Origin of the sequence: Amycolatopsis iheyensis (genome assembly GCF_024703995.1) — a bacterium.
Lineage (GTDB): Bacteria > Actinomycetota > Actinomycetes > Mycobacteriales > Pseudonocardiaceae > Amycolatopsis > Amycolatopsis iheyensis.
In genome coordinates this window covers 281,479-334,595 of sequence record NZ_JAMXQV010000012.1, presented here as the reverse complement: position 1 = coordinate 334,595, position 53,117 = coordinate 281,479, and the positions used below count along the sequence as shown (strand labels likewise).

Sequence of the window (53,117 nt, the reverse complement as noted above, 5' to 3'; positions counted from 1 at the left end):
CGGTCGGTCGATGCCACCAGACCCGGTGACACCACCCCCCGGATCATGCCTTCGACTGGGGGCGCAAGTCATGCCGGGCCTGGTGACCACAGCTCCTTGATCAGGAACCACGAAAAAGGTAACGGGGGCGAAGCACACGCGGACGCCGTCCTGCGGCTGGAAGTCCGCGACGGTGGCGCCCGCCGCGGTCGCCGCTTCGGTCGCTTCGGCGAGGTCGTCGACTTCGATGTCGAGGTGCAGCTGCATCTGCGGGGCGCCCGGCGCGGGCGGCCAGACCGGCGGCACGTACTCGGTCTCGAGCTGGAAGGACAGGCCCGCGCCGCCGCCGGCCGGGCGCAGCGTGACCCACTCCGGTTCGTCGGTGCGGATCGGCCAGCCGAGCAGCGTCGCGTAGAACTCGGCGAGGGCGTGCGGGTCGGGGGCGCCGAGCACGGTGGAGGTGAGCTTCATGGCCGGTTCCTACCCGCCGGCGGGGCACCTCACTCCGGGGTGGCCGGACGTCACCGTCTGTGTCCACAATGGACGATGCAGGAACCGCCCCTCGGCCGGCGGCCATGCACGTCCGCCGTGGACGCCGTTACAGACTTCACTCATTAGGACGTTCCGGTGCGGGTGTTTGACCTGTTCACGGGGGTCGGTCTGACTTTGAGTAGCGAAAACCCTCCCGATCATTGCTCCGTTGTGGAACTATTGGGCCGTTCGCGAGGAGAGGGCCTCGCGAGGGGGACTCACCGTCACCGGCCTGCGTCCCCAAGGCAGATCCCCAGGGGAGAGGAGATCGACCATGTCGACGCCCACGGACACCAAGCCCGAAGAGACTCCGGAACCGGTCGAGAAGGCGGGCCCGGTGGTCCCGCACCCGGAGCCCGACGAGTTCGGCTGGGTGCACATCGACCACGTGCCGGAGAAGCCGAAGGACGGTCCGGTCGTGACCCCGAACTGTGGCACCCCGTGCTACCAGGTCGCTCGCTGACTTGACCAATTCGTGATGCCCGTCTGCCGATCTTCGCCTGGCAGGCGGGCCGTTTTGGTAACAGGCTGTGCTGTCATAGGAGAGTGCCTGTGACAAACCTGGACCCGGTCTCAGTTCTCGAGAGGGTCCGTGCGCTGCAGAAGGCCGCCACCGACGCATCCTGCCTCGGGCGTTACCGGGAAGGTGTCCGCCTGCTCAAGCGCGGGATGGGCATGCTCGAGACCGTCCGGCCGACGACCGGGCAGCTCCACCTCGACCTGCTGGTCACCAGGATCCGCCTGTCGAGCACCCTGACGGCGATGTCGTCGGAGATCAGCGGTGACCTCGAGGCCGGTCTGGCCGGGCTGAACGAGGTGCGGAAGCTGATCGAAGACGTGCCGGACCCGATGCTGCAGGCCGAACTCAACGGTTCGTTGAACTACAACTACGCGGCCAGGCTGATGAGCGTCGGCCGCAACGAGGACAGCCTGGCGTCGTTCGCCATTTCGATCGCGCACCAGGAGCACCGGCTCGCGAACGGCCCCGAACCGGAGTCGCGGATGGGTGCCTTCGTCCAGACGCTGTCGTCGAGGGCCTGGGTGCAGGTGCGGCTCGGCAACGTCATCGCCGCGCACGACGACCTCGCCCGGGCGCTGGAGCTCGCGGAGAAGTACGAGCTCCGGTCCGTGGCCGCCGACGTGCGCCGGACGATGGGCATGCTCGCCCTCCGCGTGCACGACGTGCCCGAAGCGCTCCGGTTCTACGACGAGGCTGAGCGCAACTACCGGGCGCTGGACATGGACGTGCCGGTCGCGCTGCGGTTCGAGCAGGCGGAAGCGCTGCTCGCGGCCGGACTGGCCGACGAAGCCGCCACGCACCTCGACGACGTGCTGCCCGCCCTCGTCGAAGAGCAGAGCATCAGCAAGGAACTCGCGCGGGCGGAGCTGTACCGCGCCTCGGCCGCGCTGCTTTCCGACGACCTCGAGCCCGCGCGCCAGATGGCGGACTCGGCCCGGCGCCGGATGCTGGGCGTCGGCTGCCAGACGTGCGTGGCCAACGCGACCATCATCGGCTTGCACGCCGACGCGCGGGTGGCCTTGCGCTCCGGTGACGTGCCGGCCGCGTTGCCCACCCGGGCCATCCGGGTCGCGGCGAAGATGCCCACCCCGCTGCTCGCCGAGCAGGCCGCCACCGCCCGGATGCTCGCCGTCCGGCTCGACATCCGGCGGGGCAACCTCAAGCGCGCCGTCGACACCCTGCAGCAGGTTCCGCGGCCCGGGCAGCTCACCCCCATCGACTACCGGATGCTCCGCCGCCTCTGCCGGGCCGAGCTCGCCGTCGCGCAGGGGAACCGGGCCAAGGCGCTCACCGAGATCCGGTCCGGGCTCACCGAGCTCGACGCCGTGCGCGACCGGATGGGCGGGCTCGACCTCGTCTCCGGGACCGCGCTCCACGGCCAGGAGCTCGCCGACCTCGCCGTGAAGCTCGTGCTCGAACGCGGCGACGCGCGGCGCCTGTTCGTCTGGCTGGAGCGGACGCGGGCGCAGACCTACCGCTACGAACCGCTCTCGGCCGGGACCGATCCCGAGCTCGCCGCGCGCGTCGCCGAGGTGCGTGGTCTGGGCCAGGCCATCCAGGAGGCCCAGCACGATGGGCACCCGATCGCCGCGCTGCGGGCGAAGTACAACGAACGCCTTCGCGAAGCGCAGCGGCTCGGGTGGCACACCGGGCGCTGGGGCCGACCGCGGCCGGTCGCCGGGCTGGGCGAGGTCGTCGCGCGGCTCGGGGAGCGGGCCATGGTCAGCTTCGCCGCCTCCGGGGACGAGCTCGTCGCCGTCGTCGTCGCCGGGGGCGAGTGCCGGCTCGTGCGGCTCGGGTCCGCCGGGGCCGCCGCCGAGTCCGGGCGCGTGCTCAACGTCGACCTCGACGCGCTCGCGCCGGACAACCTGCCGGAGCGGCTGGCCGAGGTCGTCATGGCCTCGGCGCGCAAGCAGGCCGACAAGCTCGACGCGCAGCTGATCCAGCCGCTGGCCGGCCTCATCGGCGACCGCGAACTGGTGATCGTGCCGACCGGGCCGCTCTACGCGGTGCCGTGGGGTGTCCTGCCGGGCCTGCGGGGACGGCCGACCGTCGTCGCGCCGTCGGCGACCGCGTGGCTCGCCGCCGAGCTGACGAAGTCGCCGCGGGCCCGCAAGATCGTGCTCGTCCGCGGGCCCGGGCTGGCCGGCGCGCGCGGTGAGCTCGAGAAGCTGACCACCCACTACCGCACCGCGACGACCATGACCGGCGCCAAGGCCACCGTGAAGTCCGTGCTGCGCGCGATGGACGGCGCGAAGCTCGCGCACTTCGCCGCGCACGGCGCGCACGAGCCGGAGAACGCGTTGTTCTCCCGGCTCGAGCTGGCCGACGGCGCGCTGTTCGGGCACGAGATGGCCGGGCTGCGACAGCCGCCGCGGCAGGTGGTGTTCGCCGCGTGTGAGCTGGCGCTCAACCGGATCCGGCCGGGCGACGAAGCCCTCGGGTTCGCCAGCGCGCTGCTGGCCAGCGGCTCGCGGACGGTGATCGCGCCGCTCTCGCGCGTCGGGGACCTGGCCTCGGCCGCGGCGATGGACGACTACTACCGCGCGCTGAGCGACCGGGACAGCCCCGCGCTGGCGCTGGCCGACGCGATCGCCGTCGACCCGTTCCGCCGCCCGTTCGTCTGCCTCGGCGCCGGCTAGCGCAGCTGCGGCGGGGGCGACCACACCAGCCGCGGGTCGGTCTGGACGAAGCTGCCCAGCAGGTGGTTGACGCGGGTCAGCACGTCGAGGTCGAGCCGGACGCCGGCGGCCTTCGCGTTCTCCGTGACCTGCTCCGGCGTGCTCGCCCCGGCCACCGCCGACGCGACGCTCTCGTGCTGCAGCGTCCAGGCCAGCGCGAGCTGCGCCATCGTCAGGCCCGCGTCGTCCGCGACACCGCGCAGCATGCCGACCCGCTCCAGCAGCTCCGGCACCAGCAGCGGCCGCGCGTGCGCCGGCCCGGCCCCGCGCGAGCCCGCCGGGACGTCGCCGTCGCGGTACTTGCCCGTCAGCACGCCCTGCGCGAGCGGCACCGACGCGAACTGCCCGACGCCGATCCGCTCGCCCACCGGCATCACCTGCGCCTCCGGCACCCGCCACAGCATCGAGTAGTGCGGCTGGTTGGCGATCAACGGCACGTCGTGGCGCGCGGCCGCCTCGTGCGCCTGCAGCAGCTGCTCGGCCGTCCACTCCGACGTGCCGACGTACCGGATCTTCCCCTGCCGCACCAGGTCCGAGAGCGCGAGGAACGTCTCGGCGACCGGGGTCCGGTAGTCGAAGCGCAGCAGCTGGTAGACGTCGATGTAGTCGGTCTGCAACCGCCGCAGCGAACCCTCCAGCGACGCGATGACGTGCTTGCGGCTCAACCCGGCGTCGTTCGGGCCCGGCCCCTCCGGCCAGAACACCCCGGTGCACAGCACGAGGTCGTCGCGGCGCAGCCCGGCGAACGCGGCGCCGTACGCCTCTTCGGCGGCGCCGCCGGCCCAGGCCGCGGCCGTGTGGAACGTCGTGACGCCGGCGTCGAGCGCCGCGGCGACGCAGCCGGGCGCGCCGTGCGTCGCGAAGTTGCCGTAGGCGATCTCGCTCACGGCGAGCCCGCTCGCGCCGACCCTGCGGTATTCCACTTTCAGCCTCCCTGGACAGCCATCTCGTCGATCCACTGCTCGACCGCGCCGGCCTTGCGGGCGAAGGACTCCCGCACCGATTCGTGCGGCAGGATCAGGAACTCCTCCGTGCCGAGCCCGTGCACGACCGCCTCGGCGACGTCCTCGGGCTCGAGCAGCGGCGCGGCCTTGGCGATGGCCAGCGCCGCGGGGTGCCCGGCGGCGATGCCGGGTTCGAGCAGCGCCGTGCGGACACCGAGCGGGCAGAGCGCGCTCACCCGCACCCCGCGCGGCCGGTAAGTGATCGCCAGCCACTCGGCGAGCCCGACGGCGGCGTGCTTGGTGACCGAGTACGGCGCGTCGCCCGGGGTGCCCAGCAGCCCCGCCGCCGACGCCGTGATCAGCAGGTAGCCCTCGCCGCGCGCGAGCATCGCGGGCAGCACGACCTGCGCGGCGTGCACGTGCTGCAGCACGTTGATCTCCCACGACTTCGCCCACTGCTCGTCGGCCGCGTGCACACCGGTGCCGAACGCCGCGCCCGCGTTGGCGCAGAACAGGTCCACCGGCCCGAACTCGGCGCGGGCGGTGGCCACCAGTGCCTTGAGGTCCTTTTTGGACGTCGCGTCGGCGGTGGCTGCGACGGCCCGCCCGCCCGCGGCCGTGATCTCGCCCGCGACCCGCGCGGCGCCCTCGGCGTCGACGTCGGACACGACCACGCCGGCCGCGCCCCCGGCGGCGAAGCGGCGGGCCATGGCGGCCCCGATTCCGTGGGCCGCGCCGGTGAGCACGACCACCCGTCCAGTCAGTTCCACGCGGGCTCCAGTATTTTCCGGGCTATTGTTACGCGAGTGAGTGAATTGTCATTTGCGCTTAGAAGGCAGGTGATAAAAGCCCTGGTCAGAGCCATGATCGCGACTCGTTCCACAGTTCCGGACTTTACCATGAGCGTGGTGTGGATGGTACGCTCCGCGACAATTAACCGGACACGGTATTGCGTTTTTCTTCGCCGGGCGTTATTCCTGGGAACCGGTCCCGGTGAAGATCACCCCCACCCCGCACAGGAGGTCCGCCGATGGCCGAGCTCGTCCCGCCGTCGCACGCTCGACGGCTGCGGTGCCTGGGCGTCGGCGACCCCGACGTGGTCGCCGCCGTCGCCCGCGGCGGTGGCCTCGGAGTGCTCGACGGCGCCGATCCGGCCGCCCTGCGGCTGGTCGCCGCGCGCGTCCGGGTGCCCTACGGCGTGCGCACGGACGGCCCGCTCCCCGAGGGTGCGGCCTTCGCCATCCGCACGAAAGCGCCGTGGGCCGGCGCGCTCGCCGAGGTCGGCTGCGTCGCGACGGCTGCCGAAGCGGTGCGCGGCGGCGCGGCCGGGCTCGTCGCCCGCGGTGGCGAGCTGAGCGACTTCGTGCTGCTGCAACAACTCCTGGCCGCCTTCGACGTCCCGGTGTGGGGGAGCGTGGCCGGCCCGCGCACGGCTGTCGGCGCGCTCGCCGGCGGTGCGGCGGGCGTCGTGGTCACGTCCTCAGTGGACGTTCGCCCGATCGTCGGCGCGGAGGTGCCGCCGGCCGGGCTGGGCACCCGCTTGAGCCGGACGCTGGGCAGTGCGCTGCCGGTCGTGCAGGGCCCGATGACGCGAGTCAGCGACCAGCCCGGGTTCGCGGCCGCGGTCGCCGAAGCGGGCGGCTTCCCGTTCGTCGCGGTCGCCACGGCGAACGGCGCCCGCACCACGGAGCTGCTCACCCGCACCGCCGAGCGGCTGGCCGGCCGGCCCTGGGGCGCGGGCATCCTCGGGTTCGTGCCGGACGAGCTGCGCGTCGAGCAGCTGGCCGCGATCCGCGCCGCGCGGCCGCGGTGCGTGCTGATCGCGGGCGGGAAACCGGGCCAGGCCAAGGCGTTGGAGGCCGAGGGGATCGCGACGTTCGTGCACGTGCCCTCGCCGATCCTGCTGCGCCAGTACCTCGACGCAGGGGTCCGCCGGTTCGTCTTCGAAGGCGCCGAATGCGGTGGGCACGTCGGCCCGCGGTCGAGTTTCGCGCTGTGGGAGGAACAACTGGCCGTGCTCGGCGCGGCGAAGGACGTCGAAGTGCTGTTCGCGGGCGGGATCCACGACGCCCGCTCGGCGGCGATGGTCGCGGCGATGGCGGAGCCGCTCGGCGGCGCCGGTGTCCTGATGGGCACCGCGTACCTCTTCACCGAAGAAGCCGTGACGCACGGCGCGATCACCGGCCTGTTCCAGGAACGCGCGCTCGCCGCCGACACCACGGTCACCCTCGAAACCGCGCCCGGGCACCGGACGCGGTGCCTGCCGAGCCCGTACACGACGGAGTTCGAGCAGGTCAAGGCGAGCCTGCGGGACGTGCCCGCGCAAGAGGCGTGGCAGCGGCTGGAAGAGCTGAACACCGGACGGCTGCGCGTCGCGAGCAAGGGTGTCCGCCGCGACGGCGAACGGCTCGACGAGGCGACCCAGCTGGCCGAAGGGATGTACATGGCCGGGGAGGTCGCCGTGCTGCGCGACCGGCGGACGACCGTCGCCGAGCTGCACGCCGATGTGACGTCGGGGAAAACCTTTGCCCTGCCGGAGAAAGCGCCTTCGACCGCGGACACGAGGGACATCGCCGTCATCGGCATGGCCTGCACCTTCCCGGGCGCGCCCGACCTCGACGCGTTCTGGTCGAACGTCCTGCGGGGAACCGACGCCGTCACCGAGGTGCCGCCGGAGCGCTGGGACCCGGCGGTCTACTTCGGACAGTCGACGTCGAAGTGGGGCGGGTTCCTGCCGCCGGTGACCGTCGACCCGCTCGACCACGGCATCCCGCCGTCGGCGATGCGCAGCATCGACCCGGCGCAGCTGGTGTCACTGGAGACCGCGCGCCGCGCGCTCGCCGACGCCGGGTACGCCGAGCGGGACTTCGACCGCGAGCACACGAGCGTCGTGTTCGGGGCGGAGGCCGGCGGCGACCTGGCCAACGCGGGCACGCTACGGTCCCTTGTGGACGGTTACCTCGACGAGGTGCCGCCCGAGCTGCTGGCCCAGCTGCCCGAGCCGACCGAGGACACCTTCCCGGGCACGCTCGCCAACGTCATCTCCGGCCGGATCGCGAACCGGCTCGACCTCGGCGGCGCGAACTACACGGTGGACGCCGCGTGCGGGTCGTCGCTGGCCGCGCTCGACCTCGCCGCGAAGGAGCTGCGTGCCGGGACCAGCTCGCTGGTGCTGTGCGGCGCGGTCGACCTGCACAACGGCATCCACGACTACCTGATGTTCACCTCGGCGGGCGCGTTGTCGCCGACCGGCCGCTGCCGCCCGTTCGACGCGGCCGCCGACGGCATCGCACTCGGCGAAGGCGTCGCGTGCCTGGTGCTCAAGCGTCTTTCCGACGCCGAACGCGACGGCGACCGGATCTACGCCGTGGTCAAGGGTGTCGGCGCCGCGAGCGACGGCAAGGCGCTCGGCCTGACCGCGCCGCGGCCGGAAGGCCAGCACCGCGCGCTGACGCGGGCCTACCGCGACGCCGGAGTGTCCCCTGTGGACGTCGGGCTGGTGGAAGCCCACGGCACGGGCACGGTCGTCGGCGACGCGACGGAACTGCGGACGCTGACGGACTTCTTCACCGCGTCCGGCGCCGAACCGGGTGCGTGCGTGCTCGGGTCGGTGAAGAGCCAGATCGGCCACACGAAGTGCGCGGCCGGGCTGGCGGGGCTGATCAAGGCGACGCTGGCGCTGTGGCACGAGGTCGTCCCGCCGACGCTGCACCTGACGAAGCCGAACGCGGCGTGGGAGGAGACGACCAGCCCGTTCACGTTCACGACGACGGCCCGGCCGTGGGCGGAGCCGGCCCGCCTGGCGGGGGTGAGCGCGTTCGGCTTCGGCGGCACGAACTTCCACGCGGTGCTGGCCGCGGCCCCGGTCGCCCCGGACCGGCGGCACGGCCTGCGCGACTGGTCTCCGGAGGCCGAGGAGCTGGTGGCGGAGATCGAGCGCGCGACGAGCGAGCCGGGGCCGGCCGGCGCGGGCGGCGGGCCGGACCTGGGCACCGCCGGCGTGCTCGAACCCAGCCCGGGCAAGGTCGCCTTCCTCTTTCCCGGCCAAGGAAGCCAGCGCACCGGCATGCTCGCCGAGCTGTTCGTGCACTTCCCCGAGCTCGCCGACCACCTGCGGCTCGCCCCCGACGTCGCCGCGAAAGCGTTTCCGCACCGCGGTTTCGCCACCGCCGAGGCGCAGGAAGCCGCGCTCACCGACACGCTCGTCGCGCAGCCCGCGCTGGGACTCGTCGAGACCGCCGTCGCGCGGCTGCTCGACCAGGTCGGCGTGCGGCCCGACTTCCTCGCCGGGCACAGCTACGGCGAGCTGGTCGCGTTGTCCGTCGCGGGCGCCTTCGACACCGAGTCCCTCCTGCGGCTCAGCCGGGCCCGCGCGCAGGCCATCGCCGACGTCGCCCGGCCCGGGACGATGGCCGCCGTGCATGCGGCGCGGGAGGTGCTCACCCCGACCCTCATCGGCCCGGACGTCGTCGTCGCCAACCACAACGCGCCCGAACAAGTCGTGCTGTCCGGGTCCGTGCCCGCGATCGAACGCGCGATCCGGCGGCTGCGCGAAACCGGTGTCGCGGCCAAGCGGATCCCCGTCGCCTGCGCTTTCCACAGCCCGCTCGTCGCCGGCGCCGGTGAGCTCTTCGCCGCCGCGCTCGGCAGCGAGCGCGTCGAGCAGCCGCGACGAAAGGTGTGGGCGAACCGCACCGCGCAGCCTTACCCCGGCGACGTCAAGGCCGAGCTGGCCGCGCAGATCGGCGCGCCGGTCCGGTTCCTCGACCAGATCGAGGCGATGTACGCGGCCGGCGCGCGGACGTTCGTCGAAGTCGGGCCGGGGCGGGTGCTGACCCGGCTGGCCGGGGCGATCCTCGGCGACCGCCCGCACACCGTCGTCGCCTGCGGCCCCGATCTCAAGGCCTTCCTGACCGCGCTGCGAGAGCTCGCGCGCGCCGGGGTCGACGTCCGCACCGGGCGGCTGACCCGGCCGCGGCCGCCCGCACCGTCCGCCACCGCCTGGGCCGTAGACGGGCGGTCCGTCCGTGCCCCCGGCGCCGACACCCCCGCCCTGCCCCCGGCCCGACGAATCCGGAGTACCGCCATGACCCAGCCCGCGCCCGGCCGCGACCAGGCGATCGTCGACTTCCTGCGCACCACCCGCGAGCTCGTCGCCGCCCAGCGCGAGGTCATGCTCGGCTACCTCGGGAGCGCGCCGGTCGCCGTCGCCGCACCGGCCGTCGCGCCCGCGCCCGCTCCGGTAGTCATCGAGACACCGGAACCGGAACCCGAAACCGCCCCGGTCGACGTCCGCACCACGGTGATCGGCGTGATCAGCGAACGCACCGGCTACCCGGCCGAGATGATCGCCGGCGACCTCGACCTCGAGGCCGACCTGTCGATCGACTCGATCAAGCGCACCGAGATCGCCGGGACGCTGCTGGGCCGCCTCGGCCTGCCCGCCGACGACCGCACCGACCAGCTCAGCCGCGACCGCACGGCCGACGCCCTCACCTCGCACCTGGAGAGCTGGCTGAGCCCGGCACCCCCGGCGAGCCCGCCGCGGCGGTACCGCCTGGCCGAGGTGCCGGTGCCCCTGGACCCCGATCCGGCGCGGCTGCGCGGCAAGTCCGTGGCCGTGCTCGGCGACGACGACGCCGTGCGCGCCGCGTTCGAGAACGCCGGCGCCGAGATCGTCACCGAGGACGCGGACATCACCGTCCTGCTGACCGCGGGCCGGCCCGTCCCGGAGGTGTTCACGCTGCTCAAGGGCCTGGGCGGCACCGTGCTGGTGGCGCCGGGCGAGCCCGGGCTCCGCGGGCTCGTCCGCTCGGCCGCGCTCGAACGCGACGGCGGCACCCGGCTCGTGGAAGCCACGCAGGACCTGGCGAAGGTGCTGGTCGACGAGGCGCTCAGCGACGGCCCGGCCGTCGTCTTCCACGACGACCGCGGCCGGTTCACGATCGAGCCGCGGCCGGCAGACCTCCCGTCGATCGCCTACTCCGGCGCCGGTCCGGGCGGCGGCGAGCTGACCGCGCTCGGCCTCGACCGGGACTCGGTCGTGCTGCTGCTCGGCGGCGCCCGCGGGATCACCGCCCGGACGGCTATCGCCTTCGCCGCCTCCGGCTGCCGGATCGAGCTCGCCGGGCGCACCCCGTGGCCCGGCGAGCCGGACGACCTGCCCGAGGACCCCACGGCGATGCGCGCGGTGCTGGCCGGCCGCGGTGGCGAGCTGGCCGGTGTCGAACGCCGGGTGCGGACCGTCCTCGCCCAGCGCGAGATCGGCCGGACGCTCGACGAGATCCGCGCGGCCGGCGGCGAACCGGCGTACCGGGCGCTCGACGTGCGGGACCCGGAGGCCGTGCACCAGCTGGTCAAGGACCTGCACGCGCGCCACGGCCGGCTCGACGGCGTCGTCTTCGCCGCCGGCGTCCTCGACGACAAGCTGATGGCGGACAAGGACGAGGAGTCGTTCCGGACCGTCTTCGAGACCAAAGCGGACGGCGCGCGGTCGCTGCTCGCCGCGCTCGACGACAAGACCGGCTTCGTCGCGTTCTTCGGCAGCATCGCCGCGGTGCTCGGCAACCGCGGGCAGACCGACTACGCGGCCGCGAACGACGCGCTCGAGGCACTGGGCGCGAGCTGGCCCGGCCGGGCCGTGACCGTCCACTGGGGACCGTGGGCGCCCGCGGCCGACCACGGCGGCATGGTGTCGGCGGAACTGGCCCGCGAGTACGAGCGTCGCGACGTCGGCCTGCTCGACCCGGCCGAGGGCACCGCGGCACTGCTGCGCGAGCTCGCCTACGGCACGGACCGGTCGGTGCTCTACACGGCGTCGCTGTGGTGAGCCAGCAGCCAGTGGCGATCGTCGGCATGGGCGTGTTCCTGCCCGGCGCGTCCACAGCAGAGCAGTACTGGCGGAACCTCGTGGCCGGCGCCGACGCGGTCACCGAGGTCCCACCGCACCGCCGCGACCCGGCCTTCCACGGGCTGGACGGCGGTGCGCCGGACCGGACCCACGGCCACCGCGGCGGCTTCACCGCCGACACGCTCGACTTCGACCCGGCGGCCCACGGCGTGCCGCCGACGTCGCTGGCCGGCGCCGAACCCGACCAGCTGACGGCGCTGGCCGTCGCCCTGGCCGCGGTCGGGGACGCCGGGGGCCTCGGCCGGCTCGGCGACCCGGAGCGGATCGGCGTCGTGCTCGGCCGCGGCGGGTACCTCTCGCCCGGGCTGCAGGGCTTCGACCAGCGCGTCCGCACCGTCCGGCAGATCACCCGCACGGTCGGCGAGCTGATGCCCTCGGCCGGGCCGGACATCCTCGAGCGGCTGCGGACGGCGTTGCTGGAACCACTCGGGGAGTTCCGGCCGGAGACCGCGGCCGGGCTGGTGCCGAACCTGGCCGCGGCCCGCGTCGCCAACCGGCTCGACCTCGGCGGCCCGGCGTACACGGTGGACGCCGCCTGCGCGTCTTCGCTGGTCGCGGTCGACCAGGCGATCGGGGAGCTGACCCGCGACCGCTGCGACGTCGTGCTCGCGGGCGGGGTCCACCAGACCCACGACGCGACGCTCTGGTCGCTGTTCACCCAGCTCGGCGCGCTGTCGCCGAGCCAGCGGATCAGCCCGCTCTCGCGCGCCGCCGACGGCATGCTCATCGGCGAGGGCACCGCGCTCGTGGTGCTCAAGCGGCTGGCCGACGCGCGGCGCGACGGCGACCGCGTGTACGCCGTGATCCGCGGCAGCGGGACGTCGAGCGACGGGCGCGGCGCGAGCCTGCTCAGCCCGTCGGTCGCCGGGCAGACCCTGGCGCTGCGGCGGGCCTGGGCCGGGCTCGACCCCGCGGGGATCGGCCTGCTCGAGGCGCACGGCACCGCCACGCCGGCCGGGGACGCCGCCGAGCTGACCACGGTCGCCGACGTCTTCGGCCAGGCCGACGGGACGCGGTCGGTGATCGGCTCGGTCAAGTCGATGATCGGGCACACCCTGCCGACGGCCGGGGTCGCCGGGCTGGTCAAGGTGGCCCTGGCGCTGCACCACGGCGTGCTGCCGCCGACGCTGCACTGCGCCGACCCGAACCCGCTGCTCGACAAGACCCGCTTCCGCGTGCTGGCCGAAGCCGAGCCGTGGGGCGCGCTGCCGCGGGTCGGCGCGGTCAACGCGTTCGGGTTCGGCGGGGTCAACGCGCACGTCGTGCTGGCCGCCGGAGACCCCGCGCCGAAGCGGCGAGCGCGAGTGAACCAACCGGAACAAGTGTTACGGCTGGCCGCGGCCACTCCGGAAGGTCTGCTGGAGCAGCTGGATCGGCCCGGCGACGGCGACGGCCCGTGCCGGCTCGGCATCGTCGGCCCCGACGAGAAGAAGCTGACCGCGGCCCGCAAGGTCGTCGCCAAGGTGGCGGCCGAGGGCCGGGCGTGGCACGGCGGCGGCGACATCTGGTGCGGCGTCGACCCGCTGCTGCCCGAGGGCAAGACGGTGTTCGTCCACCCGGGACTGGAGGCCGACGCCGAACCGCGGCTCGACGACGTCGCGCGGCACTTCGGCCTCGAGCGGCCGCTGTGGTCGACCGAGACCGTGCCGGCCCGCGCGAGCAGCGTGTCCGCGACCGGGCTGCTGCTCGACAAGGCGCTGCGGCAGCTGGGGATCCGGCCGGACGCGCTGGCCGGGCACAGCGTCGGCGAGTGGACCGCGATGCAGGCCGCCGGGATGTACCGGGCGGAGCCGGATCTCCTGCGGCGCTACTGGCCCGAGGGGTTCGAGCTGCCCGAAGCGGACTACCTGGTGCTGGGCTGTGCGGCCGCGCGCGTGGCCGAGCTGCTTCCGGACGACCTCGTGATCTCGCACGAGAACGCGACCCGGCAGACGATCGTGTGCGGGCCGCCCGGCGCCGTCGAGAAGTTCGCCGAGACCTGCCGTGGCCTGGGCATCGTCGCCCGGACGCTGCCGTTCCGGTCCGGCTTCCACACCCCGCTGATGCGGGCGCACCTCGCGCCGTTCGCCCGGCTCGTCGCGGAGCTCGACCTGGCCGAGCCGACGGTGCCGGTGTGGTCGGCGACGACCACCCGGCCATACCCGGCGGCGCCCGCCGCGGTCCGCGAGCTCTACCTGGACCACCTGCTGCGCTCGGTCCGGTTCCGGGCGCTGACCGAGGCCCTGCACGACGCCGGTTTCCGGGCGTTCGTGCAGGTCGGCGCCGGGCAGCTCGGCTCGTTCGTGACCGACACCCTGGGCGAGCGGCGGCACCTGGTCGTCGCGGCCGCGTCCGGCACGCGGTCCGGGCTGGCCCAGCTGCGGCGCGTCGCGACCGCGTTGTGGGTCGAGGGCGGTGACCCGGACTTCGCCGTGCTCGAGCCGCGCCGGATCCGGCTCAACACCGGGAAACCCCTGCTGTCGCTGGCGGCTTCGGCCCGCGGCCTGCTCGACGACCAGCGTCCGCCCGAGCTGCCCGCCGGGGTGCCGGACGCGATCGTCGCCGAGTTCACCGCGCTGCTCACCGAGACCCGCCGGGCCGCGGCCGACGTCGTCGCGGCGACCGCGCGCCGCCGCGTGGAGTCCACAGTGGACATCTCGGTGGCCGCGATGCCGCACCTGCGGGACCACCGGTTCTTCCGGCAGCGCGCGGACTGGCCCGACGAGACCGACTTCCGGCCGGTGGTGCCCGCGACGACCCTGGTCGACCTCGCCTGCCGGACCGTCGAACGCACCTGGCCGGGCACGACGGCCGTCGCGGTGCGGGACGCGGTGTTCTCCCGGTGGCTGATCGCGGCCCCGGCGTTGCGGGTGCCGCTGTCGATGAGCCGCGAGGACGACCACGTGACCGTCGAGATCGGACCGTACGCGCTGATGACCGTCGAGCTGGGGACGTACGCGCCGCCGCCGGCGCCGGCCGGGGTGCCCGGCCCGGAGACGACGCCCCCGCTGAGCGCGGCCGAGATCTACGCGCGGCGTGAGATGTTCCACGGCCCGTCCTACCAGGGCCTGGCCCGGCTGACCGGCCTCGGCGAGCAGCACATCCGGGGCGAGCTGGTCGTCCCCGACGCTCCGGGCGGGCTGCTCGACAACGTCGGCCAGCTGCTCGGCTGCTGGCTGATGGCCACCCGGCCCGACGGCCTGCTCGCGTTCCCGCGGTCGATCGGCCGGCTCACCTGGCACGGTCCCGAACCCGCGCCGGGCACGCGCGTGACCTGTCTGGTGCGGGTCCGGCTGCCGCGGCCCGACGTCCTCGAGATGGACGCCGAGCTGGGGCGGGACGGCCGGGTGCTGGCGAGCATCGAGGGCTGGCGCGACGTCCGGTTCCCGTGCGACCGCGCGGCCCACCGCGTCTACGCGTTCCCGGCCGAGCACCTGCTGGCCGAACGGCGCGACGACGGCTCGGTCACGGTCACCGACCGCTGGCCGACGGTCGCCGCGCGGGACATCTACGCCGGCATCTACCTCAGTGCCGCCGAACGCGCCGAGTTCGCCGGGCTGCCGCCGCGACGGGCTCGCGGCTGGCTGCTGGAGCGCATCGCCGCGAAGGACGCCGTCCGGGCCCGGCTCGCCGAGCCCGTCTACCCGGCGGAGATCCGCGTGCACGACGACGGGACGGTGACCGGCCGCGGCCGCACCCTCCCGGCCCTCGCCGTCACGGTCGAGCTGACCGGGGACACCGCCACCGCCCACCTCAGGAGCACGTCATGACCATCGACCACGCCACGTCCGTCTTCGACGTCGTCGCCGCGCTGCTCGCCGAGCTCGTCGGCGACGCCGAGGTGCTCGGCATCGAGATCACCCCGGACACGACGTTCCACGAGGACCTGCAGCTGGAGAGCATCGACCTGGTGACCTTCGCGAGCATCCTCGCCGAGCACTTCGGCGCCGAGGTCAACCTCGCCGAGCACCTGGCGGAGCAGGACCTCGACGACGTCATCGGGCTGACCGTCGGCGACATCGCCCGGTTCGTGGGGGAGCGCACGTGCCCACGATGACGGTCAACGGGCTGCGCACCAACGTGCAGCTCGTCCCCGCCGGCGGCACCGAGACCGTCGTGTTCCTGCACGGCATGGGCACCGACAGCCTGGCGAGCTTCTACCTGACGCTGGCGCCGCCGGTCGCGGCCGCGGGCATCGACGTGATCAGCTACGACCTGCGCGGGCACGGCAAGACCGAGCGGCCGGTGCGCGGCTACACGCTGGCCGACTTCGTCGCCGACCTCGACGACCTGCTGCGGCAGCTCGCCGTCGACCGGCCGGTGCACCTGGTGGGCAACAGCTTCGGCGGCACCCTGGCCTACAGCTACGCCGTGGCCAACCCGGAGCGCGTGCGCAGCATCGTGTGCATCGAGTCCGAGCCCGCGACCGAGGTGTGGGCCGGGAAGATGAGCGAAATCCTCGCGCACACCGTGCGGTTCCTGCAGGTGGAGGAGAGCTTCGACTGGATCGAGGCGAACTTCAGCGCCCACCACCGGCGGCTCGCGCGGATGGCGGCCGAGCGGATCACCTCGACGAAGATGGCCGAGGAGGTGCCGCTCGGGCCGTTGCTCACCTGGGCGCAGGTGGCCGCGATCGGCTGTCCGGTGCTGTCCATCCTGGGCAGCCACGGCTACCAGGCCGACGACCTCGAAGCGCTGACGTCGATGCTGCCGAAGGGCGAGCTGCACGTCTTCGAGGGGCAGGGCCATTCGGTGCTGGTCGAGCAGCACCGCGAGGTGCGCGAGCTGGTGCTGAAGTGGGTCGAACGGCACGCGGCGTGAGGTTCCTGCTGGTCGTCCCGCCGCTGGCCGGGCACGTGGCGCCGCTGCTGCGGGTCGCGGCCGAGCTGTCCGCGCGGGGGCACGCGGTGGCCTGGTGCGGTCCGGCGCCGGAGGTGTCCACCCTGGTCGCCGGGCGGGTGTTCCCCGCCGGGGAGTCGGCGCCGTTCGCGCCGGAGCTGCGCCCGGCGGAGCTGCGCGGGTTCGCCGCGTTGAAGTACCTCTGGGAGTCCTACCTGGTCCCGCTGGCGGACGCGATGGCGCCGGGTGTGCAGGCGGCCGTCGACGCCTTCGCGCCGGACGTCGTCGTGGCGGACCAGCAGGCGATGGCGGGCGCCCTGGTGGCCGCGCGGTGCGGGCTGCCGTGGGCGACGTCGGCGTCGACGTCGACCGAGCTCGCCGACCCGCTGGGCGCCCTGCCGAAGATCGCGTCCTGGGTGACCGACCTGCAGGCCGGGCTGCGGGCCCGGCACGGCGTGCTGCTCGGTGACCTGCGGTTCTCCCCGCACCTGGTGCTGGCGTTCACGACCCGGGCGCTGGCCGGCGACGCGCGGCTGGCGGCTCCGGTCAGCTACGTCGGCCCGGCGCTGCCGGCGGGTTCCGGCGACTGGTCCGGCGCGGACGGCCGTCCGCTGGTCGTGGTGACGCTGGGGACGTCGAACGCTTCGGCGGGCGCGCGGTTCCTCGCCGAGAGCGTCGACGCGCTGGCGGGACTGCCCGCCGTGCAGGGCCTGGTGGTGGACCCGGCGGGCGACCTGATCAGTGAAAGCGTCGGGCTGGCCCGGCGGATCCCGCAGGTGGCGGTGTTCGCCCGCGCGTCGGTGGTGGTCTGCCACGGCGGGCACAACACGGTCTGCGAAGCGTTGGCGGCCGGGGTGCCGCTGGTGGTCGCCCCGATCCGGGACGACCAGTCGATGCTGGCCCAGCAGGTGGTCGCGGCGTCGGCGGGTGTGCGGCTGCGCTTCGACCGCGCGAAGGCGGCCGACATCCGCACGGCGATCGAGGCGGCCCCGGCGTACGCACCGGGCGCGGCCCGCATCCGCGAGTCCTTCACGGCGGCGGGTGGTGTGGCGGAGGCGGCGACGCGGCTGGAGTCGCTCGGCTGAGCCGACCGTCGCGTGTGGTTGCACGGCGCCGGAGGCCGGTGCTAGTCGTGGGTCATGAGCCTTCGTCAGTACGAGTACGCCCTGGCCGTGGCCGCAGAAGGCTCGGTGACGGCTGCCGCGGAGTCGTTGCGGGTGGCTCAGCCGTCGGTGTCGCAGCAGATTCGCGGGCTGGAACGGGAGCTCGGTGTTCAGCTGTTCGCGCGCACTCCCACCGGGTTGGTGCCCACCGTTGTCGGGCGCGCGTTCCTGCGGGAGGCGGAGGTCGCGGTGAACGCGTCGCGGCGGGCGCGGGCGACGGCGCGGGCCGGCGCCGATGACCTGGCCGGCGAGCTGGTCGTCGCGGTGCAGCTGGGCTTCGGCACGCGGCAGCTGCCCTCGGCGCTGGGGGCGCTGCGGCGCCGGTACCCGCGGCTGGAGGTCACCGTCTTCGAGGAGCCCAGCTCCGCCGAGCTGGAGCGGCTGGGCCGCCGGGGCACGATCGACCTCGCCCTGATGGCCGAGTGCGCCCAGACCCCCGACGACGCCCACCACCTCGGCGAAGAGGAGTTCGTCGTGGTGCTGGCCGAGGGCGACCCGCGGCTCGCCGCCGGCCGCGTCGAACTCGCCGACCTGGCCGGCGAGCCGTGGGTGCGGTTCGACCGCGACAGCGCCCTCGACGCCGTGCTGCAGGTCGTCCTGCGGAACCACGAGCCGGCCACCGCCGCCCGCGTCTCCCAGACGGCGACCGCCGTGCGGTGGGCCGCCGAGGGGCTGGGGGTGACGCTCGTCCCGGCGTCGGCGGTGCCCGGCGGGTACGAGCACCTCGTCCGCCCGCTGGCCCCGCTCGTGTCGCAGCCCGTCATCGCCGTGGTGCGGCAGCGCCCGGGGCCGGCCGAGACGGCGTTGCTCGACCTCCTGCGTCAGGAGACCTTCGCCGCGGTGGCCTGACTCACCGCCGCGGGTACTCCCCGCCGTCGACCACGAGGTTGCTGCCGGTCAGCCACGCCGCGCGGGCCGACACGAGGAACAGCACCGCGTCCGCGATGTCGTCGGGCTGCCCGTCCCGGCCCAGCGGGGTCGTGCCGGTCGCACCCGGGTCGCCGTTCAGGTCCGCCCACAGCTCCCGTGTCGCTTCGCCGCCGGGTGTCGTGACGCGGCCGGGCGTGACGGCGTTGACGCGGACCCCGAACGGCGCCAGCTCCAGCGCCAGGCCGCGGCTGTAGTTCTCCAGCGCCGCTTTCGCCGCCGTGTAATGGAGGAACGGGCCGACCGGGGTGAGGACCGCGGCCGAGGAAACGTGCACGATCGCCCCCGACCGCCGGTCCCGCATTCCCGGGGCCAGCAGGGAATCGAGGCGCACCGACGCCAGGTAGTTCAGGTTCAGCGCGTCCAGCCACTCGTCGTCGGGAATGCCGAGCGCGTTCCGGTGCGGTCGCGCCCCGCCGGCGTTGTGGACCACGATGTCGACGTCTTGTGCCGCCGCGGCAACGGATTCCGCGCCGGCACGGGTCCGGACGTCGGCCGCGACGAAGCCGGCTCCGTCCGGCACCGCGTCGGCCGACCGGGCGGTGGTCAGCACTTCGGCGCCGGCCTCGAGCAGCTGCCGCACGATCGCCGCGCCGATTCCCCGGGAACCCCCGGTGACAACAGCGCGCTTTCCCTTCAAATCAAACGAATTCATAGTTCGAGCTTCGGCGCGAACTGCGGAACAAGCAAAGACGCAATTGCAGCGGGCGGTATAGGGAACGCCTATGCGCGGTTGCGAAAGGTGCGGGCCGCCAGTGTCGAGCCCGCCACCGCGGCCACCGCCGCGATCGCCAGCGCCGCCACCAGCGACCAGCCGAGCGGGCGGGCCAGCGCCAGCGCGCGGGTCGCGTCGATCGCGTAGGTCAGCGGGTTCACCGCCGACACCACGCGGACCCACGTCGGCATCGTGTCCAGCGGCATGTACGCGCTGGAGGAGAACATCAGCGGGAACATCACCACGAACGACGCGGCCTGCAGGGTCTCGGCCTTGCGCAACCACGTCGTGATCGCGACGAACACCCAGCTCAGGCACCAGCCGACGACCATCGTCAGCACCAGGGCCAGGCCGAGGCCGAGCACGCCGCCTGCCGGCCGGAAACCGAGGAACACCACGCTCGCGAGCGCGGTCACCACGAGCTGGACGCCGAGCCGGGCGGAGTCGGCCAGCGTCCGGGCCACCAGCACCGAGAACAGCGAGATCGGCAGGCAGCGCAGCCGGCCGGTGAAACCGCCGTAGATCTCCGCCAGCAGGCCCGCGCCCGAGCTCATCGCCGTCGTCATCGCGATGTTGACCAGGGTCGCCGGCACCAGGAAGTTCACGTAACCCTGGTACGCCGCGACGCCCGGTAGCGCGCCGACGCCGCTGAACACCTGGCTGAACAACACCAGCAGCACCACCGGCTGCAACAGTCCGAAGAAGACCAGCCGCCGGTCGCCGAACGCCGTGCGCAGCGACCGGGCCGCCAGCACGCGGACCTGCGTCCAGAAACCGGATTCCGGCCACGCCGCCGGGTCGGCGAGCGCGGCCACCGCCGCGCGGTGCCGGGCCTGCGTCACGCGCCCACCGCCGTCCGGTGCAGCGAAAGGTAGACGTCGTCGAGCGTCGGCTCGGTCACCGTCAGGTCCCGCAGCGGCGCCCCGGCCGCGTCGAGGGCACGCACCAGCACCGGGATGTCACCCGGGCCGGTCAGCGGCACGGAGAGCACCAGCCCGGTGCGGCCTGCCGCCGAACCCAAGCGGGACAACGCGTCCGTGGCCCGGAGCAATGCCAGCTCGGTGCCGAAGGTGAGCGTCGCGGTCCGGTTGCCCAGCCGCGCCTTGAGCTGCGACGGCGTCCCGGACACGGTGATGTGGCCGAAGCCGAGCACGACGACGTGGTCGGCCAGCCGGTCGGCCTCCTCGAGGTACTGGGTGGTCAGCACGACCGTGGTGCCGCGGGCCGCCAGCGCTTCGACGACCGACCACAGCCCGGACCGGCTGATCGGGTCGAGCCCGGTGGTCGGCTCGTCGAGGAAGAGCACCTGCGGCGCGCCGACGAGCCCGGCGGCCAGGTCCAGCCGCCGTCGCATGCCGCCGGAGTAGGTGCCTGCCGGGCGGTCGGCGGCGTCCTCCAGGCCGAACGCCGCGATCAGCTCGGCGGCCCGCGCCTGCGCTTGCGTCGGCTTCGCGCCCAGCAGCCGGGCGATCAGCACGAGGTTCCCGCGCCCGGACAGGGCGTCGTCGACCGCGGCGAACTGCCCGGTGACCCCGATCCGGCGGCGGACCGCCCGCCCGCGCTGCACGACGTCGTAGCCGCAGACGCGGGCGGTGCCGGCGCTCGGCCGGGTGCGCGTGCTGAGGATGTCGATCAGCGTGGTCTTCCCGGCGCCGTTGTGGCCGAGGACCGCCAGGATCGTGCCGCGGGCGACACTCAGGCTGATCCCGGCGAGCGCGGTGACTTCGCCGTAGGTCTTCGCGAGGTCCGTCACGGCGATGACCGGCTGGTTCATGGCCGCTCCTTTCCCTGCCCGGGAAAAGGTATCCGGACAGTCGTGGAACGGGCAAGAAGATGGCCGCCATCCGCCGTGGGCATGACAATTTTCGCGAGCCTGGATAGCACGCGCGTGATAACCGCTGACCTGCGTGACCCTTCGGGCGAGGGGTGCTCCCATGCGCGTGACAAAGAATTCGGCGTCGCTTGTTGAACCGGTTTTGCGGAGGTACTTTTCGCTGAAATTACCCCCATTCCCCGAGGTGACGATCCGTGAAGTTTTCGTGGAAGTCGAGAAAGCCCGCCTACGGCCTGGCGGCCGCGACCGTCGCGGGCGTGGCGGCGACCGTCGCGCTGGTCGGGGCGGGGCCGAGCCAGGCCGCGCCGGTGAGCCTGACGCTGAACTACAACTGCCCGTTCCCCTTGATCGGCGACCAGGTCCTGTCGGTGAAGATCGACACGAACCTGCCCGACAACGCCGTCGCCGGGGCGTCGTCGACGCCGATCACCTTCGATGTCGACGTGACCGTGCCGGAGACCGCGACCGAAGGCCTCGCGCTGGTCGGCGCGACCTCGCTGGACGGTTCGGCCAAGGCCGCGGCCCAGCTCAAGTACCCGGTCGACAAGACGCTGAACCTGAACCTGCCGCTGACCATCGCCTCGACGCCGGTGCCGCCCTCCGGCGCGTTCCACGTCAAGAGCAGCGGCAAGGCGCCGGCCGTGACGTTCCCCAGCCCCGGCACCGCGTCGGTGACGGTCGGGAACTTCAGCACCACGATGACCCCGCGCACGGCGGACGGCCAGCCGACCGACCTCGGCACGTTCACTTCGGACTGCGTCGCGGTCCCGGGCCAGAACCAGCAGCTGGGCACGTTCGAGATCAAGCCGGCGGGCGGCACGACGACGCCGACCACCCCCACCACCCCGACCACGCCCACGACTCCGACCACGGAGCCGACCACTCCGACCACCGAGCCGACGACTCCGACGACGGAGCCCACGACTCCCACGACGGAGCCGACGACTCCGACCACGGAGCCCACGACTCCGACCACGGAACCGACGACTCCCACGACGGAGCCCACGACTCCGACCACGGAGCCGACCACTCCGACCACCGAGCCGACGACCCCGACCACGGAGCCCACGACTCCCACCACCGAGCCGACCACTCCGACCACGGAGCCCACGACTCCCACCACGGAGCCGACCACTCCGACGACCGAGCCCACGACTCCGACCACGGAGCCGACGACTCCCACGACCGAGCCGACGACCCCGACCACGGAACCGACGACCCCGACCACCACGCCGCCGAACGGTGTCCAGGTCAAGTACTCGGTGAAGGGCAAGTCGAGCCTCAAGCAGCTGCACGCCACGTTGCCGCTCGGCCCGGGCACCCTCGACGCGAAGCTCGACGCCGCGTCCGGCAAGTTCGGCGCCCAGCTCTCGCTGCCGAAGTCCGACGTCTACTTCCGCGTCCTCGGCTTCATCCCGGCGTCCGCGACCGTGAAGCTCGGCCAGGTCGGCGGCATCAACGGCACGCTGACCGGTGGCGCGGTGAAGGCGAACGCCCAGATGGACGTCCAGCTCACCAAGGTCCGCGTGTTCGGCTTCCCGATCCTGTCGTCGAACTCCTGCCACACGGTGAAACCGGCCGACGTGCCGCTCGTCTCGGCGCCCGGGTTCGACCCGCTCAAGGGCGGCAAGCTGACCGCGACGTACGGCATCCCGAACTTCACGGGCTGCGGGTTCCTCACCGGACTGATCAGCGGCATCACCTCCGGCCCCGGCAACAAGCTGGAGGTCACCCTCACCAAGAAGTGAAAGTTGTGACGCGGCGCGGAAAAACCGCGCCGCGCACCGCTGAGCGGCATGACAAGAACTGCGGATTCCTTGTGTGACAACGGGAATCGTGCGTAACTACGAACCATGAGGAACTACGGATGTCAGTGCTGACACGCGCGGTGCCGCTCCTGCTCGTGCTGGCGCTGACCGCGTTCTCGCTCGGCGCCGCGGAAGCCGCGCCGGGCGGGAACGCGCCGCCGGAAGCCCAAGCCGCGGCCACGGCGATCCCGTTCGGGTTCACCCTCGGCGACGCGCAGCAGCCGACCACGAGCCACGTCGCCAAGCTCGGCTCCGACATCGCCTTCCCGCCGGGCACCTTCGACGGCGCGCTGGGCGGGCTCACCAACACCGTGCCGATCAGCGGAAAGCTGAGCATCCCGGCCACCGACGGCTACTTCGTCGCGTTCCGGTTCATGGCCACGACCGGCCGGGTCGAGATCATCCCGGACGGCGACGCCACCGGCACGGCCACCGTGAAGACCGGCAAGGACACCAACTGCAAGGCCACGCAGACGAACATCTGCGCGGACACCGACGTCACGGCGAAGGTGTTCATCAAGCTGTCCGAGGCCAAAGTGGACGGCAAGGCCCTCGACGTCGGCCCGAACTGCCAGACGGCCCAGCCCGCGTCGGTGACCATCAAGGCACTGGTGCCGATCTCCCTGCCGGCCCCACCGGTCAAGGTGACCTCCACGTTCACCGCGCCGCCGTTCGCCGGCTGCGTCGGGCACGAAGACGTGAGCCGCTTGCTCACCGGCCTGGTTTCCGGGCCGGGCAACACCTTCGTCTCGAACCTGACGTTGCGCTGCTTCAGCAGCGGGTGCAAGTCATGACGATCCAGGTGCAGCAGCGAGCCGCCAACGGCCTGCGCGAGTTCGGCCGCATGTGCGCGATGGGCCTCGACATCATCCTCGCGATGTTCCGCCGCCCGTACCAGGTCCGCGAGTTCGTCCAGCAGTTCTGGTTCATCGCCAGCGTGTCCATCGCGCCGGCGATCCTCGTGTCGATCCCGTTCGGCGCGGTGATCTCCCTGCAGCTCGGCTCGCTCACCAGCCAGATCGGCGCGCAGCAGTTCAACGGCGCGGCGAGCGTCCTGGCCGTCGTGCAGCAGGCCAGCCCGATCGTGACGACGCTGATCATCGCCGGCGCGGGCGGCAGCGCGATCTGCGCGGACCTCGGCGCCCGCAGCATCCGCGAGGAGATCGACGCGATGGAGGTGCTGGGCGTCTCGGCGATCCAGCGCCTGGTCGTGCCGCGGGTGCAGGCGGCCGTCCTCGCGTCCGTGCTGCTCAACGGCCTGGTCAGCGTGGTCGGCGTGCTCGGCGGCTACTTCTTCAACGTCATCATCCAGGGTGGGACGCCCGGGGCGTACCTGGCCAGCTTCAACGCCCTCGCCCAGCTGCCCGACCTCGTCGTCAGCTCGGTGAAGGCGGTCATCTTCGGCTACCTCGCCGGGGTCGTGGCCTCCTACCGCGGCCTGAACCCCAAGGGCGGGCCGAAGGGCGTCGGCGACGTCGTCAACCAGTCCGTCGTCATCACCTTCCTCCTGCTGTTCTTCGTCAACACCGTGCTGACCGCGCTGTACCTGCAGCTGGTCCCCGCGAAGGGAACCTGAGTGGCCATCCTCGGCAAACCCGGCGACCGGCTGTTCGACCTCGGCGACCAGCTGCTGTTCTACGTCCGCGCGCTCGCGGCGATTCCCATGGCGGTGACCCGCTACTTCCGCGAAGTCGTGCGGCTGCTGGCCGAAGTGACGTTCGGCAGCGGCGCGCTCGCGGTCATCGGCGGCACGATCGGCGTGATGGTCGGGCTGTGCGTGTTCACCGGCGTCACCGTGGGCCTGCAGGGCTTCAGCGCCTTGAACCAGATCAACATCTCCGCGATGACCGGCTTCCTGACGGCGTACTTCAACACCCGCGAAATCGCGCCGCTGGTGGCCGGGCTCGCGCTTTCGTCCACTGTGGGCAGTGGGTTCACCGCCCAGCTCGGCGCGATGCGGATCTCCGAGGAGATCGACGCGCTGGAGGTGATGGCCGTGCGGAGCATGCCGTACCTGGTCACCACCCGGATCATCGCCGGGTTCATTGCCATCATCCCGCTGTACGTCATCGGGCTGCTGATCTCCTACCTCGGCTCCCGGCTCACCACGGTCGTCTTCTTCGGACAGTCCGGCGGCACCTACGACCACTACTTCACGCTGTTCCTGCCGCCCGGTGACGTGCTGTGGTCGTTCGGCAAGGTGCTGGTCTTCAGCGTCGGCGTGATCCTGACGCACTGCTTCTACGGCTACCGCGCGTCCGGCGGCCCGGCCGGCGTCGGTGTCGCGGTCGGCCGCGCCGTGCGGACGTCGATCGTGCTGATCAGCGTCCTCGACCTGTTCCTGTCCCTGGCCATCTGGGGCGCGACGACGACGGTGAAGGTGTCGGGATGAGCCGGTTCGGCACGCAGCTCGCCGGGGTCGCCTTCCTCGGCGTGCTCGTCCTGCTCGGCTACCTCGCGGTCGCCATCTACGACAAGGACTTCGACGACTCCGAGCTGGTGACGCTGCGGGCGGACCGGGTCGGCAACCAGCTCGCGCCGACCGCCGAGGTCAAGGTCAAGGGCGTCCCGTTCGGCGAGGTCCGGGCGGTGCGCAGCACGCGCACCGGCGCGGAGATCGACCTCGCGCTCGACCCGGCCAAGATCGGCCTGCTGCCGGAGAACGTCTCGGCGCGGCTGCTGCCGAAGACGGTGTTCGGCGAGCGATATGTCAACCTCGTGCTGCCGGATCGTCCACAAGGGAAGCTCGTCGCGGGCGACGTCATCGGGCAGGACCGCTCCGCCAACGCGATCGAGCTGGAACGCGTCCTCGGCGACCTGCTGCCGTTGCTGCGCGCGGTCCAACCGCAGAAGCTGAACAGCTCGCTCGGCGCGATCTCCCAGGCCCTGGACCACCGCGGCCAGCCGATCGGTGACAGCATCGTCAAGCTGCAGGACCTGCTCGGTCAACTGAACCCGCTGATGCCGCAGTTCAAAGCGGACATCACCGGCTTGGCGAACGCGGCCGACGTCTACACGACCGCCGCGCCCGACATTCTGCAGGCGCTCACCGACCTGTCGACCACCGCGAAGACCATTGTGGACACCCGCGCGGACCTCGACAGCCTCTACTCGAGCGTCACCAGCGCGACCGGGCACCTGAACGACTTCCTGCGCAAGAACAAGGACAACATCATCGGCGTCTCGGCGGCGAGCCGCCCCTCGCTGGAGCTGCTGTCGCGGTACTCACCCGAGTTCCCGTGCCTGTTCGACGCCGTCAACCGGCTCAAGCCACTGATGGAGAAGGCACTCGGCAAGGGCACGAACGAACCCGGCCTGCACGTGACGCTCACCGTGCAGGACCCGCGCGAGAAGTACGTGCCCGGCCGCGACACCCCCCGGTTCGACGCCACCGGCGGGCCGAAGTGCTACGGCGGCGGCACCGCGGCCTCCGGGGCCACCGATGGCGACCTCGGCCCGGCCAACTCACCGGGTGAGCGTCAGCTCGTCGCCGAGATCCTGAAACCGAAGCTGGGGGACGTGCCGGACTGGAGCAGTGTCCTGATCGGACCCGCGTTGCGCGGAACGGAGGTGACCGTCCGATGAGGAGCGTCGTGGGCCCCGCGATCAAGGGCTTGATCTTCTTCCTGGTGACCGCTGTCGCCACCGGGATCCTCGCGATCACCATTGCCAACTCGAGCGTCGGCGCCACCATCGGCTACACCGCCCGGTTCACCGACGCGACGTCGGTCAACCCCGGTGACGAGGTCCGCATGGCCGGCGTCCGGATCGGCCAGGTCGACTCCGTCAAGGTCGTCGAACACCGGCTGGCCGACGTCGCGTTCTCCGTCGACCGCACGCACCGGCTCAGCGCGTCGGCCGCGATCACCATCCGCTACCGCAACCTCGTCGGGCAGCGGTACCTCTCGATCGACCCGGGCGCGACCGACACCTCGGCGACGCTCGCCGAAGGCGCCGAGATCCCGCTGGAGCGCACCAAGCCGGCGCTCGACCTCACCGCGTTGTTCAACGGCTTCAAGCCGCTCTTCCAGGCCCTGTCGCCGAACGACGTCAACCAGCTGTCGTTCGAGATCATCCAGGTCCTGCAGGGGGAGGGCAGCACGATCGAAAGCCTGTTGCAGCACACGGCGTCCCTGACGTCCACTTTGGCCGGCAAGGACGCCGTGATCGGGCAGGTGATCGGCAACCTCAACACCGTGCTCGACACCGTGAACGCCCAGGGCGACCAGTTCGACGCGCTCGTCGACACGACCGCGCAGCTGGTCACCGGCCTCGCCGCGGACGCCAAGCCGATCGGGCAGGCGATCGGCGGGCTCGGCGAGCTGACCACCGCCACCGCCGGGCTGCTGCAGCAAGGGCGTCAGCCGCTCAAGGACAGCATCACCGCGCTCGGCGACCTGTCGAAGAACCTGGCGGACAACACCCCGGTGTTCCAGCAGTTCATCGACAACCTGCCGAAGAAGCTCGACCGGATCGGCACGCTCTTCTCCTACGGCTCGTGGGCGAACTTCTACCTCTGCTCGGTGGAGTCCGACGCGAAACCCGCGCCGGGTGGGCCGCCGCCGGGCATCCCCGTGACCGCCGCGAGGTGCCGATGAAACCGCCCCGGATCAAGCCGTTCCGCTCCCGCAACCCGATCGTCGTCGGCGCGGTGACCGCGCTGGTCATGGTCCTGGCCGGCAGCGCCACGTTCTTCTCCGACGACCTGCCGATCGTCGGCGGCGGCACCACCTACCGGGCCGAGTTCCACGAAGCCGCCGGGCTGAAGCCGAACGACGAGGTCCGCGTCGCCGGGGTGAAGGTCGGCGAAGTCACCGACGTGCGGCTGGCCGGCGACCACGTCGAGGTGCTGTTCCGGGTCAAGGACACCTGGGTCGGCAACCGGACGACCGCGGCGATCAAGATCAAGACGTTGCTGGGCCAGAAGAACCTGGTGCTCGACCCGGTCGGCAACGGCGAGCTGAACCCGGACCAGCCGATCCCGGCCGAGCGCACCAGCTCGCCCTACGACGTCACCGAGGTGTTCAACGACCTCGCGAGCACGGTCGGGGCGATCGACACGAACCAGCTCGCGCAGGCGTTCCGGGTGCTGTCCGACACGCTCGGCGCGTCGGCCCCCAGCGACGTGCGCACCGCGTTCAACGGGATCGCGGCCTTGTCGCAAACGCTTGCGTCCCGCGACGACGAGCTGGTCAAGCTGTTCCAGAACACCAACCAGGTGTCGAAGACGCTGGGGGAGCGTTCGGACCAGATCCAGGCGCTGATCCGCGACGGCAACACGCTGCTCACCGAGCTGAACGCCCGCAAGGACGCCATCGCGCAGCTGTTCACCGGCATCAAGAACCTCTCGATCCAGCTGCGCGGGCTCGTCGCGGACAACCAGAAGACGCTCGGCCCGGCACTGGACCAGCTCGACCGCGTCGCGACCGTCCTCCAGCAGAACCAGGGGAAGCTCGAGGACAGCCTCCGCCTGGCCGGCCCGTTCTACCGGCTGCTCGGCAACGCCGTCGGCAACGGCCGGTGGATCGACACCTACATCTGCGGGCTCATCCCCACCGGCACCACGCCGGGCAGCTGCCTGCCGCCCAAGAACGGGGGACGCTGATGGCGCACCAGCTCATCGACCTGGGGGCCCGGGCGCGGCGGCGGACCCGCCTGCGGGCCCTGACCCTCGGGGTGGTGCTCGCGCTCGTCGTCTCGGCCGGGTGGCCCGTGGTCACCGCGCCCGCCGAGCGGACGTTGACCGCGTACTTCGCCGCCGCCGTCGGCATCTACCCGAACTCCGACGTGCGCGTCCTCGGCGTCGCGATCGGGTCGGTGGCCAAAGTGGAGCCGAACGGCACCGACGTCAAGGTGACCATGACCTTGAAGCCGGACGTGCAACTCCCGGCCGACGCCGGGGCCGTCGTCATCACGCCGAGCCTGGTCGCCGACCGGTACGTGCAGATCACGCCCGTCTACCGCGGCGGGCCGCAGCTGGCCGACGGCGCGTCGATCCCGCGCGAGCGCACGGCGACCCCGGTCGAGGTCGACGACCTGCTGCACAGCCTGAACCAGCTGATGACCGCGCTCGGCCCGCAGGGCGCCAACAAGGACGGCGCGGTCAGCGAGGTGCTGACCAAGTCGGCGGAGTACCTCGACGGCAACGGGCAGACCATCGGCACGGCGATCAAGAACCTCGGCGAGTTCGCCCGCGCCGCGAGCGACTCGAAGGACGACCTGTTCGGCTCCGTCGACAACATCAGCAAGTTCACCGCGATGCTCGCCGCCAACGACGGGCAGGTCAAGCAGGCCATCTCGCAGATCGCCTCGCTCAGCAAGGTCCTGGCCGACCAGCGCGACCAGTTCTCCGGCGCGCTGACCGAGCTGACCCAGGCCCTGACCGTCGTGCAGGGGTTCATCAAGGACAACCGCGGCAAGGTCCAGTCCGATGTGGACAAGCTGGCCGACGTCACCAAGGTGCTGGTGAACCAGAAGGACTCCCTCTCCGAAGCCCTCCAAGCCGCCCCGAACGCGCTGACGAACCTGCTGGGCGCCTACGACCGGGCGAACGGGACCATCGACGGCCGCGGCAACCTCCTCGAGTTCCCGGAGCCGAAATGAAGTCCCTGGTCAAGCTGGCCGCGGTCGTGACGCTCGCGCTGGTCACCACCGGCTGCGGGCGCGGGGTCAGCGTCTACGACATCCCGCTGCCCGGCGGCGCTTCGCTCGGCGACCACCCCATCCACGTCACCGCGAGCTTCACCAACGTCCTCGACCTGGTGCCGCAGTCCGGGGTCAAGGTCAACGACGTCCCGGTCGGGCAGGTCGTCAAGGTCGAACTCGCGCCGGACGGCCGCAGCGCGCTCGTCGACCTGCTGGTCAACGGCGACGTCGACCTGCCGGGCAACGCCGTCGCCCGGCTGCGGCAGGCGAGCATCCTCGGCGAGAAGTTCGTCGAGCTGGCCCCACCCGACGACGCGACGCCGTCCGGCCGGCTCCTCGACGGCGCGAACATCCCCCTGGACCGGTCCACGCTGACGCCCGAGATCGAAGAGGTCTTCGGCGCGTTGTCGTTGCTGCTCAACGGCGGTGGCGTCGCGCAGGTGCAGAACATCAGCCACCAGCTCAACGAAGCCCTCGGCGGCCGCGAGACCGCGGCGCGCAGCTTGCTGTCCAGTTTGGACGCTTTCGTGAAGGGGCTCGACGAGCACCGCACCGAGATCACCCGCGCGATCGAGAGCGTCAACAAGCTGGCGCAGACCTTGAACGCGCACACCGACCAGATCACCACGACGCTCAACGGACTGACGCCCGGCATCAGCGTCCTCAACCAGCAGAAGGAAGCGCTGGTCGGGATGCTCAAGTCGCTCGACGGCCTGACGTCGGTCGCGGTCGACACCGTGAACCGCAGCAAGGACGACCTCGTCGCCGACCTGAAGGCCCTCGAACCGCTGCTGCGGCGGCTGGCCGACTCCGGCGACAAGCTGCCGAAGGCGATGGAGATGATCTTCACCTTCCCGTTCCCGGACGCCGCGCTCGACACCATCCGCGGCGACTACCTCAACGGGTTCCTCAAGGTGGGCCACTGATGCTGACCCGGTTCGTGCGTGTCCAGGTGACGATCTTCGTCGTCATCGCCGTGGTCGGCGTCGCCTACGTCGGGGCCACCTACGCCGGCCTCGACAAGGTGTTCTTCGACCGCGGCTACACCGTGAAAGCGCAGTTCCCGACCGGTGGCGGCATCTTCACCAACGCCGAGGTCACCTACCGCGGCGTGCCGATCGGCCGCGTCGGCGAGCTGCGGCTGACCCCCGCCGGGATGGAAGCCGACCTCGAGATCGACTCCGGCACCACGCCGGTCCCGGCCGACACCGAAGCCGTCGTCGCCGACCGGTCCGCCGTCGGCGAGCAGTACGTCGACCTGCGGCCGCGCACCGACGGCGGGGAGAAGCTGCACGACGGTTCGGTGATCACGCAGGCCGACACCAAGATCCCGCTGCCGGTCGACGTCGTTTTGTCGACAGTGGACTCCTTCGCCGCGTCGGTGCCCAAACCCGCGCTGCGGACGGTGGTCGACGAGCTCTACAACGCGACGTCCGACGCCGGCCCGGCGCTCGACCAGCTCGTCGGCCGCGGCATCGAGTTCGTCCAGGCGGCGAGCGCGCACGTCGCGCCGCTGACCCGGTTCGTCACCGACGCGCACACGGTGCTCGACACCCAGGTCCAGCAGGCCGGCGCGATCCGCGAGTTCGGCGCCAACGCCAAGCTGCTCGCGTCGACGCTGAAGCAGGCCGACGGCGACCTGCGCACGCTCATCCCGGCCGTGCCCGCGGCGGCGAACGAGGTCGGCGCGCTGATCCGGGACTCCGGGCCGCAGCTGGGTGTGCTGCTGGCCAACCTGCTGACCACCGCGGACGTCCTCGAAGCACGGCAAAGCGGGCTGCGGCAGCTGCTGATCACCGCGCCGGAGGCGGTCGCCGCGGGCAGCGCGGTGGTGCGGCCGGACGGTGCCCACTTCGGACTGTCGCTGACGTTCTTCGACCCGCCGCCGTGCACCTCCGGGTACGCGACGCCGTACCACAACGGGCTCGACACCTCGACGCGTCCGCTGAACACGGCCGCGCGCTGCGCGCTGCCGAAGGGCGACCCGACGAACGTGCGGGGTTCGCAGAACGCACCGGGAGGACGGCCGTGAAGATCTTCGCGTGGCTGGCCGTGGTCGTGGCGACCGCGGCGGCCGGGTGGTCCGGGTTCACCTGGTGGCAGGCGGCGCACGACGACGGCGTCGCGCGTGCGGTCGTCCGCGAGGACGCGCTCGCGGCGGGCCGCACCGCGGTCGCCGGACTGACCACTTTGGACTACCGCCGGGCCGCGCCGGGGTACCAGCACTGGCTGGAGCTTTCGGGTGGCGCGTTGCACGACGAGCTGGCGGCCGATCGTCAGGGGAGCCTCGACCGGATCGCGCAGGCGAAGACCGTGACCACCGGCAAGGTGACCGACGCCGCGGTGACCGAAGTGGACACCGGCGCGGGGACGGCGAAGCTGATCGCGTCCGTCGAGCTGGTGGTGACGCCCGAAGGCGGCGACGCCGTGACGAAACGCAACCGGTTCCAGGCCGACCTGACCCGCGGGCCCGACGGCTGGCGCGTCACCGGGCTCGGTCAGGTCCCGACGGGGGAGGCGCCATGACCGTGCCCACGAAGAAACGCGCGGTGAAGGTCGCGGGCCGCCACCACGATCCGGCGCCGGAGCCCGAAACACCGGTCGTGGCGTCCCGGCGCCGGGTGCCGTGGGTGCTCGTCGCGATCGCCGTCCTGATGGCCGGGCTCGCCGGCTGGGGCACGCTCGAGACGCGGAACACGAACGCCGTCGTCGCGCACAACACCGCGTTGTCCGACGTCGCGGGCACCGCGGACGCGGGGAAGCAGATCAGCGCCGCGCTCGGCACGCTGTTCTCCTACCGCTACGACGACCCGGCCAAGAACGAACGGGCGGCGAAGGACCTCCTCTCCGGGCCCGCCCTCGCGCAGTACGACCAGCTCTTCGGCGAGGTCCGGAAGCTGGCCGCCGACCAGCAGCTCGTGGTCACCTCGACCGCGGTCGCGGCCGGGGTGAAGCTGCTCGACGGCGACCGCGCGGCCCTGCTGGTGTTCCTCGACCAGACCGGCACCCGCGGCGACGGGCAGCACAGCACGGGTGCCGCCCAGCTGAGCGTCACGGCCGAACGCGTGGCCGGGAAGTGGCGGGTCACCGGGATGTCCGCCGCGTGATTGTCACGTTGACAACAGGCGTTGCCCGTCGCGCAGTGAAGTGAATGACAAAGTATTTCCGGGCATTCCCGATTCGTTGACAGGGATTCAACGCGGGAAATACGGTGAATCACCGGTCCGCCGCGAGAAATGCGCGAGGAATCCATGCTCACGAGTTCTGAACGGGTTTTCGGTGGTCGCGCCGCCGGGGCCGGCGCCACCACGCTCTCGACCCTGCTGACCGCCCGCGCCGCGGCGGCGGCCGGCGAACCGGCGCTGAGCCGGCTCGGGGGCGACACGCTGACCTGGGGCGAGCTGGACCGCCGGGTCACCGCAGTCGCCGCGGCGTTGCGCCAGGTCACCGCACCCGGGCAGCGCGCCGCGATTCTCATCGCCCCGTCGCCGGAGCACGTCGTCGCGTTCCTCGGCGCGATCCGGGCCGGCCTGGTCGCCATCCCGCGGCCCGGCCGGGCGGCCTTCGCCGACGCGGAACCGTCGATCGTGCTGGCCACCGCGGACACCGTGCCCGCCACCCGGCGATTCCTCGCGGGTTTGGAGACGTGCGGGCACCGGGTGCTGGCCGTCGATATCGTCGATGCCGCGCCGGATTTCACCGAAGATCCGGTGGCCGCCGAAGACGTGGCTTTTCTGCAGTACCCGGGCGGGGTGATGGTCACGCACGCGAACGTGGTGGCCAATGCGCGCCAGGCGGCCACCGTGCTGCCGGAGCGGACCGTGGTGAGCTGGCTGCCGCCGGATGATCCCCTGGGGCTGTTGCTCACGATCGCGCTGCCGGTGACCACGGGACGTCCGGCGGTGCTCGTCGACCGGCAGCGAGTCCTGGCCGACGGGCTCCACTGGCCCGACGCCGCCACCTTGGTGAGCGACGCCGACCCGGACCTGGCCCGGCTGCGGGACGCGGTCGGCGCGTCGCGGGTGTGTCACGTCCTCGCCGAAGCGACGGCCCTGGTCGCCGTGGCGGGCGAACCCGCCGGGCAGCTGGTCGCGATCGTCGACGCCGACGGGCGGCGGCTGCCCGCGGGAACGGCCGGCGAGCTCTGGGTGAGCGGCCCGAACGTCGCGCGCGGCTACTGGAACCGGCCCGAGGAGTCCGCGCGTGTGTTCTGCGCCCTGATCACCGGCGACGACGAACCGCGGTGGTGGCTGCGCACCGGCGACATCGGCGTGCTGGCCGCGTCCGGCGAGCTGACGGTGACGGGCCGGTGCGAGGACCTGGTCGCGGGCCACCGCCCCACCGATCTCGAAGCGACGGCGACCGGGGCGCACCCGGCGGTGTGCCGCTCGATCGCCTTCGCGGCCGGTGACCCGGCCGGCGCCGTGCTCGGCGTCGAGCTGGCCACGGGGGTCGTCCCGCCGCCCCGGGGCGAGGTCGAACGCGCGGTGCGGGCCGCGCTGGCGGCCGGGCACGGGCTCGCGCCCCGGCGGGTCGTCGTGCTGCCGCCGGGCGGGCTGCCGCCCACGCGAGGCCTGTGCCGCGACCGGTTCGCCGCCGGCCTGCTCGCCGAGGACGGCCTGCGATGACCGACCCCGGCGAGCTCCGCCGCTGGCTCACCGAGCGGATCGCCGGGCTCGCCGGCCTCTCGCCGGAGCTCGTCGACTCGGGCGTGCCGCCGGCCGAACTCGGGCTGTCGTCGCGGGACGTCGTGACCGTGGCCGCCGAGCTCGGGGAGCTGCTCGGGCACGAACCCGACCTCGGCCTGCTCTGGCGGTACCCGTCGATCGCGGCGCTGGCGACCGCGCTCGCCGACGGGTCCGCGGCGGACGCCCGGCCCCGGCCGCGGCCCGGCGAACCGGTCGCGGTGCTCGGCCTCGGCTGCCGGCTGCCGGGTGGCATCGAGTCACCGGACGAGCTGTGGCGCGCGCTGCTGGCCGGGTCCACCGTGCTCGGCACGCCACCGGCCGACCGGCGGGCGTGGTTCGCACCCGGGCGGCGGGGCGCGTTCCTCGCCGACGTCGCCGGGTTCGACGCGGGCTTCTTCGGCATCGGCGCCGCCGAAGCCGCGGCGATGGACCCGCGGCAGCGGATCGTCCTCGAGACGACCTGGGCCGCGCTCGAACACGCCGGCATCGCCCCCGGCACCCTGCGCGGCAGCCGCACCGGAGTGTTCGCCGGCGTCTCGGCCGAGGCCGCGTCGATGATCGCCAACCGCGTGTCGGACCGCTTCGACCTGCGCGGGCCGAGCCTGGTCGTGGACACCGCGGACTCGGCGGCGCTGGTCGCCGTGCACCACGCGGTCCGCGCTCTGGCGGCGGGTGAGGCCGACCTGGCGCTCGCCACCGGGATCCACCTCCTGCTCGCGCCGGCCGAAGGCGTACCCGGCGAGGGCTGCGGGGTCGTGGTGCTGAAGCGGCTCACCGACGCCCGCCGCGACGGCGACCGCGTGCTCGCCGTGCTGCGCGGCAGCGCGGTCGGCTCGGACGGCCGCGCTGCCGGACCGGCCGCACGAGAGCAGGTGCTGGCCGACGCGCACGCCGTCGCGAGCTCGGAGCCGTCCACTGTGGACTACGTCGAGGTGCACGGCGACCCGCTCGAAGCCCGTGCCCTCGACGTCGTGCTGGGCCGCGGCCGGGCCCCGCGGCGGCCGGTGCTGCTCGGCTGCGCCCGGACCGGCTTCGGGAACCTCGAAGCCGCGGCGGGCATTCTCGGCCTGCTCAAGGTGGTGCTGGCGCTCTGGCACGACCGGATCCCGCCGTCGCCGCGGTTCACCGCCGACGGCGGCCGGCTGTCCGTTGTGGACAAAGCGGCGAGCTGGCCGCGCTACGGCGGCACCGCGCGGGCCGGCGTCTCGGCGTCCGGGGCCGGCGGCACGCACGCGCACGTCGTCTTGGAGGAGTGGCCGAAACCCCTCGAGCCGGCGGCGCCGGGTTCGCGCTGGAACGGCCGGCCGCAGGTCTTCACGGTGTCGGCCCGTTCGGAACGGGCATTGTGCCGCCGGGCCGGCGAGCTGGCCGGCTGGCTCGCCGGCCCGGGCCGGGGCACCGCGCCGGGGGACCTGGCCGCGACGCTCGCCCGCCGCCGGGAGCAGCTGCCGCTGCGGGCCGCCGTCGTCACGTCGTCGCGTGCCGCCCTGACCGCGGGCCTGCGGGCCGTGGCGGGCGGCGGGGCCACGGCGGACGTCGTGCGGGGAACGACCGGGCGCGAAACTCCGCGCCCGGTCTTCGTCTTCTCGGGGTACGGCTCGCAGTGGCCCGCGATGGGCCGGCGGCTGCTGAGCGCCGAGCCGGAGTTCCGGGTCGCGGTGGCCGCGCTGGAACCGCTGTTCCTGGCCAAGGCCGGGTTTTCGCTGCGCGGCGCGCTGCGGCAACGCCAGGCCGACCTCGGCGACCCGGCGACGGCGCGGCCGCTGGTCTTCGGCGCCCAGGTCGCCCTGGCCGCGTGGTGGCGCGCGCACGGTGTCGAGCCGGCCGCCGTGCTCGGGCATTCGATGGGTGAGGTCGCCGCGGCCGTCGTCGCGGGTGCGCTGGACCCCGGCGAAGGGCTCGACATCGTCGTCAGCCGGGCGAAGCTGCTCGCGGGCCTGCCCGTCGAGGCGATGGCGCTGGTCGAGCTGTCCGCGGCCGAGCTGCGGGCGCGGTTCCCGGCCGTCACGGTCGTGGTGGAGGAGACGCCGACCCAGTGCGCGGTCCTGGGCCCGCCCGAGGACATCACGGCGCTGGTGACCCAAGTGGACGGTCTCGGCCGGTGGGCGCGCCGGATTTCCGTTGCGGGGGCGGGACATTCCGCCGCGGTCGAGCCGGTCCTGCCGGCGTTCCGGGCCGCACTCGGCGGCCTGCGGCCCCGGGCGCCGCTGACGGCCTGCTACTCGAGCGTGCTCGACGACCCTCGTGCGGTGCCGGTCTTCGACGCGGACCACTGGGTGACGCACCTGCGCCGCCCGGTCCGGTTCGACCGGGCGGTCGCCGCCGCGGTCGCCGACGGGCACCGGTGGTTCCTCGAGATCTCCCCGCACCCGATCGCGCTGCCCGCCGTCGAGCGGATCGCGCACGCGGCCGGCGCCGACGTCCGGACACTGGCCACGCTGAGCCGCCGCGACGGGGAAGAAAACGCTTACGCACGCTCGCTGGCCGAGCTCCACACCGCCGGGCACCCGGCCGTGCTCACCCGGCGCTACCGGGAAGCGCCGGTGCTCGACCTGCCTCCGCCGCCGTGGGAGCGTCACGCGTTCCGCCCGCCGCGGCGGACCGACGGCCACCCGCTGCTCGGCACGCGCGTCGAAGTGCCGGACGAAGACCGGCACCTGTGGCAGGCGACGATCACGCCGGACGAGCCCGCGTGGCTCGGCGAACACCGGGTGCGCGGCGTTCCGGTGTTCCCGGCGACGGGGTTCCTCGAGCTGTTCCTCGCCGGGGCCCGCCAGTTGCTGGGCGCCGAGCGGGTCCGCGTCGACGGCCTCGAAGTCCACCGGATGCTCGCGATCACCGGGGAAACCTTGCTCAGTACGGAAATCCGGGCCGACGGCGCCGCCGTCGTACGGGCCAGGGCGGGTGCGGGCTGGGTGCGGCACGCGACGGCGTGGGTTTCGGCGGACACCGAGCCGGCTCCTGCCGCGCTGTCCGAAGTGGACCATCTGCCGGCCGACCCCGGCGATCCCGGGTATGTCCTGCACCCGGTCCGGGCGGCCCGCTGCGTGCGGGCGCTCGCCGCGGCCGGGCAGCTGGCGACCGGGATCGGCCGGGTGCGGCTGCTCGGCGACCCGCGCCGGGCGGTGCGTTTCGCCGCCACGCCGGCCGAGGTCCAGCTGCTCGCCGCGGACGGCGAGGTCGTCGCCGATCTCGCGGACGTCCGGTTCCAGGACCCCGGTCGTGCCCCGCTCGCCGCGCGTGCGTTCGGGACCGGCTGGGTCGAAACCCCGCTGCGGCCGGTGCCACCGCGGGAGCCGGGGTCGTGGCTGCTGCTGACCGACGAGCACCCGGTCGCGCTCGGCCGGGCCGTGGCGCTGGCCGTGGCCTTGGCCGAAGCCGGCGATGAAGCGCTTTCCCTGCCCCGGGACGACCTCGACGAGCTGCCCGGGTTCCTGGCCGGGCGCGCGGTGCGGGGCGTCGTCTTCCTGACCGGCGCGCCGCACGCCTACCACGACCCGGAAGACGCGCGGGAGCTGCTGCGGGCCGTGCTCGACGTCGTCACCCGCCTCGGCGACGGCGTCCGGCTCCACCTGGTCACGCAGTCCAGTGGCGAGCCGGGGCTGGTGTTCCTGCGCGGGCTGGTGCGGGTGCTCGCGTTCGACCGGCCGGAGCTGCGCGCGAGCCTGGTCGACCTCGACGCGCGGTCCGATGTGGACTCACTCGTGCGCGAGCTGCGGTCGGCCGCGCCCGAGGACGAGGTGCGCTGGCGCCACGACGTCCGGTACGCGGCCCGGCTGACCCGGGTGCCGCTGGTCGACGGCGGGGCGACCGGGCCCGGCGCCTACGTGATCACCGGCGGTTTCGGCACGCTGGGCCGGGCGACCGCGCGCCGGCTGGCGGCCGACGGCGCGACCCGCATCGTCCTGTGTGGACGTTCCGCCGGGGTCGCCGGACTGTCCGGAGTGGACGTCGTGGTCGTCGCCGGCGACATCGCCGAACCCGGGGTGGCGGAACGGCTGGTCGCCGCGGCCACCGCGGACGGCCTGCCACTGCGGGGAATCGTGCACGCCGCCGGCGACGGCTGGCGCGCGAAGGTGCTCGGCGCGCGCCGGCTGCACGAGGCGACCGCCGACACCCCGCCGGACTGGTGGCTGCTGTACTCGTCCTCGGCGGCATTGCTCGGCGCGCCCGGCCGGACCGCCCAGGCGACGGCGGACGCCTGGCTGGACGCGTTCGCCGAGTGGCGCCGGTCGCGGGGCCTGCCCGCGGCGACGGTGAACTGGGGCCCGTGGGCGGCAGGCGACCCGATGCCGCTCGCCGAAGGCCTCGACGCCCTGCCCGCCGTGCTCGCCTCGGACCGGCCGTCGGTCGGGATCACGCGGTTCGACGCGGGCCGCGTCGCCGCGCAGTTCCCGGAGCTGACCCGGCGGCCGTTCTTCTCGGCGGTGCTCGACGACGTGCCGGGGCCGGCCGCCACCCCGCACGAGCGGCTGGCGGACATCCTCGCCGGGCTGCTCGGGTGCGCGCCGCACGAGGTGACCCGGGACGTGCCGCTGATCGAGCTCGGCCTCGACTCCCTGACGGCGATGCGCGCCCGGACCGCGGCCGAGCGCGAGTTCGGGGTGACGCTGCCGGTCCCGCTGCTGCTGCGCGGCGCGAGCCTGGCCGATCTCGCCGAGTACGTCACGGCTCCGGCGCTCCAGCTGCGGGTCCTGCGCCCGGGTACGGGCACGCCGCTGGCGTTGTTCGGCGACGCCGGCGGGTACGCCCCGCTGCTGGACCGCCTCGGCGACGTCCCGTGCTACGGCTTCGCGGGCCCCGGGACGGCGGCCCGGTGCGCCGAAGTGTTGCGGGCGGCGGGCGTGCGTCGGCTGGCGGGCGGGGTGCTCGCCTACGAGACCGCGCGGCGGCTGGCGTCGCTGGGCGAGCCGGTCGACGTCGTGGTGCTGCTCGACCCGGGCCCGGCGCCGGCCGCGCCGTACGCGGGCCGCGTCGTGCTGTTCCACCCCCGCGACACCGACCCCGCCCCCGGCTGGTCGACAGCCTGCGCGGACCTGCACGTCGAGCCGGTCCCAGGCGACCACGGCACAATGCTGGACCCACCCCACGTCGACGTCCTGGCGGGTCACCTCGCGGCCGAGCTGGCCGGCCACACCACCCCCGGCCCCACCCCGGTCTGACCCGTGTCGCCCCTCCGATCACGTGTGATGCCCGCCCAATCACACGTGATGCCCCGCTGATCACACGTGATGCCCCTCGCCGCACACCGGCCGCCGGGCGGCGAGGGGCATCGGCTGTGCTTGGAGGGGCATCACGCGTGATTGAAGGGGCATCACGAGTCAGGTGAGTGTCGCGCGGAGGGCGAGGATCATCTCGAAGCGGTCGTCCGGGTCTCGGAGGTGGTCCGCGAAGAGGGTCTCCAGCTCCTGGGCGCGGGCGCGGACCGTCTGCGGGTGGATCGCCAGGCGGTCGGCGACCTCGCGGACGTTGCCGCACGTCTCCAGCCAGGCCAGCAGCGTGCCCGCCAGGCGGTTGTACTGCTTCGGGTTCAACGCCGTGAGCGGGGCGAGCCGGCGGCGGGACACCTCCGTCGCGAGGAACGGCTCCTTGCGCAACCACAACGTCGCCAGGTGGTCCTCGCACCAGGTCAGCGGCTCGTCCGGCAGGACGGCCGCCGCCACCAGGCGCAGCGCCTCCTGCGCCGTCGTCAGCGAACGGGCCGCCTGGCGCGGGGGCACCGGCGGGCCGACCGCCGCCCGGTGGCCGGCCAGTGCCGCGGTCAGCGAAGAACGCTCCGTGGGCGCCGGCAGCAGCAGCCGCGGCGTCCCGTCTTCGAGGTCCTCCAGCCCGCCCAGCCCGGCGACGTCCAGCGGCCCGTCGAGCGCCACCGCCACCAGCCGGTGCGGCAGCGGCCACTCCGCCGCGGTCGCGGCCTCCTGCACCGTCCGCGACGGCGACGGCGGGGTCGCCAGCAGGAGGTCCAGCAGCCGGCGGCGACGGCGTTCGAGCGCGCCCGCCGCCCGCGCCTGCGCCGCCGCGTGCCCTTCGATCGACAACGCCGACAGCTCGTCGATGTAGGCGAAGATCGCCTCGGCCAGGACGCACAACGTCGCCGACGGCACCCCGGCCCGCGTCCCGACCTCGGCCATCCGCCGCCACGTCACGCGCGCGCCGACGCGGTAGGCCGCCTGCAGGACGTCGAGGTTGCGGCCCTGCGCGAGCTCGTGCACACCGAGCCCGACGAACACCTTCCGGCGCTCGTCCGACACCGGCCCCGACGTGGCGATCCGGTCGATGAACTGCAGGATCGCCGCCTGGACGCCGGCCCGCAGCGCCTTGCCGAACGCGCCGTCGAGCGGCCGCGCGTAGTCCGGGATGGTCCGCTGGATCTCCCGCAGCACCTCGTCGGCGACGTCCAGCAGGCGCGGCCGGAACACCGCGGCCAGCTCGCGGGGGAGCATGGCCCACAGCTGTCCCGGCCGGCCGTCGCCGCTCAGCATCGGACCGAAGCTCGATTCGCCGGACGGTCCGGTCACACACCTCACCACCTCGTCGTCGAGGGAGCTGGGACCTACGAGCCGAGCAGCGCCTCCGCGCGCAGCGCGATTTCCATGTCGAGCCGGTCGTCGGCGTTGTTGAGCCGGTCGCCGAACAGGTCGATCAGCTGGTGCATGCGGTACCGCACGGTCTGCGGGTGCACCTTGAGCTTCTTCGCGATCTCGGGGGCGCTGCCGCGGGACTGCAGCCAGATCAGCAGCGTTTCGCCGAGACGCGCCCGCTGCTTCGGGGTGAGGTCGTTGAATGGCTCGAGGCTGCGCGAGCACAGTTCGCGGACCAGGAACTCGTCCGCGAGCAGCCACAGCGTGGACAGGTGATCGGTGCAGCGCGTCACCGGCGCGTCCGGCAGCACGCCGCGCTGGACGAGCTTCAACGTCCGCCGCGCCCACAGCAGCGACCGCGGCGCCTCGGTGAGCCGGACGGTCGGGCCGACCACCGCGCGCCAGCCGCCGAGCCGCTCGGTGAGGTTCTTCAGGTGCTTCTCCGGATCACCGGTGACCAGGCACGGCTCGCCGCCCTCGAGGTCGACGAGGACGTCGGAGTGCAGGTCCGGCGCGGCGAGGCTGTGCTGGTCGGCGCGGGGTTCGAGGGCGACGACCGTGACCTCGGCCGGCAGCGGCCACTGCGCGGTCGCCGCCTGCGCGGAGATGGTCTGGGGCGCCGACGGCGGGTCGGCGAGCAGCAGCTCGAGCAACCGTCTCCGGCGGCGTGCCCGGGTGCCGGCCGCGCGCGTCTGCGCCGCCGTGTAGCCCTCGATCGAGAGCGCGGAGATCTCGTCGACGTAGGCGAAGATGGCCTCGGCGCTGGTGCACAGCGTGTCCGCGCCGACGCCGCTGGCCTGCCCGAACTCCGAGATGTGCCGCCACGCGACGCGCCCGCCGACGCGGTAGGCCGTCTGCAGGCAGTCGAGGCTGCGGCCCTCGTTGAACTCGATCTTGCCCAGGTTGCGGAACACGGTCGTCCACGTCTCGAGCGGCACGGCGCCGGGCGTGCCGACACTGTCGAGGCATTGGATGATCGCCTGCCGGACACCCTGCGTGATGATGTGCCCGAACGCGCCTTCGAGGGGCTGGCGGTACTCGGGCACCGCGCGCTGGACCTCCTGCAGGATGGCCCTGGCGAGCGGGTCGACCCGCGGCTTGAAGCGGATCGCCAGCTCGCGGGGGAGTGACGCCCACAGCCCGATGGCGCCGGAAGCACGCACGGGCCGGGCCTCCCCCGAGGTCCGCTGGGTGGGTGGGTAGGCGGTCCGGGGCCGGTCGGCCGACACGGACTGCTGCCGGTACGCCGGTCCGGAAGAGCGCTCGCCAGGGTTCGGCCGGCCGGCCCGCACAGCGGCGGCGGCGAACCCGGTGTCCACGTCGGTCATGTGTTTTATCCTTGCTGGCAACAAAACTGGCCTCTTCGTTGGCGAAGCCGGTCCGGATTTTGTGGCTCAGGCAACATAATTTCGCGTGAACGGCACTGTCAACGGGTTCTCCGCTGACTTTGGGGTAACCCGTCCGGACTACACCCGAACGGGTGGAACGGCGCGATGAGAGGTGACACTTCCGCTTCGGGCGGATGGTGCGCGGATGACAACTTTTTTCAGCGGGCCCGATCGCCGGTCATCAGGCGCGTGACGACGTCGTCGAGCGTCAGCCGCGCGGGCTCGGTCTCCGTGACGAACTCGTTCAGCAGCAGGCAGAACCCGTCCGGATCGGACACATGTGGAAAGTGTTTCGCGTTTTGCCGGACGGTCAATCGGCTGTTCGGCAGCAGTTCGGCCGTCCGGCGGCCGTGCGCCACCGGGATGAGCGGGTCGCGCGCGCCCCAGACCAGCAGCATCGGCACCTCGTCGGCCAGGTAGAGCTTCTCCACGGCGCTCGCGCGCTGGCCGCGCAGGTCGATCAGGCCGCGCGCGATGGCCAGGAACGCCCGCCGCCGCGCCGGGTCGGCCAGCGAGCCGAAATGCCGGGCCAGCTCCCGTGTTTCAGTTTTCAACGACTCGCCGAGCCGGCGGCCGAGCCGGGCCGCCGCGCGCGCGATCGCGAGCGTCACGCGGTTCACCGCCAGCGCCAGCACGACCGGGGCGCCCGGCAGCGCGGTGGCCCGCAGCACCGGGCTGACCTCGCGGCCGAGCCCGGCGCTGCCGACCAGCACCAGCCGGTCGCACATTTCCGGGAACTGGTAGGCGAACTGCATCGCGATGCCGCCGCCGAGCGAATGGCCGACGACCGTCGCGTGCCGCACGCCGGACACCGCCAGCACGTCACGCACGATGCTCGCCATCGCGCCGAGGCCGTAGTCCGTGCGCGGTGCGTCGGATTCGCCGTGGCCGGGCAGGTCGAGCGCGAGCACTCGGCGACGCAGTGGCGCGCACCGGTCGAGGACCGGGAGCCAGGTCTCGGCGCTGCCCGCGATCCCGTGCAGCAGCACGATCGCTTCCCCGGTCGCGCCCGTGAGTGGCGTCTGCTCGTGCAGCCGCACGCGGCGCCCGTGCAGGGTGAGGGTGTGCGTCTGATACGTCATCGGCCGCCTTTCTCGGAAATCCGAAAATAGGGCATCCGAGCACCGTGCCGCGGTGTGGCGAACGACACCACCGCCGAATTCGCTTCGAGCATGACAAGAACGGGTTCGCAAAGGCGGCCCGGCGTGCGGGTTTTCCCGGGTTCACCGGTAATGAGTATCGACATTCCCGTGGTATCCGGGTATTCCTCGAACATGGTCGCAATGACGCACCGGACGCGCTGATGTCCTGCCGCGCGAGTTTCCTTTTCGGGCTCGAACAGCCCGGCCGGCCGGGCCGCCGGCCGTGGCGGCGCGTGCTGCCGATGCCCGTGCGCGCGCTCGACCGCGTGCTCAGCGCTCCCGCTCACCGTCCGGCCGGTGCGCCCGCATCAGCCGCTGAGCCCGCAGGGCCAGCTGCATGCCCAGCCGGTCGTCGGCGTCCTTGAGGCGGTCACCGAACAGCTCCTCCAGCTGCCGCAGCCGGTTGCGCACGGTCTGCGGGTGGACGCCGAGGCGCTGCGCGATCTCCGGCGCGCCGCCACGCGTCTCCAACCAGGCCAGGAGCGTCTCGCTGAGCCGTTCGCGCTGCTTCTCGCTCAGCGAGGCGAACGGGTCGAGGCTCTGGCGGGCCAGCTCGGCGGCCAGGAAGTCCTCGGCGAGCAGCCAGAGCGTCGCCAGGTGGTCGCGGCACCAGATGATCGGGCCGGGGTTCTCCGGGCCCGAGAGCAGCAGCGCACGCCGGGCGGTGCGCAGCGCGGCCGGCGCGTCGGCCAGCGGCACGGTCGGCGACACCGCGGCCCGCCAGCCGTCGAGCTTGGCCTCCAGCGGGGCGAGGTCGGCGTCGGGATCGCGGGTGAGCAGGTGCGGCTCCGGGCCGTCGAGGTCGGCCAGGACGCCGTCGCCGAGCAGATCGGCGGGGAAGTCGGCGGCCTCGGGCCCGCGTTCGAGGGCGACCATCGCGGCGGTCTCCGGCAGCGGCCAGCCCGCGCCGCCGGCGAGGCCGGCGATGCTGCTCGCGGCGCCTTCCGGACCCTGGACGATCAGCTCGAGCAGGCGCCGCCGCCGGACCGGGACGGCGCCCTCGGCCTCGGCCTGCGCCTGCTGGTAGCCCTCGATCGCGGTGGCGCACAGCTCGTCGACGTAGGCGAAGATCGCCTCGGCGGCGACCGAGATCACGGCCGGGTCGACCCCCGCGGCGACGACGCCGGGGTGCATCGCCCGCCAGGCCACCCGCGCCCCGATCGTGGCGCTGTCCTGCAGCGCGTCGAGGTTGCGGCCTTCGGCGAACTCGATGCGGCCGCGGCCGCGGTAGAACTCGGCCCAGTGCTCGTGGGACAGCTCCGGCTCGCCCATCGAGTCGACGCAGTGCTGCACGGCGTACTCGACGCTCTTGACCAGCACCTTCCCGAACACGCCCTTGAGCGGCTGGGCGTAGGCCGGGACCGTGCGCTGGACCTCCTGGATCATCGAGGCCGCGGCGTGCCCGACGTGCGGGCGCAGGCCCGCGCCGAGCGCGCGCGGCAGCGAGGCCAGCAGGCGGAAGCTGCGGTACTCGACCACGAATCCCCCTTCGAGTTCGTTCGGGCGCAGGAGAGCGTATCCGACGGATGTGTCACTGAAAAATCAACGACCAGTTCCCGGAAAGGGTGACGCGAACACGAACTTTTGACACGGACGGGTGCGCGTTCTACGCTCCGTGTCAGATGGTGGGGGCCATTTTCTGAGCTGCTCATTACCGGTGGAGGACCGAATTCCCATGCGCGGTTCCGCTGCTCCCGACGGCTCGGTGTGGGCCCGGCTGCCGCACGAGCTCGGGGACGCGGTGCGCCCGCGGATCCCGGAGATCGCCCGGGCGTGCGTCGACGTCATCGCCACCGAGATTCCGGAATATTCCGCGAGTTTCGGCCACGGGCCGTCGCGGGCGGTCGCGATCGAACAGGCGCGGCGCGGGATCGAGCGGGACATCGACCGCGTCGGCACGCCGGCGATGTGGCAGGCCGACCGGCTGGCCGAGTTCCGCGGGCACGGGCGCGAAGCGTTCCACAATGGTCTGAGCCGCGAGGCCGTGCAGGCGGCGGTGCGCGTGTCGAGCCGGGTGACCTGGCGCTGGATCGCCGACATCGCCCGGGAAGCCCGCCTGTCGGGCGACGTGCTGTACGGCGCGGCGGAGGGCATGTTCGCCGACGTCGAGACGTCGATGGCGGCGGTCGCCGAGGGCTACAGCGCGGCGGAGGCGGCGATGTCCGGCACGGGCGAGCGCCACCGCCGCCTGCTGCGCGCCCTGCTCGGCGGCCGCACACCGGCCGAAGTGGACGGTCTGGTCGCGGCGTCGGGGCTGCGGGTGCCGGCCCAGGTGGCCGCGGTGGCGTTCCGGGCGCTGCCGGGAGCCCCGGAGTTCCCACCGGACCTGCTGCCGGAGCACGTCCCGGCCGATCCGTCGGGCGACCCACCGGCAGCGCTGTCGTCGGCGCCGGACACGGATCTGGCGGGGTTGCCGGGCCTGCCGGCCGGCTGGACGGCGGCGGTCGGGCCACTGGTGCCGCTGGCGTCGGCGCCGGAGTCGTTCCGGGTGGCGCGCCGAGCGGTGGACCTGGCCGCACGCGGGCTCCTGGACGCGCCGGGCCCGGTGGTCTGGTGCCGCGACCACGTGACGACGCTGCTCCTGCTGGCGGACGAGTTCCTGGCGGCCCAGCTGGCGTCGTCGACGCTCGCGCCGCTGGCGGGGCTGTCGGAGCGACGGCGGGAGCAGCTGGCCGAGACGCTGCTGGCCCTGGTCCGGACGCGCGGCTCGGCCCCGGAGCTGGGCCGGCTGCTGGAGCTGCACCCGCAGACGATCCGGGCGAGGCTGAAGAAGCTCGGCGAGCTGTTCGGGGCGCGGCTGGATGATCCCGGGGAGCGGCTGCGGCTGGAGCTGGCGCTGCTGGCGGAACGAGCTTTGCCGGGCGGCTGAGCGGAGAAGGGTCCCCCGCCGCTCGGCGGTTTCTAGCGGTGGTTGCAACACCTGAGTGTTCAGGAGTTGCTACATGTCCAGCCGAGATCGAGACCGAGCGTTGAGCGGTGTCGTGCGTGGTCCCCATCGGCGTGGCCGAGCGTTGACCGCCGAGCGAGTGGCTTACTTTGCGCTGGTGGAAGCGGGAACTGGCAGCAGAGAAGCGGCCCGGCAGGTCGGAGTGAATTACCGGACCGCGAAACGCTGGCGGGCGGCGGCGGCCCAGGCCACAGCGCCGCCGCTGGTGGAGGTGTCCTCGCGGTTCTTGAGCTTGGACGAGCGGATCCGGCTCGCTGACCGGGTCCGCGAGCCCGGGGTTTCGCTGCGGGCGATCGCGGCGGAGCTGGGGCGCCCGGTGTCGACAATCAGCCGGGAACTGGACCGCAACCAGCAACCGAATGGCACCTACCAGCCCCATGCCGCGCACGAGCTGGCCATGGCCCGGCGGGCCCGGCCCAAGACCAGCAAACTCACTGCCGATCCGGCGCTGCGGGCCATCGTCGAGGATGGGCTGGACACGCGGTGGAGCCCGCAGCAGATCACCCGCAGGCTCCGTCGCGACCATCCCGACCGCCTGGAGTGGCATGTGAGCTGCGAAACCATCTACCAAGCGCTATATCTGCAGGCTCGGGGTGGTCTGCGGCGTGAGGTCGCCGGATGGCTGCGCACCGGCCGCATCGAGCGTCGGGCGCATATCCGCCCGGATCAGCGGCGGCCGCGGATGGCCACCCCGATGGTGATGATCAGCGACCGGCCGGCCGAAGCCGCCGACCGGGCGGTGCCGGGGCACTGGGAAGGCGACCTGATCATGGGCGCCCACAACCGCTCCGCGATCGCCACCCTGGTCGAACGCAATACCCGCTACGTCATGCTGCTGCACCTGCCCGAGGGCTACACCCCGCCCCTGGTCCGTGACGCCCTCATCGCGAAGATCGCCACGTTGCCGGCGCAGCTGAGACGGTCGCTGACCTGGGATCAGGGCAGCGAGATGCACCTGCACGGCCAGTTCACCGCGGCCACGGACATGCCGGTCTACTTCTGCGACCCGCACGCACCCTGGCAACGCGGCTCGAACGAGAACACCAACGGCCTGTTGCGCCAGTACTTCCCCAAAGGCACCGACCTCTCGGTGCACACCGCCGCGCACCTCGATACCGTCGCCACTGAACTCAACGACCGCCCCAGAATGACCCTCAACTGGGACACACCCGCCGAACGCATGACACAGTTACTCAACACCACCCACCAGCAGCAGTGTTGCAATGACCGCTAGAAACCGCCCTCCCTGGGGGGCGTTCCCCGGTCCAGTCTATCGGCGGGGTGCGACGAAACCTGTGGATCGGGCGGTGAGCGCTCGAGATGTCCACATTCGCGCTTGGCTGTGGACAACTCGAAGTGGCCCGGCCCGACGTGCGCTGATTGGCTCTGGGAGCACGACCGGCCCCACCCTAAGCTGCCCGACATGACCGGATTGCTCACCGAACGGCTGCAGCAGGCCTGCGACAACGCCGTCGCGATGTGGACCGCCCTGGCCCGGGCGCGGGGCGATGACGTGCGGGAACGTCCCGCCTACACCGCCATCGACGGCCGCCGGTTCCGGATCATGGTCACGACCGCCGCAAAAGCCGGCCACGGTGAACTGACCGAACTCGCCCGGGAAAAACGCGAGGCGGGCCGGACCGTCGTCGTCGAGGATCCGTTCCGGGTGCTTGACCTCAGCGCCGCCGGGTTCACCGCCCGGCAGCTGCCCGTCATGGTGCGCGAACCCGGGCCCGCGGCCGACCCCGGCGCGCTCACCCGGCTGAGCACCGCCGCCGAGGTCGAAGACATCATCGTGCGGGGCTTCCCGCTCGAGGAGTACGAAGGTGGCGGGGCCTTCCCCGAGACGCTCGCCCACCCGGACCTGACCTTCTTCCGGCACGGCGACGCGGGCGCCTGCGTCACCATGCGCGCCGGCGGGGTCGGGGGCGCCTACTGGGTCACGACCCTGCCCGAACACCGGTCGCGAGGGGTCGGGCGGGCCCTCATGCTCGCCGTCCTACGGCACTTCGACGACCTGCCCGTCACGCTCACCGCCTCGCGGGCCGGCAAGCCGCTCTACGACAAGCTCGGGTTCGATGTCCTCGGGGATGCGAACTGGTGGCGCTGACCGGGGGAACACCCACCGGCGGTAGCCGTACCAGCGGAACGCCGTCCCCGAAAGAGTGCCCAGCACCATCCCCGCCACGAAGTCCGCGATCTCCTGCGCCAGGTAGCTCACGTGCGGTGTCTCCAGCCGCAGCACGTACCGCGAGACCAGCGGTGGCACCAGGTTCACCGCCACCGCGCCCGCGTTGACCACGAAGAACAGCAACGCTTCCCGGGCCCGGTGGTGGCCGCCGCGGTTCGCGAACGACCAGCGCCGGGACAGCAGGTACGCGAACGCCGTCGAGGCCACCGTGGCGAAGAAAAGCGCGGTTACCGGTTTCTCCCGGAACACGGTGAGCTTCAGGCTGTAGTCGCCCAGTAGGGTGACCCCGTACGCGGCCAGGCCGACGACGGCGAAGCGGAGCAGCTCTCGCGGCTCGGGCATGGTTCCTCCAGGTGACGACCCAGGGTGGAGGTCTTTCGATGGCACGCAAGGGCGGTGAGGGTGACATCCCCTCGGTCGCCGAACTGGTGAACCTCTCGCAGACGAAGCCGCTGATGATCCGCGGTGAACTCGACGCGAAGCTCGCCGAGGAAGCCGGGCCCGAGCCGGAGCCCGCGCCCGACCCCCTGGCCATCCTCGACGCCGAGCTGGCCGCCCCCGAACCCGACGACGAACGTCCGCTCGACGCGCCCCCGGCTGACTCGCGCCGCACGAAGCCGTACGTGCTCGCCGCCGGTGGGGCCGTCGCGCTCGGGCTGGCCGCCGTCGTGCTGTTCCAGCCGCACCAGGTCGGCGGGACCGCCGTGCCGCCGCCCGGCGCCTCCGCCCCCGCGCCGCCGCCGGCCTCCAGCGAGGCGGTCGAGACGATGAGCGCGACCGCCGCGCCGACCCCGCTGACCGCCCGGGTGCGCGACACCCCGGCCCGGACCACCGAGGCGCCGGCCGGCGCGGGACGCAAGCCGGCGCGGCCCACGACGTCGGCGCCGCCGCCGGCGCAGGACCAGTGGCAGGAGTACGTGAGCTCGGTGGTCAGCTCGTGGCAGCACCAGCACCCGCACGGCCGGCGCGACCGCTGATCAGCAGTTCGCGCTCGCCGGCTTCCCGGCGATCCGGTCCTTGACGAAGGCCAGGACGTCGGCGTTGCCGGTGTAGACCAGCGTGATGTGGTCGGTGTCGTAGGTCTTCCACGTCTCGGCCACCCCGGCCGCGCAGTACGCCTTGTGCAGGCTGTCGGCCTGCGCGAACTGCACCAGCTGGTCACCGGTGGCGTGGTACTGGAACACCGGCACCTTCGGCGGGCTGCCGCCGAGCTTGTTCTCGGTCAGCCGCGCGACCCACGCGGGCTTGATGTAGCCCGGGCCGGTCGTGTAGTCCGCGATCTTCTGGTTCGCGTACGTCGTGAGCAGCTCGAACGTGCACGCGCTCTGCTTCATCTCGGCGAGCTTCGCGCGGCCGTTGTCGCTGAGGAACGAGTCGAGCTTCAGCTCCGGGTAGGCCTGGTCGAGGCCGAGCAGCGCGTAGGCGAACACGCCGAAGCCGAACTTGCCGTCCAGCTGCAGCGTCACCTGGACGAGGTCCGCCGGCACCCCGCCGGCCGCGATCCCGACGAGGTTCAGCTCCGGCGCGTACGTCGGCTGCAGCTCGCCGGCCCACGCCGCGGCGCCGCCGCCTTGGGAGTACCCGCGGAAGACCACCTTCGACGTCGCCGACAGCCCGGCCGCGGGGAGCCGCTGGGCCGCGCGGACGCCGTCGATCACCGCCGGGCCTTCGGAGCGGCCCACGACGTAGGTCGTCTTGGGCGTGCTCTGGTAGCCCTCGTAGTCCGGGACGGACACCGCGTAGCCCGCGTCGAGCAGGTCGTCGAGGCCGGGCTGCTCGTAGAACGCGCCGATGTCGATCATCTTCGACGGCGTGCAGCCGAACGCCGGCCCGTGCGTGCCGGGGTCGAACGAGACGATCGGCGCGCTCGCGCGGTCGGCGTTCTTCGGCACCAGCACGGTCCCGGTGACGGCGTCGGGCTGCCCGAGCGCGTTCGTCGACAGGTACATCACCTGCCACGCGTCGACGGAACCCTTGCGTGGCCCCGCGTTCGACGGCCGCCAGCGGAGGACGTCACCCGGTTTTCCCGCGGGCAACGGCGAAGGCGGGGTGTAGAACGAGTCGTCCGAGGGGCCGGGTTCCGAGGCCGCCGACGCCGCGGGCGCGAACACGCCGGCCAGCGCCAGCGCCAGGAAGACCGCCGGCACGCGCCGGGCGATCACGAGCCGGTCCCGTAGACGCGCTTGCAGGTCGCGGACTCGCCGAAGGCCAGGTTCAGCTCGGGGTTCGCCTTGAGGTCCTTGATCGGGCCCTCCGGGTCGGCGAGCTGGCCCATCGTCGAGTCGGCCTCCGAGATGACCTGGCGCAGGCTCGGCTGGTCGGTCACCTTCGCCTGCTCCATCTTGGACTTCGTCTCGGCGAGCTTGGTCTTGGTCTCGGTGAGGTTGCCGGTGGCCTTGTCCACCGCGGACTGTCCATCCGGGACGGGCGGGACGCCGGCGGTGCGGATGCCGCCCGCCATGTCGTCGAGGGCCGAGCCGAGGCGGCCCAGGAAGTCGACCATCGCGTCGCGGGTCTTGACCGGGTCGGCTTCGTCGACCGCCGGCGGCTGGGACAGCTTCGCCGAGCCCGCGGCCACCCCGGTGCAGACCTTGTCGGCCCAGGCCAGTGCCGCGGGGTCGGCGTGCCGGCCGGGGTCGGCGGGTGCGTCCGAGCCACAGGCGGCGCACGAGAGAAGTGCGGCCGCCGCCATGCCGAGCACCGCGCTGTGCATTCTTTTCATGGGTTTCGAAGCTACGCGGCGCGGTTGTGTGCGAGCAAGGAGAGAAAAGCGGATTGGCACTCGCGTCAACATTCCGCGGTGCGGACTTGTCACGCGCGTCAGCGCTTCGGCGGGGCCGCTGCGCTGGGGAAACTCTCCTTGCCCTGCTAGGAACGCCGACCCGGTGGCGTGCCGGCGTGACAATTTGCGGTGCCGGTGTGACCTTTTTACCGAAAGCTCTTGAACGGCGCCAGCGGCGCTCGTTAGCTTACGGTCCGGTCGCGATTTACAAGCGCCGTTTCGTATCACTGTTGATACACGGAAGGACCATCGTGAGTCACCCAAGAGGCAAGAAGAAGACGGTCGCGGCCGCCGCGGCCACGGCCGCGGTGGGGCTCGTCGCCACCGCGCTGGTGCTCGGGGCGCAGACGAGCGCCGCCGACCCGATCTCGCTGACGCTGAACTACCACTGCACGCTGCCGCTGGTGGGTTCGCAGTCGCTGAAGGTGGTGATCAACACCGACCTGCCGACCACGGTGAACACCGGCCAGCCGACCGGCGCGTTCGACATCAAGGCGGTGTCCACCATCAACGCGGACACCGTCGCCGGCCTGAGCCTGATCGGCGCCACGACCATCGAGGGCACCGCGACAGCCGCCGCGACCGTCGCGGCGCCGAGCCTCAACCTGCCGGTCAACGTCCCGATCACGCTCGACAAGACGAACATCCCGGCCTCGGGTGAGCTGAACATCAACGCGTCCGGCAAGACGCCGTCGCTGACGTTCACCCAGCCCGGCCAGGCGAAGATCACCGTCGGCGACCTGCAGCTCAAGGTCACCCCGCGCAAGGCCGACGGCTCGGTCACCGGCATCACGCCGGACGGCACGATCGACGCGCCCTGCACGCAGGACGCCGGCCAGAACAACACCCTGGCCACGATCACCATCGCCGGCGGTGGGGGGACGACCCCGCCCACCACCACTCCGCCGACGACGACCCCGCCCACCACGACGCCGCCGACGACCACCCCGCCGACGACGACCCCGCCGGGTGGTGGCATCAAGTACTCCTTCGGCATCACCGGGTCGACGTCGCTGAAGTCGCTCGGCAGCACCGCGCCGATCACCGGCTCGTTCGACGCCGACGTCAACCTGTCGGCCAAGACGTTCACCGGCGACCTGAAGCTGGACCCGACGCACACCGACTTCAAGCTGTTCGGCTTCCTCCAGGGCAGCTCGGACGTCAAGGTCGTGCAGAACGGCCAGCAGTCGGGTGAGCTCGTGGGCACCGGCTTCAAGGCGCACATCAAGTTCGACACGTTCCTCACCACGGTCAACCTGTTCGGCATCCCGATCAGCACCGACCCGAAGTGCGGCACGACCACGTCGTCGACCAGCGAGATGACCACCGGCCCCGACTTCGACCTGCTCAAGGGCGGCAAGCTGGCGGGCACGTACTCGCTGTCCGCGCTGCAGAACTGCGGCCCGTTCAACGACATCATCAGCGCCTTCGCCAAGAGCGACGGCAACAAGCTGGACCTCGTGCTCACCAAGAAGTGACCCGAACTACCGGCCCCCGCCGCGCCGCGGCGGGGGCCGGTGCCATGCCCTGCTCAGATGGGAGAGCCCGTGCGGAAAGCCCGGTGGTTGCTCGCGGCGGGCCTCGCCTGCCTGACGGTCGTGTCGGCCCCGGCCGCCGCTTCGGCGTCGACACCGATCGACAAGAAGCTGAGTTTCACCTGCCCGTTCCCGTTGATCGGCCTGCAGAAGCTCGACGTCGAGGTGAAGGCGTCGTTCGAAGTGCCGTCGGCGCCGGGTGGCACGTTCACGACCGCGGACCTCGCGGTCGCGGTGACCGTGCCGGACAAGTCCACCCGCGGCCTGGCCCTGGTCGGCGCGGCGAGCATCGAAGGGACGGCGTCCGCAGGGGTGACGCTGGCCAACGGCCCGCTGACGCTGCCGCTGAACCTGCCGCTCACGGTCGCGAAGACGCCGGTGCCGCAGG

The 53,117-nt window shown here is 72.8% G+C and carries 42 protein-coding genes (1 of these 42 running past the window's edge); 28 read left to right on the top strand and 14 right to left on the bottom strand.

The features are described from left to right. On the bottom strand, window positions 1-450 hold a 450-nt coding region (locus M8542_RS23840; RefSeq protein ID WP_257922434.1), incomplete at its 3' end, for a VOC family protein. A gap of 334 nt (window positions 451-784) precedes the next feature. Between M8542_RS23840 and M8542_RS23835 the strand changes: the two genes are divergently transcribed. Both M8542_RS23835 and M8542_RS23830 read left to right on the top strand, forming a co-directional pair. Continuing rightward, window positions 785-973, top strand: coding sequence for a hypothetical protein (locus M8542_RS23835; RefSeq protein ID WP_257922433.1), 189 nt, complete (start codon window positions 785-787; stop codon window positions 971-973). An 89-nt stretch (window positions 974-1,062) separates the two neighbouring features. Next, the gene (locus tag M8542_RS23830; protein WP_257922432.1) at window positions 1,063-3,672 is read left to right on the top strand and encodes a CHAT domain-containing protein; all 2,610 of its coding nucleotides are present in this window, start codon (window positions 1,063-1,065) and stop codon (window positions 3,670-3,672) included. Here the strand turns inward: M8542_RS23830 and M8542_RS23825 are convergent. Further along, window positions 3,669-4,634: an aldo/keto reductase gene (locus M8542_RS23825; RefSeq protein ID WP_257922431.1), complete on the bottom strand. Its 966-nt coding sequence runs from the start codon at window positions 4,632-4,634 to the stop codon at window positions 3,669-3,671. The two genes, M8542_RS23830 and M8542_RS23825, sit on opposite strands and share 4 nt — an antisense overlap. Before the next feature lie 2 nt (window positions 4,635-4,636). Beyond that, entirely contained in the window at window positions 4,637-5,425 is a 789-nt protein-coding gene (locus tag M8542_RS23820; RefSeq protein ID WP_257922430.1) for an SDR family oxidoreductase, read from the bottom strand. A gap of 260 nt (window positions 5,426-5,685) precedes the next feature. Here M8542_RS23820 and M8542_RS23815 point away from each other — a divergent pair, with 260 nt between their 5' ends. From M8542_RS23815 to M8542_RS23790, 6 genes are read left to right on the top strand one after another with little or no spacing between them, the layout of a single operon-like run. Beyond that, window positions 5,686-11,484: a type I polyketide synthase gene (locus M8542_RS23815; protein WP_257922429.1), complete on the top strand. Its 5,799-nt coding sequence runs from the start codon at window positions 5,686-5,688 to the stop codon at window positions 11,482-11,484. After that, entirely contained in the window at window positions 11,478-15,314 is a 3,837-nt protein-coding gene (locus M8542_RS23810; protein WP_308210280.1) for a beta-ketoacyl synthase N-terminal-like domain-containing protein, read from the top strand. Before M8542_RS23815 ends, M8542_RS23810 begins: the two co-directional genes overlap by 7 nt. Beyond that, complete coding sequence (locus tag M8542_RS23805) at window positions 15,311-15,601, top strand: phosphopantetheine-binding protein (RefSeq protein WP_257922427.1); 291 nt, start codon at window positions 15,311-15,313, stop codon at window positions 15,599-15,601. The genes M8542_RS23810 and M8542_RS23805 overlap by 4 nt, the downstream gene beginning before the upstream one ends. Continuing rightward, window positions 15,589-16,365 carry an alpha/beta fold hydrolase gene (locus tag M8542_RS23800; protein WP_257922426.1) on the top strand — a complete coding sequence of 259 codons (777 nt, stop codon included), beginning with the start codon at window positions 15,589-15,591 and terminating at the stop codon, window positions 16,363-16,365. Before M8542_RS23805 ends, M8542_RS23800 begins: the two co-directional genes overlap by 13 nt. After that, window positions 16,362-17,468: a glycosyltransferase gene (locus M8542_RS23795; RefSeq protein ID WP_257922425.1), complete on the top strand. Its 1,107-nt coding sequence runs from the start codon at window positions 16,362-16,364 to the stop codon at window positions 17,466-17,468. Before M8542_RS23800 ends, M8542_RS23795 begins: the two co-directional genes overlap by 4 nt. Before the next feature lie 54 nt (window positions 17,469-17,522). Then, complete coding sequence (locus tag M8542_RS23790) at window positions 17,523-18,395, top strand: LysR family transcriptional regulator (protein ID WP_257922424.1); 873 nt, start codon at window positions 17,523-17,525, stop codon at window positions 18,393-18,395. A gap of 1 nt (window position 18,396) precedes the next feature. Here M8542_RS23790 and M8542_RS23785 read toward each other — a convergent pair whose 3' ends face one another. The 3 genes from M8542_RS23785 to M8542_RS23775 form a co-directional block, all read right to left on the bottom strand. Further along, a complete protein-coding gene (locus M8542_RS23785; protein WP_257922423.1) occupies window positions 18,397-19,128 on the bottom strand; it encodes an oxidoreductase in 732 nt (243 codons plus the stop codon). 68 nt (window positions 19,129-19,196) lie between these two features. Beyond that, window positions 19,197-20,030: an ABC transporter permease gene (locus M8542_RS23780; protein WP_257922422.1), complete on the bottom strand. Its 834-nt coding sequence runs from the start codon at window positions 20,028-20,030 to the stop codon at window positions 19,197-19,199. After that, a complete protein-coding gene (locus tag M8542_RS23775) occupies window positions 20,027-20,962 on the bottom strand; it encodes an ATP-binding cassette domain-containing protein (RefSeq protein WP_257922421.1) in 936 nt (311 codons plus the stop codon). Before M8542_RS23775 ends, M8542_RS23780 begins: the two co-directional genes overlap by 4 nt. Before the next feature lie 254 nt (window positions 20,963-21,216). On the opposite strand from M8542_RS23775, the gene M8542_RS23770 reads away from it, so the two are divergent. From M8542_RS23770 to M8542_RS23705, 14 genes are all read left to right on the top strand, one after another. Beyond that, entirely contained in the window at window positions 21,217-22,770 is a 1,554-nt protein-coding gene (locus M8542_RS23770; RefSeq protein ID WP_257922420.1) for a DUF6801 domain-containing protein, read from the top strand. A gap of 119 nt (window positions 22,771-22,889) precedes the next feature. Then, window positions 22,890-23,624, top strand: a complete 735-nt coding sequence (locus M8542_RS23765; protein WP_257922419.1) for a hypothetical protein — start codon at window positions 22,890-22,892, stop codon at window positions 23,622-23,624. Beyond that, on the top strand, window positions 23,621-24,406 hold the full coding sequence (locus tag M8542_RS23760) for an MlaE family ABC transporter permease (RefSeq protein ID WP_257922418.1): 786 nt from the start codon (window positions 23,621-23,623) through the stop codon (window positions 24,404-24,406). Before M8542_RS23765 ends, M8542_RS23760 begins: the two co-directional genes overlap by 4 nt. Then, window positions 24,407-25,222 carry an MlaE family ABC transporter permease gene (locus tag M8542_RS23755; protein WP_257922417.1) on the top strand — a complete coding sequence of 272 codons (816 nt, stop codon included), beginning with the start codon at window positions 24,407-24,409 and terminating at the stop codon, window positions 25,220-25,222. Further along, window positions 25,219-26,415 (top strand): MCE family protein, encoded by a 1,197-nt coding sequence (locus M8542_RS23750; RefSeq protein WP_257922416.1) that lies wholly within the window; start codon window positions 25,219-25,221, stop codon window positions 26,413-26,415. The genes M8542_RS23755 and M8542_RS23750 overlap by 4 nt, the downstream gene beginning before the upstream one ends. Further along, complete coding sequence (locus tag M8542_RS23745; protein WP_257922415.1) at window positions 26,412-27,428, top strand: MCE family protein; 1,017 nt, start codon at window positions 26,412-26,414, stop codon at window positions 27,426-27,428. Before M8542_RS23750 ends, M8542_RS23745 begins: the two co-directional genes overlap by 4 nt. After that, window positions 27,425-28,435: an MCE family protein gene (locus M8542_RS23740; RefSeq protein WP_257922414.1), complete on the top strand. Its 1,011-nt coding sequence runs from the start codon at window positions 27,425-27,427 to the stop codon at window positions 28,433-28,435. The genes M8542_RS23745 and M8542_RS23740 overlap by 4 nt, the downstream gene beginning before the upstream one ends. After that, window positions 28,435-29,433, top strand: coding sequence for an MCE family protein (locus tag M8542_RS23735; protein ID WP_257922413.1), 999 nt, complete (start codon window positions 28,435-28,437; stop codon window positions 29,431-29,433). The genes M8542_RS23740 and M8542_RS23735 overlap by 1 nt, the downstream gene beginning before the upstream one ends. Beyond that, window positions 29,430-30,401 (top strand): MCE family protein, encoded by a 972-nt coding sequence (locus tag M8542_RS23730; protein WP_257922412.1) that lies wholly within the window; start codon window positions 29,430-29,432, stop codon window positions 30,399-30,401. Before M8542_RS23735 ends, M8542_RS23730 begins: the two co-directional genes overlap by 4 nt. After that, window positions 30,401-31,507, top strand: coding sequence for an MlaD family protein (locus tag M8542_RS23725; protein WP_257922411.1), 1,107 nt, complete (start codon window positions 30,401-30,403; stop codon window positions 31,505-31,507). The genes M8542_RS23730 and M8542_RS23725 overlap by 1 nt, the downstream gene beginning before the upstream one ends. Next, window positions 31,504-32,001, top strand: coding sequence for an Rv1363c family protein (locus M8542_RS23720; RefSeq protein ID WP_257922410.1), 498 nt, complete (start codon window positions 31,504-31,506; stop codon window positions 31,999-32,001). The genes M8542_RS23725 and M8542_RS23720 overlap by 4 nt, the downstream gene beginning before the upstream one ends. Next, window positions 31,998-32,582 (top strand): hypothetical protein, encoded by a 585-nt coding sequence (locus tag M8542_RS23715; protein ID WP_257922409.1) that lies wholly within the window; start codon window positions 31,998-32,000, stop codon window positions 32,580-32,582. Before M8542_RS23720 ends, M8542_RS23715 begins: the two co-directional genes overlap by 4 nt. Before the next feature lie 144 nt (window positions 32,583-32,726). Next, window positions 32,727-34,103, top strand: a complete 1,377-nt coding sequence (locus M8542_RS23710) for an AMP-binding protein (protein WP_257922408.1) — start codon at window positions 32,727-32,729, stop codon at window positions 34,101-34,103. Beyond that, entirely contained in the window at window positions 34,100-39,325 is a 5,226-nt protein-coding gene (locus tag M8542_RS23705; protein ID WP_257922407.1) for a type I polyketide synthase, read from the top strand. The genes M8542_RS23710 and M8542_RS23705 overlap by 4 nt, the downstream gene beginning before the upstream one ends. A gap of 159 nt (window positions 39,326-39,484) precedes the next feature. Here the strand turns inward: M8542_RS23705 and M8542_RS23700 are convergent, their stop codons facing one another. The 5 genes from M8542_RS23700 to M8542_RS23680 all read right to left on the bottom strand — a co-directional run bounded on the left by M8542_RS23700 (window position 39,485) and on the right by M8542_RS23680 (window position 44,753). After that, window positions 39,485-40,645 (bottom strand): PucR-like N-terminal domain-containing protein, encoded by a 1,161-nt coding sequence (locus M8542_RS23700; RefSeq protein WP_276586955.1) that lies wholly within the window; start codon window positions 40,643-40,645, stop codon window positions 39,485-39,487. Between the two features lie 71 nt (window positions 40,646-40,716). Then, window positions 40,717-41,907, bottom strand: coding sequence for a PucR-like N-terminal domain-containing protein (locus tag M8542_RS23695; protein ID WP_257922447.1), 1,191 nt, complete (start codon window positions 41,905-41,907; stop codon window positions 40,717-40,719). A gap of 383 nt (window positions 41,908-42,290) precedes the next feature. After that, complete coding sequence (locus tag M8542_RS23690; protein WP_257922405.1) at window positions 42,291-43,214, bottom strand: alpha/beta fold hydrolase; 924 nt, start codon at window positions 43,212-43,214, stop codon at window positions 42,291-42,293. Continuing rightward, entirely contained in the window at window positions 43,211-43,408 is a 198-nt protein-coding gene (locus M8542_RS23685; RefSeq protein ID WP_257922404.1) for a hypothetical protein, read from the bottom strand. Before M8542_RS23685 ends, M8542_RS23690 begins: the two co-directional genes overlap by 4 nt. A gap of 136 nt (window positions 43,409-43,544) precedes the next feature. Beyond that, complete coding sequence (locus tag M8542_RS23680) at window positions 43,545-44,753, bottom strand: PucR family transcriptional regulator (RefSeq protein ID WP_257922403.1); 1,209 nt, start codon at window positions 44,751-44,753, stop codon at window positions 43,545-43,547. A gap of 196 nt (window positions 44,754-44,949) precedes the next feature. Here M8542_RS23680 and M8542_RS23675 point away from each other — a divergent pair, with 196 nt between their 5' ends. The 3 genes from M8542_RS23675 to M8542_RS23665 all read left to right on the top strand — a co-directional run bounded on the left by M8542_RS23675 (window position 44,950) and on the right by M8542_RS23665 (window position 48,331). Continuing rightward, entirely contained in the window at window positions 44,950-46,143 is a 1,194-nt protein-coding gene (locus M8542_RS23675; RefSeq protein WP_257922402.1) for a PucR-like N-terminal domain-containing protein, read from the top strand. Between the two features lie 73 nt (window positions 46,144-46,216). Further along, window positions 46,217-47,455, top strand: coding sequence for an IS30 family transposase (locus tag M8542_RS23670; protein WP_257922401.1), 1,239 nt, complete (start codon window positions 46,217-46,219; stop codon window positions 47,453-47,455). Window positions 47,456-47,644: 189 nt separating this feature from the next. After that, window positions 47,645-48,331 carry a GNAT family N-acetyltransferase gene (locus tag M8542_RS23665; protein WP_257922400.1) on the top strand — a complete coding sequence of 229 codons (687 nt, stop codon included), beginning with the start codon at window positions 47,645-47,647 and terminating at the stop codon, window positions 48,329-48,331. On the opposite strand, the gene M8542_RS23660 is transcribed toward M8542_RS23665, so the two are convergent. After that, the gene (locus tag M8542_RS23660) at window positions 48,221-48,754 is read right to left on the bottom strand and encodes a GtrA family protein (protein WP_257922399.1); all 534 of its coding nucleotides are present in this window, start codon (window positions 48,752-48,754) and stop codon (window positions 48,221-48,223) included. The genes M8542_RS23665 and M8542_RS23660 overlap by 111 nt on opposite strands. 38 nt (window positions 48,755-48,792) lie before the next feature. Here M8542_RS23660 and M8542_RS23655 point away from each other — a divergent pair, with 38 nt between their 5' ends. Continuing rightward, window positions 48,793-49,389, top strand: a complete 597-nt coding sequence (locus M8542_RS23655; RefSeq protein WP_257922398.1) for a hypothetical protein — start codon at window positions 48,793-48,795, stop codon at window positions 49,387-49,389. Here M8542_RS23655 and M8542_RS23650 read toward each other — a convergent pair whose 3' ends face one another. Further along, the gene (locus M8542_RS23650) at window positions 49,390-50,574 is read right to left on the bottom strand and encodes a lipase family protein (protein ID WP_257922397.1); all 1,185 of its coding nucleotides are present in this window, start codon (window positions 50,572-50,574) and stop codon (window positions 49,390-49,392) included. It abuts the gene before it with no gap. Beyond that, on the bottom strand, window positions 50,571-51,134 hold the full coding sequence (locus tag M8542_RS23645; RefSeq protein WP_257922396.1) for a hypothetical protein: 564 nt from the start codon (window positions 51,132-51,134) through the stop codon (window positions 50,571-50,573). The genes M8542_RS23650 and M8542_RS23645 overlap by 4 nt, the downstream gene beginning before the upstream one ends. 311 nt (window positions 51,135-51,445) lie before the next feature. Here M8542_RS23645 and M8542_RS23640 point away from each other — a divergent pair, with 311 nt between their 5' ends. Further along, window positions 51,446-52,672, top strand: coding sequence for a DUF6801 domain-containing protein (locus M8542_RS23640; RefSeq protein WP_257922395.1), 1,227 nt, complete (start codon window positions 51,446-51,448; stop codon window positions 52,670-52,672). A gap of 69 nt (window positions 52,673-52,741) precedes the next feature. Beyond that, window positions 52,742-53,117, top strand: the 5' end (the start) of a protein-coding gene (locus M8542_RS23635) for a DUF6801 domain-containing protein (RefSeq protein WP_257922394.1). It continues 701 nt past the right edge of the window; 376 of the gene's 1,077 nt are visible here — the first part of the coding sequence; it begins with the start codon at window positions 52,742-52,744; the stop codon falls past the right edge of the window.

Excerpts from the sequence above, each read along its gene's own strand:
- M8542_RS23835 (WP_257922433.1), top strand. The coding sequence starts at position 785 with ATGTCGACGCCCACGGACACCAAGCCCGAAGAGACTCCGGAACCGGTC.
- M8542_RS23815 (WP_257922429.1), top strand. The coding sequence starts at position 5,686 with ATGGCCGAGCTCGTCCCGCCGTCGCACGCTCGACGGCTGCGGTGCCTG.
- M8542_RS23805 (WP_257922427.1), top strand. The coding sequence starts at position 15,311 with ATGACCATCGACCACGCCACGTCCGTCTTCGACGTCGTCGCCGCGCTG.
- M8542_RS23790 (WP_257922424.1), top strand. The coding sequence starts at position 17,523 with ATGAGCCTTCGTCAGTACGAGTACGCCCTGGCCGTGGCCGCAGAAGGC.
- M8542_RS23785 (WP_257922423.1), bottom strand. The coding sequence starts at position 19,128 with ATGAATTCGTTTGATTTGAAGGGAAAGCGCGCTGTTGTCACCGGGGGT.
- M8542_RS23775 (WP_257922421.1), bottom strand. The coding sequence starts at position 20,962 with ATGAACCAGCCGGTCATCGCCGTGACGGACCTCGCGAAGACCTACGGC.
- M8542_RS23765 (WP_257922419.1), top strand. The coding sequence starts at position 22,890 with ATGTCAGTGCTGACACGCGCGGTGCCGCTCCTGCTCGTGCTGGCGCTG.
- M8542_RS23760 (WP_257922418.1), top strand. The coding sequence starts at position 23,621 with ATGACGATCCAGGTGCAGCAGCGAGCCGCCAACGGCCTGCGCGAGTTC.
- M8542_RS23750 (WP_257922416.1), top strand. The coding sequence starts at position 25,219 with ATGAGCCGGTTCGGCACGCAGCTCGCCGGGGTCGCCTTCCTCGGCGTG.
- M8542_RS23745 (WP_257922415.1), top strand. The coding sequence starts at position 26,412 with ATGAGGAGCGTCGTGGGCCCCGCGATCAAGGGCTTGATCTTCTTCCTG.
- M8542_RS23740 (WP_257922414.1), top strand. The coding sequence starts at position 27,425 with ATGAAACCGCCCCGGATCAAGCCGTTCCGCTCCCGCAACCCGATCGTC.
- M8542_RS23735 (WP_257922413.1), top strand. The coding sequence starts at position 28,435 with ATGGCGCACCAGCTCATCGACCTGGGGGCCCGGGCGCGGCGGCGGACC.
- M8542_RS23730 (WP_257922412.1), top strand. The coding sequence starts at position 29,430 with ATGAAGTCCCTGGTCAAGCTGGCCGCGGTCGTGACGCTCGCGCTGGTC.
- M8542_RS23725 (WP_257922411.1), top strand. The coding sequence starts at position 30,401 with ATGCTGACCCGGTTCGTGCGTGTCCAGGTGACGATCTTCGTCGTCATC.
- M8542_RS23715 (WP_257922409.1), top strand. The coding sequence starts at position 31,998 with ATGACCGTGCCCACGAAGAAACGCGCGGTGAAGGTCGCGGGCCGCCAC.
- M8542_RS23710 (WP_257922408.1), top strand. The coding sequence starts at position 32,727 with ATGCTCACGAGTTCTGAACGGGTTTTCGGTGGTCGCGCCGCCGGGGCC.
- M8542_RS23705 (WP_257922407.1), top strand. The coding sequence starts at position 34,100 with ATGACCGACCCCGGCGAGCTCCGCCGCTGGCTCACCGAGCGGATCGCC.
- M8542_RS23700 (WP_276586955.1), bottom strand. The coding sequence starts at position 40,645 with ATGCTGAGCGGCGACGGCCGGCCGGGACAGCTGTGGGCCATGCTCCCC.
- M8542_RS23690 (WP_257922405.1), bottom strand. The coding sequence starts at position 43,214 with ATGACGTATCAGACGCACACCCTCACCCTGCACGGGCGCCGCGTGCGG.
- M8542_RS23685 (WP_257922404.1), bottom strand. The coding sequence starts at position 43,408 with ATGTTCGAGGAATACCCGGATACCACGGGAATGTCGATACTCATTACC.
- M8542_RS23675 (WP_257922402.1), top strand. The coding sequence starts at position 44,950 with ATGCGCGGTTCCGCTGCTCCCGACGGCTCGGTGTGGGCCCGGCTGCCG.
- M8542_RS23670 (WP_257922401.1), top strand. The coding sequence starts at position 46,217 with ATGTCCAGCCGAGATCGAGACCGAGCGTTGAGCGGTGTCGTGCGTGGT.
- M8542_RS23665 (WP_257922400.1), top strand. The coding sequence starts at position 47,645 with ATGACCGGATTGCTCACCGAACGGCTGCAGCAGGCCTGCGACAACGCC.
- M8542_RS23660 (WP_257922399.1), bottom strand. The coding sequence starts at position 48,754 with ATGCCCGAGCCGCGAGAGCTGCTCCGCTTCGCCGTCGTCGGCCTGGCC.
- M8542_RS23655 (WP_257922398.1), top strand. The coding sequence starts at position 48,793 with ATGGCACGCAAGGGCGGTGAGGGTGACATCCCCTCGGTCGCCGAACTG.
- M8542_RS23645 (WP_257922396.1), bottom strand. The coding sequence starts at position 51,134 with ATGAAAAGAATGCACAGCGCGGTGCTCGGCATGGCGGCGGCCGCACTT.